At 38.0% G+C, this 57,671-nt stretch carries 44 protein-coding genes and 1 pseudogene (1 of these 45 running past the window's edge); 25 read left to right on the top strand and 20 right to left on the bottom strand.

Annotation, left to right across the window (positions count from 1 at the left end; genetic code table 11):
- The 5 genes from BUC22_RS04145 to BUC22_RS04120 form a co-directional block, all read left to right on the top strand.
- Positions 1–837, top strand: partial view of an O-antigen polymerase gene (locus BUC22_RS04145; protein WP_070081165.1) — the 3' portion only. The gene continues 474 nt to the left of window position 1, outside the view; the window shows 837 of its 1,311 coding nt (coding positions 475–1,311); the start codon falls outside the window, past its left edge; its stop codon occupies positions 835–837.
- Positions 838–841: 4 nt separating this feature from the next.
- Positions 842–1,798: a glycosyltransferase domain-containing protein gene (locus BUC22_RS04140; RefSeq protein WP_013380115.1), complete on the top strand. Its 957-nt coding sequence runs from the start codon at positions 842–844 to the stop codon at positions 1,796–1,798.
- Positions 1,799–1,894: 96 nt separating this feature from the next.
- Entirely contained in the window at positions 1,895–3,370 is a 1,476-nt protein-coding gene (locus tag BUC22_RS04135; RefSeq protein WP_013380116.1) for an oligosaccharide flippase family protein, read from the top strand.
- Positions 3,371–4,916: 1,546 nt separating this feature from the next.
- Positions 4,917–5,165 carry an AbrB/MazE/SpoVT family DNA-binding domain-containing protein gene (locus BUC22_RS04125; RefSeq protein ID WP_013380119.1) on the top strand — a complete coding sequence of 83 codons (249 nt, stop codon included), beginning with the start codon at positions 4,917–4,919 and terminating at the stop codon, positions 5,163–5,165.
- The gene (locus BUC22_RS04120; protein ID WP_013380120.1) at positions 5,159–5,491 is read left to right on the top strand and encodes a type II toxin-antitoxin system PemK/MazF family toxin; all 333 of its coding nucleotides are present in this window, start codon (positions 5,159–5,161) and stop codon (positions 5,489–5,491) included. Before BUC22_RS04125 ends, BUC22_RS04120 begins: the two co-directional genes overlap by 7 nt.
- 316 nt (positions 5,492–5,807) lie before the next feature.
- On the opposite strand, the gene BUC22_RS04115 is transcribed toward BUC22_RS04120, so the two are convergent.
- The 3 genes from BUC22_RS04115 to BUC22_RS22510 form a co-directional block, all read right to left on the bottom strand.
- Positions 5,808–7,391, bottom strand: coding sequence for an ABC transporter substrate-binding protein (locus tag BUC22_RS04115; protein WP_013380122.1), 1,584 nt, complete (start codon positions 7,389–7,391; stop codon positions 5,808–5,810).
- Positions 7,392–7,842: 451 nt separating this feature from the next.
- On the bottom strand, positions 7,843–8,037 hold the full coding sequence (locus tag BUC22_RS21415) for a type II toxin-antitoxin system HicB family antitoxin (RefSeq protein ID WP_013380124.1): 195 nt from the start codon (positions 8,035–8,037) through the stop codon (positions 7,843–7,845).
- Positions 8,038–8,302: 265 nt separating this feature from the next.
- Positions 8,303–8,410: a type II toxin-antitoxin system HicA family toxin gene (locus tag BUC22_RS22510; RefSeq protein WP_013380126.1), complete on the bottom strand. Its 108-nt coding sequence runs from the start codon at positions 8,408–8,410 to the stop codon at positions 8,303–8,305.
- Positions 8,411–8,473: 63 nt separating this feature from the next.
- On the opposite strand from BUC22_RS22510, the gene BUC22_RS04105 reads away from it, so the two are divergent.
- The 5 genes and pseudogenes from BUC22_RS04105 to BUC22_RS21235 all read left to right on the top strand — a co-directional run bounded on the left by BUC22_RS04105 (position 8,474) and on the right by BUC22_RS21235 (position 17,130).
- Entirely contained in the window at positions 8,474–8,722 is a 249-nt protein-coding gene (locus tag BUC22_RS04105; protein WP_227162787.1) for a type II toxin-antitoxin system PemK/MazF family toxin, read from the top strand.
- 661 nt (positions 8,723–9,383) lie between these two features.
- Positions 9,384–13,979, top strand: a complete 4,596-nt coding sequence (locus tag BUC22_RS04100) for a SpaA isopeptide-forming pilin-related protein (protein WP_013380129.1) — start codon at positions 9,384–9,386, stop codon at positions 13,977–13,979.
- Positions 13,980–15,617: an isopeptide-forming domain-containing fimbrial protein gene (locus tag BUC22_RS04095; RefSeq protein WP_013380130.1), complete on the top strand. Its 1,638-nt coding sequence runs from the start codon at positions 13,980–13,982 to the stop codon at positions 15,615–15,617.
- 28 nt (positions 15,618–15,645) lie between these two features.
- On the top strand, positions 15,646–16,494 hold the full coding sequence (locus BUC22_RS04090; RefSeq protein ID WP_013380131.1) for a class C sortase: 849 nt from the start codon (positions 15,646–15,648) through the stop codon (positions 16,492–16,494).
- 201 nt (positions 16,495–16,695) lie between these two features.
- Positions 16,696–17,130 (top strand): annotated as a pseudogene (locus BUC22_RS21235) (transposase).
- A 153-nt stretch (positions 17,131–17,283) separates the two neighbouring features.
- On the opposite strand, the gene BUC22_RS04080 reads toward BUC22_RS21235, so the two are convergent.
- From BUC22_RS04080 to BUC22_RS04070, 3 genes are all read right to left on the bottom strand, one after another.
- Complete coding sequence (locus tag BUC22_RS04080; RefSeq protein WP_013380134.1) at positions 17,284–19,056, bottom strand: ABC transporter ATP-binding protein; 1,773 nt, start codon at positions 19,054–19,056, stop codon at positions 17,284–17,286.
- A 323-nt stretch (positions 19,057–19,379) separates the two neighbouring features.
- Positions 19,380–20,039 carry a deoxyribose-phosphate aldolase gene (deoC, locus tag BUC22_RS04075; RefSeq protein ID WP_013380135.1) on the bottom strand — a complete coding sequence of 220 codons (660 nt, stop codon included), beginning with the start codon at positions 20,037–20,039 and terminating at the stop codon, positions 19,380–19,382.
- A 14-nt stretch (positions 20,040–20,053) separates the two neighbouring features.
- Positions 20,054–20,947, bottom strand: a complete 894-nt coding sequence (locus BUC22_RS04070) for a dihydrodipicolinate synthase family protein (RefSeq protein ID WP_013380136.1) — start codon at positions 20,945–20,947, stop codon at positions 20,054–20,056.
- A 320-nt stretch (positions 20,948–21,267) separates the two neighbouring features.
- On the opposite strand from BUC22_RS04070, the gene BUC22_RS04065 reads away from it, so the two are divergent.
- From BUC22_RS04065 to BUC22_RS04035, 7 genes are all read left to right on the top strand, one after another.
- The gene (locus BUC22_RS04065; protein ID WP_013380137.1) at positions 21,268–22,827 is read left to right on the top strand and encodes a xylulokinase; all 1,560 of its coding nucleotides are present in this window, start codon (positions 21,268–21,270) and stop codon (positions 22,825–22,827) included.
- Position 22,828: 1 nt separating this feature from the next.
- Complete coding sequence (locus BUC22_RS04060; RefSeq protein ID WP_013380138.1) at positions 22,829–23,623, top strand: SDR family NAD(P)-dependent oxidoreductase; 795 nt, start codon at positions 22,829–22,831, stop codon at positions 23,621–23,623.
- A gap of 436 nt (positions 23,624–24,059) precedes the next feature.
- Entirely contained in the window at positions 24,060–24,260 is a 201-nt protein-coding gene (locus BUC22_RS04055; RefSeq protein ID WP_013380140.1) for a cold-shock protein, read from the top strand.
- A 749-nt stretch (positions 24,261–25,009) separates the two neighbouring features.
- Positions 25,010–25,390, top strand: coding sequence for a TnpV protein (locus tag BUC22_RS04050; RefSeq protein WP_041690011.1), 381 nt, complete (start codon positions 25,010–25,012; stop codon positions 25,388–25,390).
- A gap of 281 nt (positions 25,391–25,671) precedes the next feature.
- A complete protein-coding gene (locus BUC22_RS04045) occupies positions 25,672–26,310 on the top strand; it encodes a TetR/AcrR family transcriptional regulator (RefSeq protein ID WP_013378846.1) in 639 nt (212 codons plus the stop codon).
- A gap of 90 nt (positions 26,311–26,400) precedes the next feature.
- Complete coding sequence (locus BUC22_RS04040; RefSeq protein WP_073382398.1) at positions 26,401–27,240, top strand: C39 family peptidase; 840 nt, start codon at positions 26,401–26,403, stop codon at positions 27,238–27,240.
- Positions 27,241–27,366: 126 nt separating this feature from the next.
- Positions 27,367–28,395, top strand: coding sequence for a linear amide C-N hydrolase (locus BUC22_RS04035; RefSeq protein WP_073382396.1), 1,029 nt, complete (start codon positions 27,367–27,369; stop codon positions 28,393–28,395).
- Positions 28,396–28,784: 389 nt separating this feature from the next.
- On the opposite strand, the gene BUC22_RS04030 is transcribed toward BUC22_RS04035, so the two are convergent.
- Together BUC22_RS04030 and BUC22_RS04025 are read right to left on the bottom strand one after the other, a co-directional pair.
- Positions 28,785–30,209: a MobA/MobL family protein gene (locus tag BUC22_RS04030; protein ID WP_013378850.1), complete on the bottom strand. Its 1,425-nt coding sequence runs from the start codon at positions 30,207–30,209 to the stop codon at positions 28,785–28,787.
- A gap of 251 nt (positions 30,210–30,460) precedes the next feature.
- The gene (locus BUC22_RS04025) at positions 30,461–30,676 is read right to left on the bottom strand and encodes a helix-turn-helix domain-containing protein (RefSeq protein WP_013378851.1); all 216 of its coding nucleotides are present in this window, start codon (positions 30,674–30,676) and stop codon (positions 30,461–30,463) included.
- A 197-nt stretch (positions 30,677–30,873) separates the two neighbouring features.
- Between BUC22_RS04025 and BUC22_RS04020 the strand changes: the two genes are divergently transcribed.
- From BUC22_RS04020 to BUC22_RS21695, 3 genes are all read left to right on the top strand, one after another.
- Positions 30,874–31,521 (top strand): helix-turn-helix domain-containing protein, encoded by a 648-nt coding sequence (locus BUC22_RS04020; RefSeq protein ID WP_227162841.1) that lies wholly within the window; start codon positions 30,874–30,876, stop codon positions 31,519–31,521.
- A 108-nt stretch (positions 31,522–31,629) separates the two neighbouring features.
- Complete coding sequence (locus tag BUC22_RS04015; protein WP_073382394.1) at positions 31,630–32,928, top strand: tyrosine-type recombinase/integrase; 1,299 nt, start codon at positions 31,630–31,632, stop codon at positions 32,926–32,928.
- 146 nt (positions 32,929–33,074) lie between these two features.
- Positions 33,075–33,251, top strand: coding sequence for a hypothetical protein (locus tag BUC22_RS21695; RefSeq protein WP_159435614.1), 177 nt, complete (start codon positions 33,075–33,077; stop codon positions 33,249–33,251).
- A gap of 102 nt (positions 33,252–33,353) precedes the next feature.
- On the opposite strand, the gene BUC22_RS04010 is transcribed toward BUC22_RS21695, so the two are convergent.
- From BUC22_RS04010 to BUC22_RS03995, 4 genes are all read right to left on the bottom strand, one after another.
- Complete coding sequence (locus BUC22_RS04010) at positions 33,354–34,877, bottom strand: xylulokinase (protein WP_013380142.1); 1,524 nt, start codon at positions 34,875–34,877, stop codon at positions 33,354–33,356.
- A 9-nt stretch (positions 34,878–34,886) separates the two neighbouring features.
- Complete coding sequence (locus BUC22_RS04005) at positions 34,887–35,909, bottom strand: DUF5050 domain-containing protein (RefSeq protein ID WP_013380143.1); 1,023 nt, start codon at positions 35,907–35,909, stop codon at positions 34,887–34,889.
- Positions 35,910–35,947: 38 nt separating this feature from the next.
- Positions 35,948–37,054 carry an ethanolamine utilization protein EutH gene (locus BUC22_RS04000; RefSeq protein ID WP_013380144.1) on the bottom strand — a complete coding sequence of 369 codons (1,107 nt, stop codon included), beginning with the start codon at positions 37,052–37,054 and terminating at the stop codon, positions 35,948–35,950.
- Positions 37,055–37,120: 66 nt separating this feature from the next.
- Positions 37,121–37,798, bottom strand: coding sequence for a hypothetical protein (locus BUC22_RS03995; RefSeq protein WP_041689851.1), 678 nt, complete (start codon positions 37,796–37,798; stop codon positions 37,121–37,123).
- Between the two features lie 515 nt (positions 37,799–38,313).
- Between BUC22_RS03995 and BUC22_RS03990 the strand changes: the two genes are divergently transcribed.
- From BUC22_RS03990 to BUC22_RS03975, 4 genes are read left to right on the top strand one after another with little or no spacing between them, the layout of a single operon-like run.
- On the top strand, positions 38,314–39,801 hold the full coding sequence (locus BUC22_RS03990; protein ID WP_013380147.1) for an NAD(P)/FAD-dependent oxidoreductase: 1,488 nt from the start codon (positions 38,314–38,316) through the stop codon (positions 39,799–39,801).
- Between the two features lie 2 nt (positions 39,802–39,803).
- Positions 39,804–41,048, top strand: a complete 1,245-nt coding sequence (locus BUC22_RS03985) for an NAD(P)/FAD-dependent oxidoreductase (RefSeq protein WP_013380148.1) — start codon at positions 39,804–39,806, stop codon at positions 41,046–41,048.
- 2 nt (positions 41,049–41,050) lie between these two features.
- The gene (locus tag BUC22_RS03980; protein WP_013380149.1) at positions 41,051–41,422 is read left to right on the top strand and encodes a DUF1667 domain-containing protein; all 372 of its coding nucleotides are present in this window, start codon (positions 41,051–41,053) and stop codon (positions 41,420–41,422) included.
- A 44-nt stretch (positions 41,423–41,466) separates the two neighbouring features.
- Positions 41,467–42,297, top strand: coding sequence for an HAD-IIB family hydrolase (locus BUC22_RS03975; RefSeq protein WP_041690178.1), 831 nt, complete (start codon positions 41,467–41,469; stop codon positions 42,295–42,297).
- A 92-nt stretch (positions 42,298–42,389) separates the two neighbouring features.
- Here BUC22_RS03975 and BUC22_RS03970 read toward each other — a convergent pair whose 3' ends face one another.
- From BUC22_RS03970 to bsh, 8 genes are all read right to left on the bottom strand, one after another.
- A complete protein-coding gene (locus tag BUC22_RS03970) occupies positions 42,390–43,832 on the bottom strand; it encodes an iron-containing alcohol dehydrogenase (RefSeq protein ID WP_013380151.1) in 1,443 nt (480 codons plus the stop codon).
- Between the two features lie 11 nt (positions 43,833–43,843).
- A complete protein-coding gene (locus BUC22_RS03965; RefSeq protein WP_013380152.1) occupies positions 43,844–45,334 on the bottom strand; it encodes a xylulokinase in 1,491 nt (496 codons plus the stop codon).
- Positions 45,335–45,365: 31 nt separating this feature from the next.
- Positions 45,366–46,133, bottom strand: coding sequence for an HAD-IIA family hydrolase (locus BUC22_RS03960; protein WP_338070036.1), 768 nt, complete (start codon positions 46,131–46,133; stop codon positions 45,366–45,368).
- A gap of 238 nt (positions 46,134–46,371) precedes the next feature.
- Positions 46,372–47,226: a DeoR/GlpR family DNA-binding transcription regulator gene (locus BUC22_RS03955; RefSeq protein WP_013380155.1), complete on the bottom strand. Its 855-nt coding sequence runs from the start codon at positions 47,224–47,226 to the stop codon at positions 46,372–46,374.
- A 1,462-nt stretch (positions 47,227–48,688) separates the two neighbouring features.
- The gene (locus BUC22_RS03950; RefSeq protein WP_013380156.1) at positions 48,689–49,225 is read right to left on the bottom strand and encodes an IbrB-like domain-containing protein; all 537 of its coding nucleotides are present in this window, start codon (positions 49,223–49,225) and stop codon (positions 48,689–48,691) included.
- Positions 49,218–50,552, bottom strand: a complete 1,335-nt coding sequence (locus BUC22_RS03945) for a phosphoadenosine phosphosulfate reductase (RefSeq protein ID WP_013380157.1) — start codon at positions 50,550–50,552, stop codon at positions 49,218–49,220. The genes BUC22_RS03950 and BUC22_RS03945 overlap by 8 nt, the downstream gene beginning before the upstream one ends.
- Before the next feature lie 401 nt (positions 50,553–50,953).
- Complete coding sequence (locus BUC22_RS03940; RefSeq protein WP_013380159.1) at positions 50,954–52,156, bottom strand: YSIRK-targeted surface antigen transcriptional regulator; 1,203 nt, start codon at positions 52,154–52,156, stop codon at positions 50,954–50,956.
- Positions 52,157–53,549: 1,393 nt separating this feature from the next.
- Positions 53,550–54,527 carry a choloylglycine hydrolase gene (gene bsh / locus BUC22_RS03935; RefSeq protein WP_013380161.1) on the bottom strand — a complete coding sequence of 326 codons (978 nt, stop codon included), beginning with the start codon at positions 54,525–54,527 and terminating at the stop codon, positions 53,550–53,552.
- Positions 54,528–55,204: 677 nt separating this feature from the next.
- Between bsh and BUC22_RS03930 the strand changes: the two genes are divergently transcribed.
- Positions 55,205–57,671, top strand: a 2,467-nt coding sequence (locus BUC22_RS03930) for a Rib/alpha-like domain-containing protein (RefSeq protein ID WP_159435612.1), incomplete at its 3' end; no start/stop codon positions are given.

Below are 57,671 nucleotides of genomic sequence, written 5' to 3'. Positions count from 1 at the left end.
ATTTTATACTTATTAGTACCAACATCTATACTTCAGTTTTTTAGGACATTCGAAAAAAAATACTTGTTGATTGCTACTTCGCTATGTATGATGAGAGTCCTATTAGATTCTAGGAGAACATATCTAATTTCTTTTTTTGTTTTTATTCTTGTAGCATTCATGCTTTATCAAGATAAAACGGGTTTTCTTAGTGAAAAGAATCGTAGACGATTAAAAAAGATAGCAAAGTGGATACCGTTTTTTTTGATTGCAATACTTCTAATGTTTATATTTGTATCCAATAGCCGATCAGGTACCATTGGTCAAGAAACATCTTTCCTTGGCACATTCTATAACTATTATGCGGGATGTGTTCAATATTTAGGAGCATGTATAGAGGAATACTCTTTTGGTTATACATATGGATTTACAACGTTCAGAGGTCTCTTTGTGCCGATTTTTGGTGTGCTAAAGCTTATTGGAATTACTCCGGTGGCTCCATACCAAGAAGCAACTGAGATTGTGAATGGAATGAAGTATGTAGTTTTAAATGTTGCACCTGGGACACGTTTTAACTCGTTTACAACATGTTTTTATCAGTTCTATTGTGATGGTGGATACATTGGTATTATTTTGCTGTCATTTATATTTGGAGCATTTTCACAATCATTATATAAAAAATTTAATAATGATAGCCAGCTAAGATTTGAAGTTCTCTATCTTTATTTTTATGGAACGATTCTAATGCTTTCATTCACAAATATGTTAACTATCTTGGCTTTTATTACTTGGCCTATGATTATTGAACGCTTCATATATAAAAAAGCAACGAAACCAGAAGTAATAAAAGGAGAGTAAAGGTATGTACAAGGAAAGTCAGGAAAGCATTCAGAAGATGATTGAGAATAAGAAAAGAATCGATTATGAATTTCAACATCCGGATGTTTATACAAAGGGGCAGATAGTCAGAAAAGCTGTCAAGGAAATAGTTACAACAATCAGAAAGACAGGGCTTAAAAGAGCTTTATTTAAGATTGACTGTAGACTTCATAAAGAAAAAATCTTCGACAAAAAGATTACATATGATACTAATGATTTATCAGAAATTAATTATTGCTGTAATTCAGATTGTGGAGACAAAAGAATAGCTGTGTATACCGCTATTTTTGGGGAGTATGATACACTAAAAGAGCCTGAATACATTGCGCCTAGTTGTGATTATTATATTTTTACGGATTGTAAAGTGCCTAGTGAGAGCGTTTGGAAAAAACTTGATTATGATCATATTGAAGAGATGAAAGGAATGGATTCGTATCATCTATCTAAATTTGTAAAAATCTTTCCAAACTTATTCTTCAAGGATTATGACTATTCTATTTGGGTTGACGGAGCAACAATAATTATAGCTGATTTATATCCATTTATTGATAGATTAAGGGAGAATCCAATCGGAATGTTCGATAATCCGGTTCATGATTGTATTTATACAGAGGCAAATTTTCTTGTATATTACAATAGAGTACAAAACGAGGTAATTAAATCACAAATTTCACATTACAGGAAAGAAGGCTACCCAAAACATAGAGGTATGTTTGAATGCACAATTATTGCCAGACAACATCATAATGATAAATGTGTACATATCATGAATGAATGGTGGAAGCAAATAGTTACTTTTTCTATGCGTGATCAGATTAGCTTTCCATATGTTCTATGGAAAGAAAACGCAGAGGATTTGGTTACTATTTTAGGAAAAAATCGCAATTTTAATCCAAGACTTCGATTTGATAAGCATACGAAAACACATACGTATAAATAAGAAATAAAATATTTAAAGTAAGTATAGTTCTTTACTTGCTAGTAAACACTTAAAGGATAAGCATGTAATATGGTAAAATTAAATAGGGGGTAAAAATTGAAATCAGATAGCATAAAGAAGAATATGACATTTCAATTTGCCTATCAAATTGTGATTCTAATAGTGCCATTGATAATGGCACCGTACTTGACACGAAGTTTAGGAGAGACATCAATTGGTGTTTATTCTTATACCTACTCGATAGCATACTATTACGTGTTGTTTTGTATGTTGGGCATTGCAAGGTATGGTCAACGTATAATAGCAGAACGAAAAGATGACACAATAGCTTTAAGAAAGACTTTTTGGTCTTTATATGTTTTGCACGCCATAGTTTCAGTTGTTGGTTTTCTATTTTATCTTCTGTTTTGTGAATTGTTTTGCAATGACAATATTATTATTTATTTGTCTCAGTCATTATATGTTTTATCGGCTTTATTTGATATAACCTGGCTATTTTATGGAATAGAAAAATTTAAAATAGTAGTAATTCGTAATGCGGTTGTAAAGGTACTGGAGTTGATTTTTGTTTTTGTATTTGTTAAGAATCCAAATGATTTGATTAAGTATACTTTTATCATGGCTATATCTGCATTAATTAGTCAAGCTTCACTATTTCCGACAGTAATTAATAAAATAAAACCAATTAAATTCGGAAAAAAAGACATCTTAGAGCATATTAAGCCGCTGTTTGTCTTATCAGTATCAGTATTAGCAATAAGTATGTTCACAGTGTTCGACAAGACATTACTGGGTATTATGACCACAAAGGACAATGTCGCATTTTATGAATATGCAAATAAAATCATTAATATTCCTAAAATGTTTATTGTTGTGATAGGGACCGTCCTTTTTCCAAGAGCATGTAGTTGTATTGCAAATAACGACATTGATGGTGTAAAAAAATACTACAAATATTCAATTTTAGTAGTTTACTTTATAGGATTTGCTTCTATGTTTGGATTGCTAGGAATTGCCGATTTATTTGCAACAGTCTATTTTGGAGAAAGTTTTGCAATTTGTGGAACTGTGATTAAATCGTTGACTCCGATTATTTTAATCATAGGGTTAGGAGATGTTTTTCGTACACAATTTCTGATACCGTTAAAAAAAGATTTTTCGTACACATTTTGCGTAATAATAAATGCGGTAATTAACATTGTATTATCACTTTTACTTATTCCGAAATTGGGAATTTATGGGGCAGTTATAGGTACACTTTCGGCTGAAATGTTTGGAGTTATATACCAAGGGTACCTAATTAGAAATTATATTAATATTAAGCAAACAATTATCGCAGCTATACCGTTTTTTGTTGCAGGTGCAGGAATGTTAATTTTGGTAAATAGCATAAAAACTATTTATAATTTAACGATTTTTGATTTATTAATACAAGTTATTTTTGGTGCTACAGTTTATATTGTCATACTATATATTTGGTTTCTAGTTTTGGATCATAACCGAATGGAATATAGAAAAATAGTTAAAAGTGTTCTTAAAAAGTCTGCAAATAAAACGTCAAGCAGAAAATGAAAAAGATAATGCTGAAAAAATCATGCTAAAAAGGCTGGTCTGAAAAAGAGATAAAAAACAAGGTGCTTATTCCAAGGGATCAACAAGGGTGACCAGGTACGCCCGAACTTTTCCGTAATAAATACGCAGAAACTTATTAGCACCAGCAGTCATGTAGACAGGGTACGGTTTGCTCTCAGCCCGTTTTTTATCTATGAACTGAAAAACTGAATCATCAAGAGTTGACTTTTTAATCAAGGTCTCCATCACTAAGAAAAGCGTTTTTCGAAGTTTCAGGCAACCACTCTTCATGGCCGCATTGCTTTTAATCTTGTGGGTTCCCGATTGATTGACCTTTGGATCATTACAGAAGACATTATGTTAGGGGAGATTCCGCCGAAATAAAGCATAACGATCTTTATGGGATACTTAAAAAGTAAATCCACCTTTTAATGATTTTTGAGTGACATGCGCATTTGAAATACAAATATGGGAACCGTAAATTTTAGACAAGAGAGTAAAATGCAAAAACCTCTTTAATAAAGCTTTTATGAGTTATTTAGAGTTCAATATAAATCAATGGAAAACCCCTTAAACAGCTGAATTAAGAGTATTTACATGAAGCTGGTTACTGGAAAATGAGAAGGTTTTTAAGAAATGTATAAGCGAAATTTTAGGCATGTTTGGCAGAAACTAGGACAGAAAATAAAGAAATAAAGGAAAAAGGATAAATGGATACAGTATAGGAAAGGGAGATGATGTGTAATTAAAATAAACCCAAATAATGTCACTACGGTAACAGTGGCAGATAATTAAATACTCATTTTACCTAGAAAAATAAATATGCTATAGATATTTATTTTATAACAGTATATGTAATGCTATATCAAGTGGTTAAAGCGTTTAAGCAATGTTTTAACCACTTGGCCGGGCATTCGCATGGGTAAACCCGGCTTCCAGAGCAATGCGGCACCGGGATACAAATAACCGCCATCGGGGTTTGGCAAGACCATGCAGAGAATTGCCCGTCTCTCAGTCCGCATCTTGGTTTTCTCTTTTTTATGATGCGTATCGCACGTCTGACATGAGTATTCTTTTTTGATCAAAAAGAAAGACGTAGGAGAATGCATCCATTGACCTGAAATGGTCCAAAAGCATGGGCGGGATCTCGAGTGGGAAGCTGATACAGAGGGTAGTTTAGAGATGCTATCCCGATGAAGCAAGGCGGGTGTGAAATTTAATACATCTTACCAGACAATAAGTAAAAAGTTATAAAAAGCAAGAAATTGCAATAAAATATAACTTTTTTTATTTTTACTTATGTCTGGGGGGTTCAAAAGAAAAACACTGTTGGGAATATCTAATCATAAAAAAATTGAGCATAGCGAAAATTTTATCCTATTTGTTTTTGTATATCTTTGTATATATATGCAAAGAAGTATAATGTATTATTTAAAGTAATACATTATAAAGCAATATATAAATAATAACTATATAAATTAAATAGAATATTGATTTTAATTGCTGGTTGGTATATATTATGTATATACGAAAGGGAGTGAAAATAATGATAACAAAATTACGGAGTTGGGGTAATAGTCAAGGAATATGTATTTCAAAGGATATGTTGAAATCCCTGGATTGGGTAAATGGGGAATCTGTTGAAGCAGTCGCAGATAAGGATCAAATCATCATTAAGAAATGGGCTCCTAAAAAATATCGCAAAAATATTAAGCAACTTTTTTACGGATACGAGGGAGAGTATCATGATGAAGAAATTGATTGGGGAAAGCCCGAAGGTAAGGAAGTATGGTAAAACAAGGCAGCATCATCAAAATTAATTTCAATCCACAGTCTGACCATGAGCAAGCTGGATATCGACCTGGGCTTGTTGTCAGCAATGATTTTTTTAATCAAAAAACGAATATGACAATTGTTTGTCCAATAACGAATACCAATAGTAAATTCCCTTTGCACATTCCGCTTGATCGTCGAACTCAGACGACTAGCGTTATCTTATGTGAACAGTTAAGATCGTTAGACATTGAAGCGTGTGGTTATCATTTTATTGAAATGGTACCCGGTGATATTCTTGAAAATGTGATTGATATTGTTTTTGCAGAAATTGAGATTTCGGTTTGACTGGAAAAGAAGGCGAGTAAGCCTTCTTTTTTACGGAAATAATGCTCTTTTTTAGCCAATAAAATGAGTTTGGTATATATATTTGGGCTTTAAACGATTTAAATAGGGAATATGGGCCTATTCTTGAGATGTGTATGTTTTTATACTGTGTTTGTTCAAATATCTAACTATACTTGAATGATTTAAATAATTTAAATTAATTTTTAAAATAAAATTAAATGTTTTACCATTCTCCGCCATTTAAAAAACACGGAAGAACAAAACCTTACAAGTTGTCCTACCGTGTTTTAAACTTATAAATAATCCTTTATATCCCTTAGGATAGTTCTGCTGTGTTGAAGTGGAAACGGAACATATCTGTTACTTCGAAATTCTTAATTGCAGGATTTTGTAAATAGTATTTGGTTTCGTTAAAAAGTGGAATTGCACCGTAATCCTGGCGAGTTAAGATATTGTCAGCTTTGCTGTATAATTCCTGGCGTTTTGCTTCATCCGTGATCTGTCTTGCTTCATCGATTAAAGCATTGAATTCAGGATTATTATAACGGCTACTGGAGTTGTTCATTGTTGTTGTGCTAGAGAATCTCTGATAAATCATTCCATCAGGATCAATATAATCAACATACCAGTTGCTCGTAGACAGTGGCACATTTGCGCTTTTAGCCATATCGGAATAAGCCGCACCATCCATCTGCTGTACATTAATTGTAAATCCGGCTTCTCTCGCTTGATCCTGTATGGCAGTTGCAACTTTTACCAAGAAGGAATACTTAGCGGATACTGGAAGATCCACCGTGTAGCCGTCAGGATATCCTGCTTCGGCTAATAACTGTTTTGCTTTTTGAGGATTATATTCATAAGCAGGAACAGAATCGTCATAACCAATTAAACCCTCAGGAATAAAAGTTTTAGCAGGTGTAGCCGTTCCATTCATCAAGTTATTGCAAATATCTTCTCGATTAATTGCATAACTTAAAGCTTCTCTTACCTTAGGTTCAGTAATCTTATCCATGTTTGGAGCCAGATAAACAAGGCCAACTGGATTGAAAGAGTGGATTGCATCTTTAATATCAGCGTTATCTTTATACTGTGGGTATAAAGTAGCATCTAACTGTAAAACGTCAACGTTACCCTTCTGGAATTCCATAACCTGTGTATTCATATCTTCGATAAATTTGAAAGAAACACCAGCATTTTTGGCTGCTTCACCATGATATTCATCAAATTTTGAAATTTCGATGCCCTGACCAGCTGTATAACTATCCAATTTGTATGGGCCTGTGCCATAAAGTACAGTTCTACCCCAGTCATCGCCCGCTTCTTCACAGGCCTTCTGTGGGAATACACATACATAAGGTGTTGCTAAAGCTGATGGGAATGGGCTATATGGCTGTTCCAGTACTAAATCAAACTTCTGATCATCAATGATTTTAAAACCTTCTAAAGAAGTAGCAGAGCCATCGATTAAATTTTGGGCGCCCTGTACCTGGTCAATCATAGCCCCCATAACACCTTTTGTCAGTAAACGTTCAAAAGAATACTTGACGTCTGATGATTTTACAGTATCTCCGTTATGGAATTTAATATCATCTTTTAACTCGAAAGAATAGGTTAAACCATCATCGGAAATCTTAGGCATCTCCTTGATCAATAATGGTGATAACTGACCATCGTTATCAAGGTTGATCAGAGGTTCTGTAATCTGATCAGCAACCATCATTAAATAGCTATTCGTCTGTTTCTGCATGTCAATCGGCACATTAGGATCCTGCATTGCTACACGGATCTTACCATCTGAAGATGTTCCCCCAGGAGAACTTCCTCCGGTTCCACAGCCTGCAATACCGATGGCAAGTACGGTTACAAGCAGCAGAGCAAAAAGTTTTTTTACACTCTTCATTTCTTTGTCCTTTCTCTTTTTTTATTTTGAGTATTGTGGATATGCAGCATCCTTAAAAATTGATTAAAAAATGCTATAAAGTACCCGATAACATAATAATACAAAAGAAAAGATATTTCAATTTTCTGGGCTAAAGCTGAGTATGAAAATTGTGTAAGGTTACAATACCAATTAACAGGAGGCAAAGAATCATGTCTGTTTTTTGAAATTGAATTTATAAATTTATTATACGCTTGTCGACGAATAAACTAGTATCAGATTGAAGGAATATAGATCACTTTTATCGCCTCTTTAGTATTGCTTTTGTGTTAACGCACAGGGGGATTTTTGGCGTAATTGTATTGTGCTTTTATTGTCTTAAAACTTCGCGTTTAACGTTGAGGTAATCTAACAACGACGCCTCAAGAAGTTTTGAATAATTGACATGATGAGATTCAGCCTCCTCTTTAAGCTAGGCCGGGATCGTTACGTTTGTTTTTATTTTTCGGTTATCCATCGCATTTTTCATCAAATCGGGTAAAATAGTAACCGCCGTGACGATACACTCTTCAATGTCGTCAGCTTCAAGTTTTTTCGAAGGTTTTGAGATCGGATCACCGTCTTTTTCCATTCCGTAGATATGTAACGCTAGCACTTCTTTTGCCATTTGGTGGGCTTTTTCAATATCTTTGCCAAAACTAATACAACTTTTGCCATTTGGTGGGCTTTTTCAATATCTTTGCCAAAACTAATACAACAGGAAGATCAGGGTAAAAAACGTCGTAACCATCGACAGATGGTTCTAATATAGGTAAATAGGTTAATTTGCGCATTGCTTTCACTCCTTTATATATGATTGTATTGGCAGGGCTATTTAGGCCCTGCTTGTTTGAGGATACTTTTTAACGCACCTTTTTATACCACCGCCATGTTTAGGAACGAGGCTTTATCGGGTGTTTATATTGAATATGAGAACCGTTAAAATCAATATCTTTCAAGCCATCCTGTTTAAGGATTTTAATAATTTCCCTTACTGTCATTTTCTATCCTTCTCACAATTATGTCGTACGCTTTTTTCATGCGTATATTAAGCGCGTGCGTAAATTTTATGCGTATATGTAGTTTTCAACAAGGAAACAAGTATGACGATTATTTGCCCAATTACAAACACTAATAACAAGTTTCATCTTCATGTTCTGCTTGACGGTCGTACAAAAACGTTTGGAGTAGCTTTATTTAAACAGTCAAAAGCATTGGATGTTGAGGTTTGTGATTATCGTTTTGTAGAAATGGTACCAGGTGATATTCTTGAAAATGTGATAGATATTGTTTTTACTGAATTGAAATTTTAGAATAAACGGAAAAGAAAGCCAAGTGAGTTTTCTTTTTTTGTGAAATAATGCCCTTTTTAGCTAATTAATTGATTTGACCTTGAAATATACTTTTATGTCTATAGGTATTCCTTGAAAATCTAGATACATTATATAAGGAAATATGGCCAGAACATAAATAAAAGCAAAGGAGAATCCAAAACTCTTAAAAAATCGGATATGAAGTAATGTGTGTTGAAAACCCATAAGGAAGCGGATGATGAAGTGTAATAATTTATTTCAAGAAACTGAAGGGAAAACCAAGAGACAAGCAAAAATAGTAGGACTGAACAAGTTTCTGTAGATTCATTACGAAAAGTGAAAAAATATCAATAGTAATAAAAGCTTGAACACTGTAGGTTGTCAGGAGTTAGTATATTTGTTGTGAAATAAAAACAGAAAAAGGTGAAAAGATTCGTAGACTTTTAATAGTCTGCGAGTATTTAGCCATTAGATGAGGATCTGATGGCTTATTTTTTTAATTTTAAATCACTTGGATTAAAAGAATAAAGGTAGAAAAGATACATGTTTTACCGATTTGTTTTTATTGCACAGAAAAAAACGATAACTTAAAAAATGCAGTGATTTAATCATCGGCCCGATGCGCAGAAAAATCGCAAATAAGAAAGGAGAATCGTTGACAATGAAAACCCAAAAATGGTGCTTTGCTTTTTTATTAGTAGGTGTGGTGCTGATATTTTTAACAGGGAGGATGGTTTTTGCAAGGGAAGCCATTTTTTCGTATCCTGGCGGTCAGACTGTAGAGAATCAACAAGAGAACACAGTCGAAGAAAAGGAACAAGGGACGTCCGCTGAGGAAGGAGAAAATGCGCATCCGCCAGAAGGGGGCCAAGAGAAAGCCAATGAAAAGACAGAGGTTACGGAAGAGCAGGTCCCTTTGGAGGTTTTATCATGGACATGGAGAGGGGATGCGCTGGAATGGTCTGAGGAAAATAAACGATGGGAAATGATCCTTCCCGGAGCCAGTAAAGAGCAGGTAGTCAGTAGGGATCTGCTTAAAACATATCTGCCGGGAACAATTAGGGCTGAAATGAATGCCGGGGAACAGGAAATTGCGCTCAACTGGGAGCTGGATGACTGGCCAGAAAATGCTTATGAGGGAGAATATTCGTTAAAAGCTTCTCTGCCGGAAGGATATGTTATGAGGGAAGAGGCTGGAGTTTTGGAAGTAACCGTGCGTCTTGGTGGCGCCGTGACAAAAGATAGCCAAGCGATTTATGATGATCTTTCCTTTGAAGGAGTCAGCCCAAAAGGCACGACAATCAACGTATTTGATTACTGGCAATGGGGAAGAGATGATTCGGATAATAAGGATCATAATCCGATCAGGGTTGGCATTAACGGCAGCAGAAGATCGGGAAATGAAGACCATTTATTGCTGTTTAGGCAGGCAAATAAAAACACCTATAATCCCGTAAATCAATGGACTAAAAGCGCCAAACCAAGACAAGGAATAGTTAAATCGGTATTGGAAAATGGTTTTCCTGAAACAACCCAAAATGAGGAATCCCTGGCGTATCTTTTTGATCGTAATGAGGATATTGGAAACACAAAAAACGAAGGTCAAGGTGGAAAGAAAGCCTTCATGAATGTTGGTGGTCTGCTCCAAGTAGATAATGAAGGCTATTATTATTATGATTGTCAAAAAAATTATGCTTATTTCAATGAAGAGACAGAGAGGTTCCAGCTTTATAATACACCAGGCATAAAAATGACTTCCGAAGGGAATCAGAACACATATGGACAGTTCTTTCCATTTACCAAGCCTGGAGTGGTTTTTAATCGAGACAATGACAACAAGCTTGTACCAAAAGAGATTGGCCCAAGAGATGCTCAATTAAACCATTACTTTGGCCTCTCCATGACTACCCGTTTTGTTCAGCAGGACGGAGGAGAAATAAACCAAAATGGTAGTAAAAAACCAGTTACCTATGAATTTAGCGGTGATGACGATGTGTGGATTTTTATTGATGATGTGCTGGTGGCAGACCTCGGAGGCATTCATGATGCTGCTGCTGTAGAGATTGACTTCTCAACAGGGGAGGTTGTGATTAATGAGGGGAAAAATCATGAAGGAAATAGTATTGAGCAGAGAAGTACTTTAAAAGAACAATTCGAGGACGCCGGGCGCGATAAGCGTGTGAAATGGTCAGGGAATACTTTTGCAGATGGTAGCTATCACACACTGAAATTCTTCTATCTGGAAAGAGGCAACAGTGAATCCAACATGTCTTTAAAATATAATCTGGTTACTGTTCCTGAAAGCGACATCATCAAGGTGGATCAATTAGGTGACCCTGTAGCTGGCGCAGCGTTTACCTTATATGCGGCTGATGAAAATTATGAAATTCAACAAGAAGGTGATGACCAGGTGATCGCAACGGGTACCACAGATGAAGATGGGACTTTTGTACTGGTTGATGAAGAAGGGTTCATTATTAGCTTAAAGGATTTAAAAGATCGAGACATCGACCATTTTATCCTTCGTGAAACCAAAGTACCGGAGGGCTACCGTTTTGCGGGCGATGTAAAATTATATCTGGAGACAGGTGGAAATGAGGATACCCTGTTGCTCTGTGCCAATCCTTGGGAATCTGGCAGCTATGCCAGTCCGAAGCTGACTGTTTCAACGGATTCGGCGGTGACAGATACAAATGGAAACCTGTATGATTTAAAAGGTGGAACCATGTTTGCCGTGGTGCTGAAGTATAAAGGCGACGGAAATGAAGGCATATCAGATTCTAAAAACTGGCAAGTGGTATCTGGGGATCCCATGACGGGATGGAAGACAGCCCCCGCTGATATGGCGAACGTGTTAACAGCAGCCAGAGAAAACCCCTATGTTTTTGAACTCGATAGCAGCGGCAGCTATAAAGCCGAACTGGAAAACATGCCAGGCGATATCATGACCTATTATTTTATGCTTCCAGAAAATGAAAGAAATGAGAAAGTAAAATATGTGGTGAATTATTATTATACTACGGCAGATAGCTTGGAGAGCGCGAATGACCAGAACACGGTTCGATTAAAAAATGATGAGGGGGATTATACAAGGGAGTTTTCCGCAAGGCTTTATGTACCCAATGTCCAAAACCGGTTGTTGGTGCAAAAATTTGCAGATGATGGCGTAACGCCTGTTACAGGAGCCACCTTTGCGCTTTATGAGGAAGAGAATATCAAGGTTGATTCCGATGGGAGTTATACGATTAATGAAGGAAGCACGCCTTACTGCGAAGTGACGACCGCTGACTTAAGTAAGGAGAACGGCGATGGTATCAACTTGGATGGCGGCGGGGTACTTCCGACAAAAGCACAGGTCGAACAGGGTAAAAGAGGTCTTATAACAGGAAAAACGTATTATCTGGTCGAGACAAATGCGCCTATGGGCTATAAAGTAAATCCCAAAGCCGTTCAGGTGACGGTAGATAATAGTGGAATTTACGCAGACGCGGGTGACATAATGGATGGAATCTCTGTAGCACGCGGGGTAGGCTCAGTTGTTAAGAGCATGATTCAGTTTGTTGCAGAGGATGAAATTGATACGACACTCCATGATATCAAAGTTAAACAACAGACCAGTGATACGTACCCGGTGGGGGAAAACGACTGGAATCTTCAGAGTGGGCCGGAACTACACCTTCAGTATGATGCGGAAGGGGCCGCTTTGGAATATAAGCCGACGGAATTTTCGGATGGAACAAAGACTTCGGATCGGCTGGTGGTAGATCAAGGATGGTCAAAGTTAAAGATTCAGCAATGCCTGGAACATTCAAATGAAAAATATAAGCAGGATTTGGGAGAGACGGATTTGACCAATCTTTTTTCCCGAACCGCCATTGTTCAGGTAACCAACCAGCGGGTGGGATCCCTTAAAATTGAGAAAAAAGTAACCGGAGATTTTCTGCCAACGGACAGTGCCTTTACATTTAACCTGACCTTGAAGGATAAAGCGGGTAATCTGTTAGACGTTGAAGGCGAAAAGCACTGTGGAGGTGGAGAGACAGAAAAAGTTCAAATAGAAAAGGGCAGCGGAACATTTACTTTAAAAGCAGGAGAATGGGTATCCTTCACAGAGCTTCCAGCAGACGCAAAATTTACAGTGAAAGAAGTGGAAGTTCCGGCAGCCTATACCCCATCCATAACAATGGATGGACAATCAGCTGATGTTCAAGAGAATGGCGTGACCGGGACAATTGAGCAGAGCACAGAGCCAAAACCGGAGACCACGGTTACCTTTACCAATGCTTATAACGGAGACGTTCAAACGGCTATTCAAGGGCAGAAAACCCTGTTGGGGAGAAACCTGGAAGAGCGTGACGTGTTCACCTTTGTTCTGGAGCCAGGAGATAAAGAGACAACCCAAGCGATTGAGCATAGCAAAGTCCTATTGGAAGATACCCGCAAGGAAGTAAAAGGAGCGGGCAATCATTCCACGCAATCATTCGAGTTCAGCCCAATTACTTTTAAAACAGAGGGACACTACACATTTAGCGTGAAAGAAGAACTTCCGGACAACCTGACCGGAAGCCGAGATGAACAGTATGTTTATGACTCACATATAGCAGTGGTTCAGGTAGATGTTAAAAGAAATCCAAAAACGCAAAAACTTCAGGCCACGCTGATTTACGATAACACGGCGGCATTGACTGAAGATGACAGGGAGAGCAGCAAAGCCGCTTTTACCAACACTATAATGGCAGATTTTCAGTTTACTAAAATCAATCGGGAAGGAATGCCGCTTTCCGGCGCAACTTTTGGTTTGTATCAATTAGAGTGTCAGAATGCAGAACACAACCATGACCAGGGGAAGATCGAAGTCAATGCAGATGGAGAACCAATAGGAAGCTCGGCAGAATGCTGGAAGCAGGTAGACAAAGTGTCTTCCGAGGTATCGGGCGTCGTTTCGTTTAGCAAATTACCAGTTGACGGAACCTATCGACTTGTGGAGTTGAAAGCACCAGATGGCTACGGCTTACCGAATGGACAGTGGAAAGTGGTTTATGAGCAGACAGGATTTACAATTCCTGAAGGCAGTGCTGTGGGAAATCCACCGGCAGTGTATGAAAAGAATGGAATATACAAGATTCTGAATGAACCGCCAGTTGAGCTTCCACTTTCCGGAAGCCAAGGGACGACCATGTTTCTTTCCGTGGGTGCAGTGTTGATGCTGGCTGGAATGACAGGAATACTTTTATTTAAAAATAGGAGGAAAAGTTAAATGAGAAAAAGTCGAAAAGTGCGGATGTGGGCACTGGCGCTTGTGTTGGCAATGGCCATTCAACTGCCAGTATTTGCGGAAGAAGTTAGGCATGATACGACCGGAGCGTTCACCGTCAGTGGACTGGAAGACAATGTGGAAGTGTCTGCTTATCAGATTATTACCGTCAACATCGATCCAGTATCCGATCAGCCCATGAATCCCATGTATGAATGGGATGCTTCTGTGGCAGATTGGCTGAGGGCACAGGAAAATTTTAAAGCTTATGTAGGAAAAGCAGGCGATGATTCTGTAACCGAGGCGTTTCGGGATGATCAGGGCCAATCCACTAAATACAAAGAATTTTTAGAGTGTTTAGCCGCAGCGATCAAAAAAGGAAGCAATGCGGGTGGTGTTGAATTAACGCCAAAAAAGCAGAATTCTATAAATGGGAAGGCTGAGTTTACAAAGATGGCAATGGGAGAATATCTCCTGACCGCCCAGGGGACAGACAGCGTGAAGGTTTATCAACCGACAACTGCGTTGCTTGTACCCAAATATGAAGATGGAAGTTGGGTGCTGAACACGCAGGTTGGAGTAGAAGGTTCGATGAAATCAGCAGAGCCATCTATTACTAAAGATGTAATGGGTAAAGCGGATGATCTGAGCGTAGGAATTGGGGATACGGTTGATTATAAACTGAATGTTCTTACGCCATCTTACCCGGCAGAGGCTACAGCGCTTCATTTTGAAGTTGGGGATAAAATGATGACCGGATTAGCGCTTCAGGAAGACTCGATTACTGTGTGGGATCGAAATGACCAAAAAATAGAAGCAGCGGAAAATTTTGAGATAAAAACAGAGGCGGGTTTAACCGTTGGAGAGGACACAAAAACCTTCCGCATTTTGTTTACGGAAAACTTTGTTAAAAAATATGGTGGTCAGAACATTAAGATCACTTATCGGGCGACCGTAACATCAAATGCCTTTGAAAAGAATACGCTGGAGAATACAGCCTATATCGTTTATAATAATGATCCCTATACTGAGGAAAGCTTAAAAGAGCTAACAGACATGAAAAATGTTTATACCTATGGGATTTGGCTTAAAAAAGTTGATGCGGAAGGAAATCCTTTAAGCGGGGCGATATTCACACTGGCGGAGGAAGGAGAAGATGAGACACCACTAAACTTTTCAGGTTCGGATGGAACGTATGTTTATAATCCGGAAAATGGATCGACAACATTAACCGCTAGTAATGATGGTAGCTTATTTCTCAAAGGGGTGGATGCAGGGACTTATATCCTAAAAGAAACAAGGGCTCCTGATGGATATGTCCTGCCCGAAGGTAAACTTACGATCACCATTGAGGATAAAAATGTTCCAAAAGACAAGGCGGATGGTACGATTGATGATGCTTCCCAAATTCAAGCAGAAGGTACCATCAAGTTAAAGCCAATAAAAGACAAAGCGTTTTCTATTGAAGGAAACATTATTTCATTCCAGGTGGAAAATACCCGTGCCGAGGACGCTGGCTTTACACTTCCTGCCACTGGTGGTACAGGAACAATGTTTTTTGCCATTACAGGCATTTTCCTGATGGGCTGTGCTGTGTTAATGATGGTATTGTTTATTAAAAGGAAAAAGTGCAGTCACTAAGCGATGGAGATAAGTGGGTACTGCTTGAATGAAACGGAACAAGACAAGCTCTTGGCTGTTTTTGACAGCGATGATTATTTTTGTAATAGGGGTTGGAATATTCCTTTATCCTGTGATCAGTCAGTATCTGGAAAAGCAAAAACAAAAAGAGGTTATCCGGACTTACCGGGCAACCGTGGAGAACCAGGGTAAAGCGGCCATAGTGCAAGCTTGGGAGGAAGCAGAAGTTTATAATGAAAATTTAACAGGAGATCCGGTAAGTGACCCGTTTATTGCAGGAAGTGGCTACGTGCTGCCAGATAATTATGGAAATGTACTGAATCCCAATGGAGATGGTGTCATGGGTTATGTGGAGATACCAAAGATTTCGGTTTATCTTCCCATTTACCATGGAACAGATGAAACCGTGCTTGAAAAAGGAGCAGGTCATTTAGAGATGACGGCGCTTCCCATTGGAGGAAAAAATCGCCATTCCGTCATCAGCGCCCATCGGGGACTGCCGGGGGCTGAGCTGTTTACCCGATTGGATGAAGTGGAGAAAGGTGATCAATTTTATATTCATGTGCTGGACAAGACTTTGGCCTATGAAGTAGACCAGATCGAAATCGTCTTGCCTGAAAAGCTAGCATTTTTGAGCCCAGAGGAAAATAAGGATCGCGTGACACTATTGACTTGTACACCTTATGCGGTAAATACTCACCGATTATTGGTGCGTGGAGAACGGGTTCCCTATGAAAAAAAAGACAACGGTGAGGAACAAAATAAATGGGCTTCAGAAAACGCACAAAGAAAACTTCTAGCTGGGATAGGACTGTTAGGAATGATGTCCTTTACCGTTTTAACTATCTGTAAGCATGTATTTAGAAAGAAAGATTAGAGCAATTCTTGGAAATGAAAGGGAATAAAATCACATATAAAAAGTTTAGTCAGTAAGACGCAGGGGATTTAAGGACCAGTGGATAAATGATTGATCGCTATTATCTTTAGGGAAATAGCGATCTTTTTTATAAAGAAAACTACTCGTTTTGCAAGTGGTAAGAAAAAGCTAAAGCGTAGGTTTAAAAAGTCTCCTGTCAATATGAAAGAAAAAAGTTTATCACATACAGTATATCCAATGCAAATATCACATATGATTTCGAAATATAGGCGAATGGTGACCTACAACAAGTTAAGAAAGGCTATTGGACAAATATTGAGAACATTGGTCGAAAGAAAGCCAGGGGTCGAAATCATCAAAGCAAAAGCCTGTTCGGACCATAGTCGTATGTTGATGGAGATTCCACTGGAACACAGAATATCGACTTTCTTAATGATTTTTGTCGACACGCGCATTTGAAATACGAATACGGAAACTGCCAATTTGAGGCGAGAAGATATTGTTTTGATAGGGCTGGAAAAAACGAAAAAAGAATTGAAGAGTATATACAATAAACAATTATCAGAAGATAAGTTGAGTGATCAAATAAGTATGAAAGAATATATTGACCCGTTCACAGTTAAAATGGTGAAATAGAGAAAAAGAAAAAAGCCCCTTTAAGGGCGCTGCCTGTAAAAGGGTTATGTCTGACAAATCTTCACAGCCCGAAAGGGCATCACCGCATAACGCCCTTTCAGAACCGGTCCATACCACTGGTTTTTCTGTTGGTAAATGATTTCGGAGACAGATTTATTTTAGAATACCAAGATACATATCGCTGAAAATGCCATCCCGGGAAGTCAACGTATCATAATCCCCTTCCTGAACAATCTGCCCTTTATCAAAGACGATAATGCGGTCACAGTTTTTAAGCGTCGATAATCGATGCGCAATGGAAATAATGGTAGTACCAGTTTCTGCTTTCAACTTTTCAATTTCCGTTTGTATATGTTTTTCTGAAGTGTTATCGAGAGCAGAAGTGGCTTCATCTAAGATTAAAAGCTGTGGTTTTCTCAGGAAAATGCGGGCTAAGGCAATGCGTTGACGCTGCCCGCCAGACAAATTGTTTCCGGATTCGGAAACCCAAAAATCATATCCACCTGGAAGCTTTTCGATCACGTTGTTTATGTATGCTTTGCGGGCAGCCTCTTTAACAAGTGCCAAATCCGGTTTGTCATCCAGGCCGTAGACGATATTATCATAAATTGTTCCTGCTACCAAAAAGGGATTTTGAGGAACCAGAGCAATAATTTTGCTTAATTCCTTACGGTTATACATAAGGAGATTTTTTCCATTTAAGAAAACACATCCCTCAGCTGCTTCTAATTTTGAAATGATTTTAATAAACGAAGATTTGCCGCAGCCGCTCGGTCCAGCAATCCCTAAAAATTCACCGTTTTCAATGGTAAGATTCAGCCCGTCAATAATCGGTTCATTGGGCGTTTCTTCATAGTGAAAATGCAGGTCATTTATGTTGATGATACAATTTGAATGATCCAATTCATCAGAAACGTTAGATGGAAGCGCGTAAGAAAAATCTTTTGGCATCGAAATGATTTTAAAGTATTCTTCGGCCAAGACAGTCGACTCAGAGAGTTCATCCAGAATCCGATGCAATTCTTGAAGTGGTCCTAAAAGTTGCGTAAAACATAAATAAGCGGTTAATACCGTTCCGATACTGATGATTCCTTTAGAGGCCATGAAAACAGATGCCCCGATAATAATCACAGAAAAGAGTGCTTCGTTAATAAACTTAAAACAATCGTATTTTGCCATCGCTTTATGATGTTTCATCTCTTTTTTTCTTAAGTACTCGGATTTATCCTCAAAGCGTCCACATTCAAAATCAACACTGTCTGAAATACGGATGACATCAACACCGCCAGTTAGTTCAACCATCGTTCCGTCCATTGCAGACTTTGTCTCTAAAAGATCGACCCGTATTCCCCGTTGTGTCGATATTTGTCTTAAGACAATGCCAATACCAATCGGGATGACAAGCATCATGATCAAAGCTAAAAGAAAGGGAAGCTTTATAAAGATTACAGTAATGGCAGCAATACTGGTAAAGATAGAAGGTGCAAAATCCATAAATATTAATTTTAACATATTGGTGGTTCCTTCAAGGCTGCGGTTCAGACGGCCGTGTATATTACCGCGCATATTGAGACGAAAGTACGATAATGGTGCCATGAGTAAAGAGCGGATAGCTTTAACCCGCGCCATTTTTTCCACACTGGTACTGGTATCTTCAACGATTAAGCGGCGAATCACCTTAATAGCTTCATTAAAAATGGTAACGGCTAAAATGAAAATGAGTATGGGTAGGGTCGATATAAAGTGGATGTTTGCAGTATTCAAAACATCATCTGTTAAATAGCCGATCGCCAGCGGTGTCATCTGACTAAGAATAGCAGAAATTATCATGATTAAAAGAATGAAGAAAAAGCTGATTTTTTGCTTTCGTTGAAGTAATTGATAAAGATTATGGACGGTTTGTTTAAAATGTGCTTTTTGATCCATGATTAACCTCGTTCTTTGTAATGTTTATACAATACTTTGCAAAACTTAGTATACACTTTACATGTATCGAGTGCAATAAAATTTGAAGTGGAACAGTGTTAAGTTTTCTAAATAATAGAATATAAATTTAGTTTTAAATAGATTTCTTGGGGTTTTTTTATTATTGATTTTTATAGAGTTTTAGGGATAAAAAATTAGCGCTTTAGAAATATTCCAAAAGCGCTAATAAAGAAATTCATTATGTTTAAAACTTTTATTTTCTAAGAAAATTTGTAATTATACTGTGAACTTCTGCGGTTTTCTGTAGTATTAACATATAAGAATTATTCGTTATAACTATCAAGAATTGCTAAGCTTGCAGAAACACCGAGTCTATCAGCCCCGGCTTCAATATTTGCTTTTGCATCATCCCATGAATGCATTCCACCGGATGCCTTCACAGACATGCTAGCCGGAATGCTTTTTTTCATCAGAGCAACATCATGTGGATTTGCTCCGCCTGTTCCAAATCCTGTGGACGTTTTAACAAAATCTGCACCAGCCTTTGCGGCCATTTTACAGGCTGTGACTTTTTCGTCATCTGTTAAATAGCAGGTCTCAATAATAACCTTCACCAATACACCGCAAGCCGCTTCGACAACAGCTCTAATATCCTTATAAACTTCTTCATTATTACCAGCTTTTAACGCCCCGATATTGATAACCATATCAACTTCTTGTGCTCCATTTTTGATGGCGTTTTCTGTTTCAAAAGCTTTTACAACAGAGGTGTTAGCGCCAAGAGGAAAACCAATAACCGTACAAACTTTTACATTACTATTTTTTAAGTATTCAGCTGCTTGTCTTACATTACAGGGATTTACACAAACAGATGCCGCGCCAATTTCGATTGCTTCTTTACAGATGCCCTCAATTTGATCGGGAGTTGCAACGGCTTTTAATAAAGTGTGGTCCATCATTCCTGCTAACTGTGTTTTATTCATCTTTATTTATCCTCCTAAATTAGATTTAAATTTTTTAAGTTTGTTTTTATTTTTTCTTTTTCTTGTTCATTTAATTCTGCTAAAGGTTTGCGCATATATCCTAAGGGTACATTGATTAATTCGGAAGCGTACTTGTATCCGGCTACAAAAGGACCTGTTTTCAATGCTTCGCGAATCATAAGGATTCTATCTTGAGCCTTACGGGCTTTTTCAAAATCACCATCTTCCATAGCGTCTGTTAACTGCTTGACTTCTTTTGGGAAAACAGCTGATATGAGGGATACAACGCCAATACCACCTAATTGCATGACTGAAAAAGTTGTAGCATCACTACCGTTTGTAAATTCCATTCGGTCTTTTTCGACTAATCGCATAGTGTTTTGGATATGAACAAAATCAATGGTACTTTCTTTGTAATACTTCACGTTTGGCGAATTGTTAAAAATTTGAGCGACTGAATCCGGCGTTAGTGTGTTGCTTGTTTGTGGCGCATTGTAAACACCAACGGGCAGTTTTGTTGCGTTTGCGAGCTCACAAAAATAGTCAATCAGAGCGCTTTGTGGAAAAGCATATACACATGGTTGTTCAATACAGATAGCATCAACACCTGCAGCTTCATAACCCTTTAAAACTTTCATTGCTTCCTGTAAAGTCTGACATGCGATATTTCCCATGGTCAATGCTCTGCCATTAGCTGTATTTACAACAACTTCTGTTGTCTTGATCAGTTCATCGGTTGTAAGTGACAAAGCCTCGCTTGCAAGGCCATTGGTAAAGAGAGCGACAATATCATTTTTAATTTGATATTCCACTTCACCTTTTAAAAGCTCATAATCAACAGAACCATCTTTTTTAAAAGGTGTAATTAATTCTGTCACAACACCACGAAAATTTTTGCTTTGTTCCATATTTATACCTCCTCAAAACAATATAACCCTTCGCGATGAACATATGATCAATATAATATATTTAAATCATATGTTCAAATAAATCATAACACCATTGTCAAATAAATGCAATATATTTTATCAAAAAAAGTATTTAACGTTTTCTTGCTTGATTTTTCAAAAATAATATGATAATATTTCAATTGAACATAATTTCATAAATATCATAAAATGAATTATGATCACCCTTCGCGTTGAAATTCACTATTAGAACTATGCTTTTTCGTTTTTTATGTATTCTGCAAATATAATGTTGCAGAGAAGGATAAGAGGAGAGAACAATGAAGAACAAAATCATGGCATTGGATTTAGGGTCAAGTGGAATCAAAGTGACGATATTTGATGATCAATCAAATATTTTGGGTTCCTGCTATAAAGAATACAATACTTGGTATCCTGGGCTAAATATGACCCTCCAGAGCCCTTCTGAATGGTGGGAATATTTTTGTACGGCATCAAAGGAATTGCTTGAAACTGCTCACATTGCGCCTGAAGAAATTGCTTGCGTTGCCCCGAGTGGCCAAATGTCTGCATTAATTCCAATAGACGCGTCTGGAAAATTGTTAATGGATCCATGTCTTATTTGGGCAGATATGCGAACAACTGAACAGGTTAAGCGTATTGCGGATGAAATGGGGGGACAAGACAAGGTCTATAATCTTACGGGTATTGGATTAACCGAAGAGACTTTTACTGGCTATAAGATAGCTTGGTATAAAGAAAATATGCCGGATGAGTTTTGTCAGACATCGATGTATTTACAGCCTAAAGAATTTATTGGATTTAAATTAACAGGTAACATTGCAACGGACTTCTCGGATGCTTCTGAGACAGCAATGATGGATATTGAAAATAGAACATGGTCAGAAAAAATGTTAGAACATATTGGCATTACAAAAGAGGTTCTTCCAGAAATAAAAAAAGCTACAGATCTTCTTGGACATGTTACCCAGGAAGCTGCTGCTGCCTCGGGGCTAAAAGAAGGTACGCCTGTTTGTGTCGGTGGAGGTGATGTAAGTATAGCCGCCGCCGGTGCTGGGATTGGAGCTCCGGGATCTGCATACTTGTATATTGGATCAGGTTCTTGGGTAGGTGTTTCTTCAAAAGAACCATTACTTGATTATCAAAATAAAATTGCATGTCTTTGCAGTCTTCCAGGGGATTCATACGTACCACATCTTGTCGGATTTTCCGGAGGCTTAAGTCACTTATGGATTCGGGACATCATTAACGGTCTTGATTGCTTTGAAGAAAAAATAAGTTATGATGAAATTGAAAGGCTTGTAGAAGAATCTGGCATTGGTGCACATGGTCTAGTATTTCTTCCTTATCTAAGAGGAGGCGGAGCACCAACACAAAATATTAATGCAAGAGGCAGCTTTATTGGTTTAGAAATAAGCCATAATTATGGCGATATGTGTCGTTCTATTATGGAAGGTGTTGCATTTATTTTAAGAGAAATGCTAGAAATTTTAGACAGGATTAACGCAGATAAAATTACCGATATAAAACTAATTGGCGGTGGTGCCAAGAGTAAAATTTGGCGTCAAATTATTTCAGATGTTATACAGAAGCCCGTTTATTGCACGAGCATGAAACAGGAAGCTAATACATGGGGTGCTGCTATGTGCGGTGGTATTTGTGTCGGCCTATGGAAAGATTTTGATGAAGCGCAAAATCTTGTAACGGTTGAGAGTGTAAATGAGCCAAATCCAGGTGCAAAGGAAGTATATGATCAACTTTATCAGACCTTCTTGAAATCATATGATGCTCTAACACCGATATTTGATGATTTGGCAAAAAGCCGAGTTTTAATCGATCAACAATCAAAGGAGGACTAAAATGAAAAAAACTGTAGTAATTACTGGAGGCGCTCAAGGGCAGGGATTGAGCCATGCTTTAACATTTGCAAAAAAAGGATTTAATATCGTTATTGGTGACCGTCTTGATACTTGTTCGGATATTGTGCAGGAAGCCGTAGCTAAAATTAAAGAAGAGGGTGGCGATGCTCTCGCAGTAAAATGCGATGTTACCAAAACAGATGAAGTTGAAAAAATGTTTAAAGAAGCTGATGAAAAGTATCATTCAATTGATATTGTCATCAGTAATGCCGGAATTATGACCTTTGGAGCGACTTGGGAATTAACAGATGAGGTTGTGCTTCAAACAATTGACATCAATTTACTTGGAACATGGCGGGTTAACAAGGAAGCGGTAAAATATATGATGAAACAAAATAGCGGACGTATCATTAATATTTCGTCAACCGCAGGTCTCAAAGGCACACCTAACCTTTGTCATTATACCATGTCAAAATTTGGTGTTTTAGGGTTAACCAAAACACTTGCAAAAGAAGTAGCTAAATATGGTATCACAGTGAATGCGCTTTGTCCTACAATGGTTAAAACGCCAATGACAGAACGCCCAGAATTTCTCAAATATATTAATAATATGAACGGAAAGAACTGGGAAAGTTTTGAAGAAGCTAATGAAGAACTCAGCCAAAAACGTGCGATGGGAGTAGCCTTTATCTCGCCAGAGGACGTTTCAAAAATGGTAGACTGGATTGCGACATCAGATGAAGCACGGCTTATCACAGGAGCCACATTACCTTTAGATGCCGGTTCAATGCTTTAATAAATCTTTGTCTTCTGAATCCTCTCCTGAATATTTCTTTTAATAATTCAGGGGGGATTCGAAACAAAATACATGTATACATATTTCGATATTAAGAACCACTGATTTTAAGTGGTTCTTTTTCGTTTTGTGATGAGTATGAATATCAGTTATTTGAAGAAAAACGTGAACGAAAAAGAGAAAAATCTAGAAAAGTTTGGGGCCCCTTTTACAGCATTGAAAGTAAAAAGTAAAACGATAAAAAAGAGTTGTTTTTTAAGAAAGTTGACGTTTTCTGTTTTTTAGTGTATACTAAACATATATTTAAGAGAGTTTCAAAAGATTTCACATATTTTTGCAAGTCATTTTGTTTTTACTTTTCGAGATGATTTACAAAAATATGTGTTTTTTTATTTGCAATCCTAAGTATAGCTTGATTTTTAGGAGGTACCAGAGAATGAGTAACGGTACAGTAAAGTGGTTTAACAGTAACAAAGGCTTTGGATTTATTGAAGGAGAAAATGGAGAAGACATCTTTGTGCTTTTTTCTTCGATTGTTGGAGGGAACTGTGAATCACTGAGAGATGGCGATAAAGTTATTTATGAAACGGAACAAGGCGATCGACAGCTTCGGGCAAAAAGTGTACAGCTTGTATGATTGTTATATGCCCGCTGTTTTACATATTGAAACAAAAAAGAGCAGTGCAATAACATGCACGACAGCGGATTCCAGATAGGTAGATCGATAGAAAAGCATGTTTCCCATCGATCATTCATCTCCAAACTTATTACTATTTTTGTAAGGGATTTTTGTCCTAACTTATTGACGAGATAGAGTAAAAGTTTTATAATATGCGTGTAACTTATCCTTAAAACCTAACAAAAAGTTACACACCAAAGCCGCCCAGAAGGGCGGTTGCTTTTTTATTTTTTGAAAAATAGATTAAGGTTGGTGAAAAATGAGATTCCAGTAAAAAATGGTCGCGTATTAGCTATAACGATTGAGCTTTGATCGTTTGGTAAATGCAATTGATGGCTTTTATGTGGATGTTTTAATATGTGCGAGAACAAGAGTAAATCTTTCAAAGTTCTTATTAAAAGGAATATGTGAAATACTAATCAATAATAGGAAGTATGATAAATCGAAATTTGAATTTCTACAAATTATGGCCTCTTAACAGAGGTTACAGGTTATCAATAAAATCCTCCAAAGGCCTAGAAAATAAAGGATTTTTCGCAGTGTGCTCACCTTATTCCTTTATACGATTTCACAACAATTTATTCTTCCCTCGCTATCTCATAAGGGAAAAATTGAGGGAAAGAAAATCTCATAACAAGATATAACAGGTTGTGGTAATCGGGAAACTGTGACATATGTGCGAATATATGATACTGGAGGATTTTAATATGGATAAGTACATTTACGACAACAGCAACGGCTTATGGTACGAATTGCAGGGCGATTATTACATTCCCTGCCTGGTATTACCTGACGAAAAAGAAGAAAGGCATATCGGTATATGGGGACATCGGCATTTGCGGTATATTCGGGAGCATAAAAAGGTATTTTACACCGATTTGCTGATAAGCGGCAAGCTGCAATCCTACCTTGCTGATGTTGAAGAACAGGCACAGGAACTGTTTGACCGCCTGATGAAGCAACGGGCAGAGCGTGAGGGCATTACCGAAACGCTGAAAGCTGAGAACCAAATGTTATGGGTCGGCAGAATGAACGCTCTGCGGTCAGCGGTTACGGAAACGGTAAATACGGAGGTAATCTTCGTATGAGAAAGCAGAAATATTACCTTTACCTCACAGTAGAGGAACGACGATATATTTTCAACGCTCTGCTTTCCTAACGTAACAAACTGATTGCACAGGGCAGATATACGGATGCGATAAATGAGGTTATGATAAAGTTACTAAAATAGGCTTCGGCGGCAGGGAGAAATCCCTGCCGTTTTCACACAGAATGATTCAGATTTTTGCTTTAGCCTCTTGAAAAATCAAAGCAAAAGTAGTATAATCTTAACGACCGTTCACCATTTTGCGGGGGAGGAGGTAAGGTATTGCGTACATATAATGAAGAAGCCCGCAAGGCGAAGAAAACAGATATAATGGAAAGGAGCTTCGCCTGCTATGCGGAGAACGGATTTTCCTCTGTCGGAATAAAAGCTATCGCAAAAGCCTGCGATTGCAGTGTTGCGACACTGTATCTGTATTTTGATAATCTCGATGACCTTATCGTTAAGTCCACCGAATACTGTATGGGCAAGGTGGAAGATGAGTTTATGGCGAAAGCTCCCACCGATGTGGAGGACTTATGGCGGTTTATTGACGAGATACCCTATTGGACGGCAAAAAACCACGGCAAGAAATACAGACTTATGTATCAGGTCTATACTCACCCGAAATACAGAGAATACGGTCAGAAATTCTTTGCGGGCGTAGATGAACGATATACGCAATACGCAAAAAGCTTCGAGAGCAAGCTGGGTATTCCCTACGAAAAGCTGACGCCGCTGATATTCATTCTAATCAGAGCCTGCGTTCATTACGCACTATTCGAGGATGCGTTCTATTTGAAAGCACAGATAGAAGCGCTGAAAGAAACCCTTGAACTCTTTATTATGAAATACAACCCGAAAGTAAGGTCGGGTGTTGTTACAGAAAAAGCGAAAATTTTTAAGGGGATATCCCCTCAGTAGTATGCTACACATACTACGAAACAACCTCATCAACAGAAAATTACCGTAAAATAACGGTACGAGATAATAATTTATCGGAGGCATTTCAAAGTGAAAACAATCAAGAAGCTTATCCCTGTGCTTTCAATTCTTTTATTTGTTGTATCTTTGTTTATGATAATTACAGCAAATAAAGAACCGAAATCTGAAGGTATTGCCAATCAGATGAAGGAATATTACTTGAACGATACTGGACCGGAAGGAAATACATTTTATGATTATAATGTTTCATCAACGTCGTTGCCTGAAACGGATGAAAAAGGAAAATGTAAACTTATAAAATTACCGTTATTTAGACAAAGCCATAATTTTACCTGTGGAGTGGCTTGCGTTGCATCTGTTTTACGCTATGCGGGGTACGATTTTGACACCAGAGAAGATCGATTACTTTGGGAGCTTGAAGCAACTCCGGAAAATGGGACTAACTATATGAATATAGCAGAATATTTAGAATCCGTTCGTACAGAAGGTTTTCCGAATACCCCAGTGATTGCAACAGAGGTTGTGTGTGTAGATTATGCTTCAAATGAATACGGTTTGAAGCTTATAGATAGCTTGCTATTGCAATTCAGGGCAGCTCTTGATGATGGTTCTCCTATTATTTGTGCGATTCAAGCATGGAAAGATGACGGTGATTATAATACTGAAACAGAAGACGATGGTCATTATGTTGTGTTAATCGGATATCAGAAGGATGCGAAAAAAGATACATATATCTATTATTTTATGGATCCATCGACTTCCGGTAGTTACACATATCTTACAGAAGAAGAATTTATCTTGCGTTGGCACGATAATTTAGAGGGAAAATCAAAGCGTATTGGAATTAAGGTTTCGTATTTAAATTCAACACAGGAAGTACCCATTAATATTGCATATCATATAGATTAACGAATAAAAGGATAGCACAAATAAAAACGCTCAAAGAAACCCTTGAACTCTTTATTACGAAATACAACCCGGAAGCAAGGTCGGGTTCTATTACAGAATAATATCGAACTGAAAAGGAGAAAAAACATGAATAACCAGACCATCGGCAGCATTGAGCAGCTTACGGATTACGCGGATGGATACAATCTCTACCGCATGGATGTCAAATACGATTACGATCTTGACGATATTATCGATTACGGCATTCAGGACGATCAGACGATGATCGATGCGATTCTGAAAGAGGCGCTTCCGCTGCTGCCTGTGACGATCAAAGCGCCCAATTTCGGCTGTACGGTGTTTAGTCTGACCGATACGGACGGCGACGTTCATATGGGACGGAATTACGATTTTAGCAAAGATACATCTGCTATGTTGGTTTACTGTGCGCCAAAGGACGGATATAAGTCGATTGCCTTTGCCGCGCTTGACAATGTTTCAGCAAATGTGCCTGATGAGAATATCAAAAAAGAGCTGGCGAGTCTGACCGCTCCGTTTATCTGTCTGGATGGTATGAATGAGAAGGGCGTGTCTATCGCTGTGTTGACACTGGATAGTGAGCCTGTGCGTCAAAACACAGGCAAACCTGTCATTGCAACTACTCTTGCAATACGCCTTGTTCTTGACAGGGCGGCGACCACAGAGGAAGCAGTGGAGCTTTTACGCAGCTATGATATGTTCGCATCATCCGGCAGAGATTACCATTTCTACATAAACGACGCATCCGGCGACGGCAGAGTAATCGAGTATGACATTGACGGCGAACCAAGAGAGCTGATCGATACTCCATCAGAGGCGGTTACGAATTTCTTCATTCGTTATAAGGATGAGGTGCTTCCGAATCAGAAAAACGGCATCTACGGTCACGGCAAGGAACGCTATGACGCCGTGATGGAGGTGCTGGAGGCGGAAAAAGGCAATTACACCAACGATACCGTGTGGAACGCAATGAAATCGGCGGCACAAGACCCCAACCCCGATGACATCACAAGTAACACACAATGGTCTATTTCCTATAACAATACTGACCTTACTGCTGATATTGCCATCCGCCGTCATTGGAGTGATGTAACACATTGCGAGCTGGAAACCAAGGTGACGACACCGTTAAAATGAGTGGTACAGGGCAGTAAAATGAAGGGAAACGCAAAAGCCCCTCGCTTCCAAGGTGCCGGTACATTAGTTGTTAATCCAACCAAGCTTGATGATGCGTATGATGCATTCGTTAAGCTTGGTTTGGATGTAATCTATTCCCAAGACTATGAAAAATGCAAAGATAATATGAAGTCGTGAAAACGATTGCAGGAAATCTCAACATTTAACACCAAAGAAGATAAAGCAAAAGGGGTATTTAGTTGTTCATAGCTGAGTGCCCTTTTGTTTTGCTCTAAAGAATTGCCTTCAGTCAATACAAGTGCAAAGAGAAAGACTCCGCTGCCCCTGATTTGGAGTAATGGAGTCTTGCCTTTGATACTGCTCTGCGGTATTGTTTTCGGTGTGAAAAGCTATCGTTCTCTGTCGTGGGTTCGATGCTTGGGTTTGATCTGTCTGCTCTCTGCCTGCAACCGTCTGAGCTGGTCACGAACGCTTTTTCTTTCAGGTGGTGCGTATCGTTCTTTTTCGTCGGGTTTGCTGTTTTCCTTGACCTTGCGTTCCCACTCGGCAAGCTCACGGTTGTACTGCTCCACTACGGCTTCTGCCTTGCGGTAGGTTGCCATAAAGACTTGCACATCGGGATAACCGTCTGCTTTCAGTGTGTCGGGAATTTTGTCCAGTTTATCAGCGATTTCCCTTTCGGTCTGCTGTATCTGCGCTTCCAACGCTTTACGCTCCTTACCCTTGAAGATGCCCTTTGTTTCGGCAAGCTGCTGCTTAAGCTCCGGCAGAACCTTATCCTGCAAGTGCTTGATTTCTTTTGCCTTATCCTGCAATTTTATCATCAGGTTACGCATATGACGGAACTCTGCCATATCGATATCCAGTGTAGGCTTGGGCGGCATACTCTGTTCACGGATAAGGTTTTGCAGAAAATCCTTTGCCCTGCTCACGATACTGCGGAACAGGTTGGGAAGCCAACCACTGTTACGGATAGACTGGCTGACTTTTTCGTGGATTTGCGTCTGCTTAATCTCCAATATCGTTTCTTCCGAAATGCCTGTGATCAGTGCCATATCCGCCGCTTGGTTCCACTCCTGCCTTGCGGCGTTGTCCGCTTTGATTTCTTCCTCTTTCGGATTATTCTTGCCGATTTTTTTGGTAGGCAGATACACACTGTTCTTATCAAACACTTTCAGTCGCTGCTCGGGATCTGAAATGTGGAAATTGATAAGCGCCGTGTATACTTCCTTTGCTTCTGCTATGAAGGCTTCGCTTTTGAAACGCTCGTCTTTGGTTGTGAATAAATGGCTTTCGTAAACTTCCCCCTTTTTGATGACTGTACAGCCTTTTCGCATCTGTCCGTCCTCGCCGGTAATCTCTTTCTTGGTGCGTACCCTTTGCCCTGTCTCGTCATAAAATACGCTTCTGGTGGCAATCTTTACATCGGGCTTGGGAAGCAGCTTCCTTTCACTGAAGATAAGGTGGATGTGGTAGTTGGTCTTTTTCTTGTTATGATGGAGAGCCGATACACATTCCACATCGTACCGTCTGTGAAATTCCTCTGTGAAATCTTCAAGCACCTGCTGCGGCTCATAGGTGGTGTAAACTTCGGGCAGGGCGATAATCAGCTCCCTTGCTTCAATGCACCTTCCCGGTGTACCGCTTCGTTTAAATTCCTGCTGACATTCCCTTGCGAGATTGCCCCAAAAGGTATTGTCTGCGGTACGGTAGGTGGCATAGAGGTTTTCCTGTCTTGCCTTGCTTGTGATATACGATATTCTTCCCTTGACATTTGACAGCTTTGACATCTGAATAAAGCTGTGTCTCGCCATAGTGTCCTTTCTCCCGTATTGGGGCGTTCTCATTTTGCAACCGACTTGTCGGTTGCGGCTGTTCCGATGGCTTTTGACAGCGGGACAGCCATTGAAAATTGCGGTGCAATTTTCTCTGTATCAGAGGACGGGATGGGATACCCGGACGATGATACAGGCTCCCCGCAGGGGCGAAATACCCAGAGTACAAATCGTAGATTTGTGCGAGGGGTGTATTTCGCTCTCAAACGCCGAGGGCTTTTAGAGAACGGTTATTCAACTTTTCGTACATCTTTTTCATTGAGCAGGTTTCTGCCCTGATTGACGGTCATAAAACGCTCTAAGGTATCCCTGCGGATAATGGTTTTACGCCCGACCTTCAGAACAGGCAGCTTGCCCCAGTCCACCAACTTGCGCATGGTATTCCTGCCGATGCCGCTGGTTTCTGCCGCTTCTTCGATTGTCATTCCCATTTTGATTGCGTTCATAATGCTGTTCTCCTCTCTTAAATGCTCAAAATGCAACTTTAGCATTATCATTATACTTATTTTGCTACCGTTTGTCAACCTGTTTTGCAACTATTTAAGGATTATTTTTAATATTTTTCAGAATAATGGTTGCAAATTGAGTTTGTTTGTGATATACTGTACTCAAACAGGAGGTGAATGCCTTGAAAGAAGAAACAATGTTTACCCCAAAACAAGTCGGGGAACGCATTAAAGAGCGTAGAATAGAACTCAAACTTTCTATGCCGGAACTTGGCAAGCGTATCAGCGTGAACAAGTCCACCATTCAAAGGTATGAAGCAGACGGCGTTGACCCGAAGCGAACCATGATTATCAACGGTCTTGCCGAGGCACTTCTGACCACTCCCGAATGGCTGACGGGGCTTTCCGAAGAAAAGGAATATGACGCTAAAACGCTCTGTCAGAGGGACATTGAAGCACATATCGCAAAATACCTTGACAGCGTGAGTGTTGTTCAGGGAGAGCCGCACCAGCAGCTCCTGACAACATTTCTTGGAAAGATGATAGACCTGTACTCGGTACTCTGTTACCACTTTGCCGATGCTATGGCAGAGGTTGACCGTGTAGCTGCGGACGAGGGGCTGAAAGAATCGCTGATGCGATATGCCATTGAGTCGGGCGCAATCACAGAAAAGGTCTATCGCAATGAAATGGAAGCACCGATCGAAGATATGAAACGATTTCTTGATGGGATTTTACATATCTACGATGAGGGTCGCACAAAGGTATCCATGGGCGAACTCTTCGGGATAGTGACGGCAGCCGAGGAAAGGCTGGCCGAAAAGAAAAATGCCGTGGCACCTTGACAAATGAAAATGCCGGTTGAAACAACAACCGGCAAGTGACGCTATTACTTTACGCACACCATATGTCACAGACCCGATTGCCACGGATAGAAAGGAGAAATTTTATCTATGGCAAAAGGTTCTGTAAGAAAGAAAGGCAAAAAGTGGTACTACCGCTTTTATATCGAAGATGAAAGCGGAAACCGTGTGCAGAAGGAGTTCCCCGGAACAGAAAGCAAGGCGGAAACAGAAGCACTGCTGCGAAAGGCAATGGAGGACTACGAGGAAAAGAAATTCGTTGCGAAAACGGAGAATGTTACGGTGGGAACACTGCTGGATATGTGGGTGGAAGAAGAACTGAAGCCCGGCAATCTGAGTAACGGTACGGTGATGGCATATCAGGGGACGGTAAACCGTATCAAGCAGCACCCTATCGGCAACCGAAAACTGAAAAGTGTAACGGCTGACCATTTACAGGCATATATCGACTTTCTCAGTTTCGGTGGCACAAATGCCGACAGCACACAGGCAAAGGCACTCAGCAAAGGGTATCTGCGATTGTTCTCAGCAGTCCTGCAAGGGGCGTTCCGTTTTGCGGTGTTCCCCAAAAGGCTGATTTCCTTTAACCCGATGCAGTATGTAGTGTGGAGGGGCAAAAAGGAAGAATACGAACTGTTCTCAGACGAGGACGGGGATGTGACTTCTGTACCTACGATCAGCCACGAACAGTATCTGAAGCTGGAGGACTTTCTGAAAAAGAAATACAATCCGGCTCTTCTGCCCATTCAGATTGCCTACTACACGGGGCTTCGCATTGGCGAGGTCTGCGGCTTGACCTGGCAGGATATTAATCTTGAAGGTCAATACCTAACAGTACGCCGCAGTATGCGCTACAACGGAGCAAGGCACAAGACAGAGATAGGAGCAACGAAGCGTAAGAAAGTCCGCACTGTGGACTTCTGCGACACGCTGGCGGCAATCCTTAAGACAGCCAAAGCCGAACAGCACAAAAACCGCTTCCGATACGGAGAGCTTTACAGCCTCAACTATTACAGTGAGGTCAAAGAAAAAGACCGTACTTATTACGAGGTTTACAGTCTGCCAAGAACGGAAGAAGTCCCGGAGGGGTACAAGGAAATATCCTTTGTCTGCCTCAGACCGGACGGGGCGTTTGAATCGCCGAGTACGGTAGGGATTATGTGCAGGGCGGCAAGGAAAAAAGTCGAGGGGTTGGAGGGCTTCCATTTCCACCAGCTTCGTCACACATTCACAAGCAATCTGCTCTCAAATGGGGCAGCACCAAAGGATGTGCAGGAGCTTCTTGGACACGCTGACGTTAGTACCACAATGAATATCTACGCTCACGCTACAAGGGAAGCGAAGCGTACTTCCGCAAGACTGCTGGATAAGGTAGTCGGCGGCGAATAACAAAAAGTTTCCCTTGTTTCGGCTCGTAAGGGAAAAAACAAGGGAAAATACATAAGGTTTGAGAATTACACAGGCGAAAAACCTTGAAAATACAGGATTTATTGGGGATTAAATAGATAAATTAAAATTTAGAGAGGAGATTAGCCATGAATTTAATTTTAAACGACGGTCCGCATCCTTTTCTTGTGGACGGTCATTTTGTGAAATTTATCGATTTATCAAGTCTAAAGATTTCAAATCTAAATATGGGGAGAATTGTGTGTATTGAAGGTAAAAACCCAAGAAATCTGCTTAAAACTAAATCTATATTCTATATATTATAATAAATAAAAAAATATAAGGACATTCTTTAAATTTTCAATATTTTAAAGAATGTCCTTGACCATAAAGCGGTCCATAGGGGATATAATTATATTTTTTAAATTTTATTCTTGTACAATCGCTTCAAAAAGATCTACGCAGTCACTTTGCATTTCTTTGTAAATGGCGTAACCTTTATCATAAATCGATTGATTATTTGGGTTTGGTTCATACCGTTCAACTACTTCTACCATATTATCAGCAGCTTCTTCTACGCTTTCAAATAATCCAATAGCTTTACCGGCTAAAATTGCAGCACCTAAACAAGCCGCTTCTTTGCTGTTCGTGATGCAAATAGGTTTCTGAAGAATATCAGCTTTAATTTGGTTCCATACAGAACTCTTGGATCCGCCGCCAAAGGCACGAATTTCTTCTACTTCGATTCCCATTGCAGAGAGCGCCTCGATATTTCTACGGACAAGATAACCCAAGGATTCCATAATCGCGCGGATAAAGTGTCCTTTTTTATGTATCATTGTAAGTCCAAGGAAAATTCCCGTTGCGTGGGGATTCACATCGGGCGCAAGAGAGCCACTTAAATGCGGCAGAAAGCTTAACCCTTCTGCTCCTGGGGGTGTTTGCGCCGCCTGTTTTGTCATCAGATCGTAACTGTCTTCTTTGAGCATTTTTGCACAGGCCATTTCAAGCTGACAAAAATTATCACGATACCAACGCAGGCATATTCCTCCTGAAGTAAAAGTATGCATCATATATGTATCTTTGACTGGATAATAATGGATTGGCATCTGGCGGTTATCGTCATAAATGATTTTATTGGTTGGCACACATACTGCCAGAGTAGATCCGATACTTTCCGAAAACATACCAGGACGAACTGCACCAACGCCTACAGCACCAATGGCGTTGTCCATAGCACCAGTACAAACTTTTACGTTGGAATTCAAACCTAGCCTTTCGGCCATTTCTGGTAAGATAGTACCTGCTACTTCACCTGGTTCTAAGATTTCAGGAAAGTTTTCTTCTGTCATGCCCAACTCATCCAACATTGGCTGCCAATATTTTTTTGTAGTGATGTCCCAGTATAATGTAGAGCTGAGCATTGAACAATCTGATACATAGCGGCCTGTTAGATGATGGATTATGAAATCCTCGATCAGAAGAATTTTCTTTGTTTTAGCAAAGACGTCCGGTTCATTTTCTTTTACCCACAGTGCTTTCGTGATTGGCCAATTTGCTCCCCAACTTACTTGCCCGGTATGTTTATAGCAAAGTTCATTACCATATTTTTGTGTTAAATATTCGGATTGTTTAACTGCACGGTTATCCATCCAACTAATAGAGTTGCGCAACGGATTACAGTTTCCATCTACAAAGAACATTGTTTCACTTTGTAAGGAAAAGCCAATTGCGGTCACTTCATTTAAATTCACTCCCTGTTCTTCAAGCTGTTTAAACCCTTTTTCAATGGCAGCCATATAGATGGTTGGGTCTGATTCTACGAAATAACTCTGTGGTGTATAAAGCTGGTACTCTATTGTTGCGTTACCTAGTATTTTACCTTTTGTATCAAAAATGGCAATTTTCATGGCAGTAGTGCCAAGGTCAATGCCTGCAATCAACGGATTCATATATACCTCCTAATTTGAATCTGCATCATCGAATAATTGATACCATTCTTCGTTATCTAACGATGTGGCCCAAGTTGCACCATTTTCTTCTGTTACAAAAAGATGATTTTCTGCTATATCTATAATGCTTTCCTGAGAAAAGAAGCGATCTTCAAAAATATGTGCACTTGAACCATCGCTTTGACACCAAGCGGCCTGTATACGCCTATCTGAATTCGATATAAGCAACCCAACTTTCCCATTGGCAGCGTTATAATTCGTAACAGACGAAAAGGGAAGAGCGGTATCTTCGGTTGAATTACAGAACCGTCGATATACAACACCATCTGCTTTTGATAAATAAAACATATAATCGCCATTCAGACTAATATTTTGTGCGGATTCTGGCAAGGTATGCTCTAAATTGTTTTGTGATATGAGATTATACCAGCGGTAGTGCCCGTTGGAAAGCTGCATGAGTAGATTGCCGTCACTGGCCCAAAAATTCTCTATTGTATCTTGGAAGAGCATTTCTTCGTAGGCTCCTGTGATACTGCAACGAAAGAGACGACGCTCTCCGTGATGTTCTTTTAGTGAATAAAGATAATTTCCCATTGGTTCAAACTTTATACAATTTTCTACCGTTGTTCTAAGTTGCTGTGGCGTGTTGACCACGGCACGATACACATTTTTTCCGTCAAACATATAAAAATATCCTGAGTATTCTGAAAAATAACAAATAGTTTCATTACTCTTTTCAGCAATACTGCATGCCTCCACACAGGTGCCCGTCGCCAGATCCTGTGCTTTCAGTTCGGAACCAAAATTTTTGATGACAATTTTATCCCTTTCAAGTATATGATTGGAGGATGGGTGGTATTTTTTTCCATAAGAAAGATTATCTTCCGTGTCGGTTGGACTTTTTACTGTTTTACCAAGCTCTGTCAGATCAATTGTTCCCTTAAGGAGAAAGAACAGGACAATGGCAGCAATAAAAACTCCCAATAAAAGCAGAATATATTTTTTATTCGATAATGTAGAATTCCTTTTCATTTAATATCGTTTACCTTTTATAATAATAAATTATTTTTTCAAATGGTTGCTTCGGGAATATCCTCCAACTGTTTTTTATCTAAATTCATAAAGAAAATCGCTGAAAGTACACAAAGAACACCACCAAAAAGTTTTGCGGCCACCATCGCTGCAATTAAATCGGGTTCTACACCTGCGCAAAAGCCTAGATGATCGCCGAGTGCAAAGGCTGCACAACAAGCAAAAGCAATATTAATGACCTTACCTTTATTATCCATATCTTTTAGCATACTATATGCAGGAATTGAGTTGGCACAGCAGGCAATCAGTCCTGCTACGGCAACATCGTTAATACCGATCATCGCACCGAGTTTACCGAGCGGTTTGCCTAAGACTTTTGTTAAGACTTTAACCAGTGGATAAGCACCGGCCAGCATCATGGCAATTGATCCGATAACGCCCCATACTTCAGATAATGGACGTAATTCAATCAGGTGAATTGGAGTCAGTTCTTGTACAATTGCTAAACCGAGGAAAAAGCTTAGGTATGCAATCATAAATTTTGCGAAAATATTAAAACCTTTGATCATGCCTGTCGGAATAAATTTTAGTCCTAACGCAATCAAAACTGCAAAGATCAGCACAGGTACCATGTTGATCAATACCATCCCTATATCAAAGCCAGCAACTAAGCCACCGACTATACATGCGAAAGGAATACAGACAATTCCAGACATAGTTCCAATAGCTAGAAAACGTTTATCACTTGGTTGCATAATTCCAAGACAAACGGGAATTCCAAAAGCGATCGTTGGTCCCATCATTGATGCCAAAATGATGGCTGAAAAGTTCGCAATGTCAGCGTTGTTTGGTTGAATGGCATGAGCTAATGCATATCCTCCGGTATCAATAGAGAGAATTAGTGATCCCGCCATGCTTGGGTCAGCTCCGATCGCTGAAAACAGAGCCCCAACAGTTGGTGTGAGCACAGCGCCAATTAAGTCTACTGTAACCATGATCCCAGCCATTCCAAGAGTCAGAGCACCCATGGCGTTGAAGCCTTCTTCGAATTCCTGGCCAAGACCGAGTCTGTTCCCAAACATCCGATCAATGGCAGCAACCGCCATGAAGATGACCATAATATAAACAATTATTTGACTAATCATATTACCCTCCTATTTTAAGGGCTGCCGCTTGATGGCTTTTGACAGCGCGGCAGCCTGTATCCTTATTTATTTTTTATCCATATAATTGGCAACTGCCTGTAAGTTTTCTTTAAAACTCCCATCTGGCACAAAGTTCTTTGTAAACAAAGCGCTACCCATTGTAAAGCCCCAAGGGCCAATATCAAACATGGTATCAATACGTTCGTAATCGGAAATACTTCCTGCAACAGCAACCTGTGCGTCAATCGCTGCACAGAAATCCCTGGCAAGTTTTTCGCCATCGATAACATGACGATAAGCTAAAATATCAAAAGCGGTGATACCTTTTGCTATCAAATCCTTGGCATTTTGGATGATTTCCTCGTTAGTTCCTTCTAGGATGCTAGGAGAACCAGAAACTTTTCCAACAAATGGACTATACGTCATATTATGTTCATTCAGGTATTTGTGCACGGACTCATAGTAAACAGTTCCCATTAGGGTATCAAATCCGCAGTCAATACAAGTTTTTGCAGCTTCCAGGCATGAAGCTTCGTCATAGGTAACAACTTCAAGATATGTTGTTTTTCCAGCTTTCTTCATTGCTTGTACGATTCGTTTCATTTCATCTTTAGGGAGTCCGACATTTTTAAAACCCCAGTGCTGTACGCTATCAATGTCCTTACATGATTCGAAGATATCGTAAGCGTCCTTTACGGTTACATCATTATGTGTCAACATTACAATTAAATTTGGTTTTGCCATTTTAGTATCTCTCTTTCTGCGGGCTAAGCCGCGGTGCATTTTTATTAAAATCTCAAAACCCAAACAGACATCAGCAGACGATTTCTTCTGAGCAAATAGGAAACTCGCCCGCTACAAAAAATATACATAAATTTTTCACACCCGTCAAACAGCCAAATTGTCCTGAATCGGTCGTGCTGGAAAAAAATTTGTATGAATCGCTCACACTAATAGGATAATTTCTCGTTTTGATTAAAAAATGAAAATATATCCGGTTGAAATTAAAAAAATCCTTTGGTTTTAACATCATGATTTTTTAAGATTTCTTCAATTTTCTTTTATGCAATAACGGTTGCCTAAAGTGATTTATATTTTTCCATTTTTACCAAAACGATAAGAATAAGCTCTTTATGAGCGTTTCCATCTGAATCGTGACGTATTTGGATGGGGATCTTCCTTGACGCTTTAAGGGGACTCCGATATGATGAAATCAACCAAACAGACAAATCTCAAGATTAAGAAGGAGACACATATTCATGTGGGATGCAGTTATAATCGGAGCGGGAATTAGTGGATGCTCTGTTGCAAGAGAACTTGCCAGATATGATCTGAAAGTTCTGGTTTTGGAGAAAGGGCATGATCTATGCGCTGGCACAACTCGTGGAAATTCTGCGACTGTTCATGCTGGATATGATCCTGATCCTGGATCCAATAAAGCGATTTATAATGTACAAGGCAGTCGTATGTATCAAAAACTTTGTGAAGAACTCGATGTTCCTTATGTTCAAAATGGTATGATCGTTTTTGCAACTAACGATGAGCAAATGGAGGAAGTAAGGCGGCTTTACAAAGTGGGATGCCAAAATGGCGTAAAAACAGAAATATGCGATAGAAAGCGCGTTTTGGAAATTGAACCGGATATGGGGGAAGGCGTTATTGGAGGTCTTTGGGTTCCAGAAAGTGCGATGGTTTGTCCCTACAATCTGGTATTCGCGATGGCTGAAAATGCCGCTAGAAATGGTGTGGTTTTTAAAACAGATTGTGCAGCTCTGAAAGTAAAAATGAGTGATGACGTCTGGGTTGTTACGACTTCTGAGGGTGAGGAACGAACTCGCTACATTTTTAATTGTGCAGGTACACATGCAGATAAATTTAATAATATGGTATCAAGAGATACGTTCAAAATTATTCCACGTGAGGGACAACATCTAATCTTAGATCGCGATCTTTCGCAATACACTAAAACAACCATTTGTCAGACTCCGGAAAAACTTCCAACTGGTGGGCATACCAAAGGCATGGGGTTGATGCCTTCCGTGGATGGCACAATTATCCTTGGCTGTAATGCTGATGATGTGGAGGATCCTGATTTTTCTGATAATACTAAAGAAGGGATGGACAAAATTCTCAATTATTTTGAAAAAAAATGGCAATATCTTCCAATTAGCAAGCATGTTTCAAAATTTCCTCGAGATGCTGTGATCACAGCTTACGGCGGGAGTCGTGCACACCCTGACCGTGATGACTTTATTTTGGGCGAACCGGAGGATGCGTTGAATTTTATCAATTTGGCTGGAATTGAATCGCCCGGTGTAACGGCGGCTCCTGCGATAGCGATTGATATGGTTAAAATACTGGTTGAACGTGAACAGCCTCCTGTAAATCCAAATTATAAAATCGGCCGTGAGGTCAAAAAAACTTTTCGTACCATGAACGCAGAAGAGCGGAAGAAAGCCATAGCTAAAGATCCTGATTACGCGCGTATCGTCTGTCGGTGTGAACAGATCACCGAAGCGGAAATTCGTGATGCAATCCGACGTCCGGTAGGGGCACGTAGTATTGGAGCTGTAAAAATGCGGGTACGCTCCGGAATGGGACGATGTCAAGGTGGATTTTGTAGCCCCCGGGTTATGGAGATCCTTTGTGAGGAATTGGGAAAAACACCCTTGGAAATCACCCAGTCAGGTGGCAATTCTCATATTTTAATAGAAAAAGCATGTATGAAAAACGGAGGAAATGTCTGATCATGAAAAAAGATCTAGTAATTATTGGTGGAGGTGCCGCAGGCCTTTCAGCAGCCGTGGAAGCTAAAAAGCAGGGGATTCGAGATATCCTTGTTCTTGAACGTAGTCCCTATCTCGGAGGGATTTTGAGACAGTGTATCCATAATGGATTTGGCGTTCATAAGTATAAAGAGGATTTGACGGGTGTTGAGTTTGCCTATAGAATTTCGTCGGAGGCACTTAATGCCGACATTGAGTGTCTTACAAACACTTTTGCTTTAAATATTTCTCCTCAAAAAGTTATCAGTGCCATTCATCCAGAAAAAGGACTTTTTGAGATTCAGGCCAAAGCGATTATTCTTGCCATGGGATGTAGGGAACGTTCCCGAGGCGCCCTAATGATCCCAGGAAAACGTATTGCCGGTATTATCACGGCGGGGACGGCCCAACATTATTTAAATATAGATGGTTATCTTCCAGGGAAAAATATTGTTATTCTAGGATCTGGTGATATTGGGCTTATCATGGCGAGACAGTTTGTTATGGAAGGAGCCCGTGTAGAACATGTTGTAGAAATTATGCCTTATTCTGGAGGTTTAGCAAGAAATATTTCCCAATGTCTGGAAGATTTTGACATTCCGATTAGTTATAATAGTACCATTGTTGATATTCAAGGAAAAGGGCGTGTGGAACAGGTGACTATCGCTAAAGTGGATGAAAATCGCTGTCCAATCCCAGGTACAGAGTTTGAACTCCCCTGTGATACACTTTTGATTTCAGCTGGCTTGATTCCAGAAAATGAGCTAACTAGAGCTGCCGGTATTGAATTATCCGAAACGACTAAAGGTGCAGTTGTTGATGATAATTTAATGAGCTCTCTTGAGGGAGTCTTTTCATGTGGAAATGTTCTCCATGTACATGATTTAGTAGATTTTGTGAGCATGGAAGGGACAAAAGCAGGCAGAAATGCTGCGCGTTATCTGAAAATGGGGGCGGTTGAAAACAAAGCTGTTTCTGTAAAGGATGGATTTGGTGTCAATGGCGTCGTTCCACAAAAGATTCTTTTTGATGGCGATGATGAGGTAGAGTTTATGTTTCGACCAAAGAATAAGTATAAAAACTGCAAAATATGTATTGATGTAGATGGGAACTGTATTAAGGAGATGAAAAAAATGGTGGTGACGCCTGGAGAAATGTGCTCATTTAGGGTTGAACGCACTTTGCTTAATCAGGCAGAACAAGATATTACGGTTCGGTTGGAGGTATGAAAATGGTGAAAACAAAGCAGTTAATTTGTATCAACTGTCCTATGGGATGTCGCTTAAATGTTGAGATAGATAAAAGCCGCGTTCTCTCTGTTAATGGTAATATCTGTAAGCGCGGTGAAAAGTTTGCGTTTCAGGAGGCGTTGGAACCGCTTAGAATTTTGACTTCTTTGATGCGAATTGAAGGGTATGAAAAGCCATTCAGTGTCAAAACATCTTCACCGATTCCTAAACGTATGCTTTTTGATTGCATTGAGCAAATTTTTTCAAATCCGGTTGAGCGTTCAAAACTTCCCATTCATGTGGGTGATGTAATTATTTCGGATGTCTGTGGCAGTGGAACAGATATTATTGCTACTCAAGAAGTTATTCTTTGATGCTTATTTTAGGAAATAAGCATTCAAAGAAAAAGGAGATATTTATGAACACACTTTATTTATCTGATTTGGATGGAACTCTGTTTACGACAAAAAAAAGTTTGTCCGAAAAAACAATCATGCTTTTGAACGATTGTTTGGCTAAGAATGTGAACTTTGCAGTTGCGACAGCACGTATGCCATATGGTTGTGATTATCGGTTGGAGCCTCTTAATTTAACTACGCCGTCCATTTTAACGAATGGTGTCTTTCTTTACGATTTTAGTACGCATTCTTATCTTGGAGCAAAAAAAATGTACCCTGAGGCAGTTTTTGATGTTTTGGAGGTATTTAATGAAATGGACACAGGCGTTTTTCTTTACAGCTTCTCACAGAACCAGATTCAGATTTATTATAATCGGAAGGCAATGATAAAGCAGAGGCAATATTACAGCGATAGAGCCTTGAAATGTTGTTCAAAAGTGGACTGTCAACCAGACCTTAAATCATTTGTTTCCGTGTCAGACATTGTGTATCTTGCATGCACTGATACTGAAGAAAAGCTCAAGCCAATTTATACAGCTATACAAAAAATAAAAGGCGTATCCTGTGCTTTTTATTTAAATATTTATAATGGGCTTTACTGTATTGAAATTTTTTCAGATCAGGCAACTAAAAAGAATGCACTACTCGAACTGAAAAGCATGTTACATTGTGATGAAGTCGTCGTTTTCGGAGATAATTTGAATGATCTATCAATGTTTGAAGTGGCTGATCGGAGATATGCTGTGAGCAACGCTCTGGACTCTGTGAAAGAACTAGCTGATGAAATCATTCCTAGCTGTGACGAAGATGGAGTAGCTGCTTTTATTCACAAAGAAATTTTTGGAGATTAAATATAATATATCAAAACACCCCTGTGGAATTTTTATTCCACAGGGGTGTTTTTTAAATAAAAGGGGGTCAATAAAAAGAATTTTCTCGCGCTTTACAAACCTGCATCTAGTTCCGATGCACGCTGAATCAAGCGTTCAATAAAATCATCGTTCCACCATCCTATATAGAAAAGCAAGTCGGACAGGGTAAAACGATTCCGGTATAAGTGGCAATTGCGAAGCGCCCAGCGAGCTGTTTTTTCATCAATAGACGGTGTCATTTGAGAATAATGGGTGGGGGCTCCGGCGGCACGCATCTGTTCACATAAATGTTGCGGTGACACGACAACATTTTGAATTTCAGTTTTAATAATATCCCAGTTGCGTAAAAATTTTTTGAAATTTTCTTTGTTTGATTTCCAGTTTTCCAGCTTTTTTTGATAGCCTTTCCAGCATTCGTCGGCAGTTTCTTTCTTAATCCATTCAAAGGACTCATAGACCATGGGTTTCATTTTTTTCTCTGTAGGAAAGCATTTTTCAAGATCTACGGATGTGGGATCAAATTCATTTAACAAAATATCCCAAGCGATTGCGGTAAAAATTGTGCCAATGGACACCTGGGCACCGTGGAATGCGACATCACGATGCTGCTTATCTGCGGCCATATCCAGTAAATGCGTGATGATATGCTCTGTTCCTGAGGAAGGGCTGGATTCCCCTGCAATTCCCATGGCCAAACCACTTAATGTAAGCACTTTGGCCAACAGTTCAAATGTTTCCTGGTCTTTTGCTGCCAACCGTGCAGATTGTTCTAACAACTCTGAATTTTGCGTGCGTAAAATGTCGCAAGATGGATCATTGTAGGTGTTGTTCATTCCTAATTTATAAGATAAATACCAATCCACCGGTGCAGTCCAAGTTGCCAGTACATCACCGTATCCTGCAAGGTTTCTTTCCATAGGTGCTTGTTCGATTACGTCTAAGTCAATCACCAGAACAGAAGGATAACGAGTTGGGAGTGAACATTTTACACCGTTTTTCAGCATAATTGAAATTCCGTCCGAAAAAGCATTTACGGATAATGCCGTTTGTACAATGATTAGCGGAATAGAATCGTCGACGGCGTGCGATGCATCTTTACAAAGATCTGTTATAGTGCCTCCACCAATTCCTAGTACACAGTCTGCTTGATGTGTGCGGATTACTTCCTGGATTCGAGTACTCTCTTCATCGACTGCGTGCAGTACATGGTCATGATTATCTAAAGTTAGCCAGAGTACATCGAAATTTTGACTTAACAGATAATAAATTTGCTCCTTTAAACTATCTTTTCCACGGAAGTAGGGTGTCATGTCGGATACCATGAGTATCTTTTTGCCACGTGTATGCTCTGAGATAATCTCAGGCAGTAATTCTATCGCTTTTTTTTGAATATAAATCTGATCCATTAAAATAGGGCAGAGTTTACCCTCAGGATCATTATCTTTTAATGCATTTCTGAGCGTATCTAAATCTCTAGGATCTGCATAAATCAGTCTTGGATCTGCTATGATCATTTTGTTCCTTTCTAGCTGTAACATTTATCAAAAAATAGTTCCATCGCAGCATAACACTCTTTGTAGCGGCCATAAGCTTCATCATAGGATGCCTTTTTTTGTACGTCTGGTTCATAGGTTGCGCCTAGTTCGACCATGGCTTCTGCTGCTTCGTCCAGATCTTTGAAATTACCTTCTGCTACGCTTGCTAACATTGCTGCACCAATCGCCGCACCTTCCGCGCTTTTAGTTGCCGTCATGGGTTTACCCAGTAAGTCTGCTTTCATCTGACACCATAAAGGTGATTTTGTACTACCACCGACGATACGTACATTTGAACAATCCATACCGATTTCTTCAAAGCGGTCCACATTGTCCCTGAGACCGAATGCAATGCCTTCAAATACAGCTCGTGCTAAATCATCAAAATTATTGTTCAATGTTAATCCGGTAAAGGTTCCTCTTGCGTTTCCATTCCAAGTCGGCGTCATTGCTCCTTGCATGCATGGGAGAAAAATAACGCCATTAGAACCTACTGGAGATGTCGCAGCCATAACATTCATTATGTCGTAATTGTCATATCGCATAATATTGTCGCGGAACCAACGTGTGGAGCCGCCAGATACGAAGCCAGGGTTTTCGATTAGCCACCATCTTGCATCCGCATGATGATGAGTTTCCACTAAATTTCCAATCTTATCAAATACTGGTTTGTCCGCCACAGCTGCCACAGGTTCTGCAGTTCCCGTGATATCACACACCATGCCTGGTTTCACGAGTCCAGATCCTACACAGGCAGAATGTTCGTCACCTGTACCGATGATCACTTTCGTCTTTGTGGTCAAACCTAGCTCTTTTGCGGCCTGCTCTGTTAAATGACCGCAAACTTCCTCCGGTTTTCCGATTCTGCCTAATAGCTGTGGATCAATATCAAAGACTTTTGCCATCTCAGCGTCCCAGCATTTATCTGTAACGTTGTATAACATTGATGCTGACGCTTGGGCATAATCCACCACACTTTCTCCGGTCATCCAATGTACCATAAAACTATCCACATTTAGGATGTTTTTGCATTTTTCATATATCTCTGGATGATGTTTTTTAACCCATAGCATCTTTGCAGCAGTATGAGATGAATCCAGGTTTAAACCTGTGATTTCAAATACGCGTTCTGAAGAAATTTTTTTTTCAATTGTTTTAATTTCTGTTTCAGCGCGACGATCTAGCCAGATAATTGAATTCATCATCGGATTTCCCTCGTGATCAATGACAACAATACTGTCATTAATCGCATCCATCCCGATTGTTCCAATTTCCTCTGGCGCGACTCCACTTTTTTGTATTAATTCATGTACCACTTTCTTAAAAGAATGGATCCAGTCTGCTACGACTTGTTCTGCCCATGCTGGGTATGGATATACCGGATCATGTGCGCAATTTGCCTCCATTATGATTTTTCCATTTATATCGACCAAAAGGCCTTTTAAACTTTGTGTTCCCAAATCGATTCCTATTACATACATTTTTTCCCTCCGATCTCGCCTGATGGCCACCTTACAATAATGGTGTGATATTTTTCACGGAATCGAAAACGAGATGTGGTTTTACATCCGATCCCGGAAGATCAGCCAATCGGGCCTCTCCACTAAGTACCAAAATACCAAAAAGGCCGTTGAAAACACCAGATTTTACATCAGTATACAGCCGGTCACCTACAACTGCTGTATTTTCAGGTTTAGCACTCAACACATTTAAGGTATAGTCGATTATTTCTTTGTTTGGCTTTCCGATGATCTTATCCGGCATTCGTCCTGTCGATGCGCTTACATAGGCATGAAAGGCTCCAATATCTGGGACAAATCCATTTTGGGTTGGACAGTTATAATCTGGATGTGTACCAATGTATGGAAGGCCTTCGCGTACTAAATCACAAAATTTACATAGTTTTGTATAGTTGAAAGAAGTATCAAATGCAGAAATCAATACATCAGGATGGTCTTCTTCCAGACAGATGCCATTTTTTTCAAATTCATCCATAAGTGCCTTATTTCCAAAAAGGTATACACTTTTCTCGGGAAAATTTCGTTTTAGGTAGTCAATGGTAGCATGCCCAGAAGTGATCAACTGTTTTTGTGGATCGATGTCGAGACCCATTTTATGTAATTTTTCCACATAAATTTCTGCATTTTTAGATGAGTTGTTTGTCATAAAACAATAATTCCGGCCCGTTTGCTCAATTCGTTCCAGAAAAACCTTGGCACCATCAATCCATGTTTCATCCAGATAAATGGTTCCATCCATGTCTAATGCAAAATTTTGTATTTGAGAAATCAGCGCATTTGCATCCTGATTTACTCGATATTTTTCATGTAAAATTTCGATAATATCACCTCTTTTGGATGTTTGAATTGTCCAAAATGTCTGTTTGGGGTTATCGATTACTTTTATTATGAATGGATTTTTTTAAAATGTCAAGAAAACCAAAAAGCCTGGAAACCCTTTAAAATAAAAGGTTTCCAGGCTTTTGATAATAACTCGTTCAAAAAGGTCATATTGAGATTTATTCCGTTTTTTTGAGCGTTTTGCTCTCTAAAGGGACATCTTTTCCCTTAATGTCCGTTTCTGGCTCTGACAAACGCGGAATTGTGGCAAGAATTACTTTAAGCCCAGCGTCTCTCATCCGTTTGATATATTCTGGGTTTGCGTCATCATCCGTAATCAGCGCTGTGATCTCTGAAATTTTGATAAAAGAACAAAGGGCATTTTGATTGAGTTTTGTGCTGTCACAGAGAATATAGCGCTCTCTTGCACATTTTAGCATCACCTTTTCTACTTTTCCCACAAGAATATTATCGCTTCCTGCACCGAATTCAATATCAAAAGCATCACAACCAATAAATGCTTTGTCTGCGCTATACGACTGAAAAAGAATATCCGATGTTGGACCAACGACACAACCGGTACGTCCTCGAACAATCCCACTGTTAATGTGTACCTCCAATTTTTGGTTGGGAATGGTAAGTGTCGACATAACGGTGGAATCTGTTAGAATCACAGCTTCTTTTAGCTTTAAAAGCCAGGGTGCCATCTCTGCTACTGTGGAGCCACCTCCAAGAGCCAAGACATCACCATCATTAATTAATCGACAAGCCTCTGCTGCGATGGCTTTTTTATTTAAAATATTGATTCTGGATTTTCGCTTCATGGTTTCATCGCGGTCGGCATCAATACTAGCAGCACCACCATGAGTTCTTATGAGGAGCCCCTTTTCCTCCATTTTAGCAAGCTTTTTACGAATGGTTGAAGTCGATAAATGTAATGCTTCACAAAGATCGCGATTAGATACACGTTTATGTACCTCCAAATAGTATAGAATATAACTTTCATCATCTCCATTAAACCGATCAATAACCATGCGTCTACCTCCTTTTTTTCAATTCTTTTCCTTGAAATATATTTAAAAACAAAATGCTCTGATTTTTGAAAATTTATTATGTTATGACTGAGTACTTAAAGCGGAAATACTTTTTGCTATTTACAAGATCATTATAAATATGGATAAATATCGAAAATCTTTTTTTGCATGGCTAGTATAACATAAGTTATAGGCTACTGTCTATCCCGTGAACCTAGCAGCTCGTAAAATTAAATTTCATATAAAAGATAAGATTATCGTAGATATCAAATGACTATTTATGAGAAATTATTTAAATAAATTATAAAATACTAAAAAATATTATCGTAAAATAAATAATTATTAATTTGAATTAATAAAATCACTGCAATTTAACTGTTTAAAAGTATGAATATTGTTATATTTTACTCGCCATACTTCTAGTTGTGTAGCTTTCTAAAAGTACACTATTGTAGAGTTATAGGTGAGTTTTAAATACTTGGTTTGGTAGTACTTGTCTTATAAATCATTAAAAAAGTTTTTTGTCATGTATTTGAATATTTTTTGTGTAAAAAATAATTATATTTACGTAATTTATTTAATATGTCCATGATATTTGTTGTTGGTGGAGGTACAAAAAAAAAACAACGTATTTGTTGAATATAGAGATAAAGGTATTTTTGTTACCACATTTCTTATTATTACAAAAGTTTAAGTAAATAAGGGGATGTTTGTGATATTTAATTTTTTAAAAAAGGATGTTAGGGGAAGTTTTGCAAAATAAAAAAGACATAATCCCATACTGTTTGTTAGAGATAGTATAGTATCTAGCCGAATTTTCTATTTACCGGATTGAAGATGTTTTCGAAGATCACTGAGATAGTATGGTATCCTAAAGGATCTGAAGAAAAAAGATTATAAACAAATTGTGACATAGTGGATTTAACCAACTCCCAAAACTTATCATTATGTCTATGTAGATGAAATTTGCTTAAAAAGCAATGGGATGCAAAATTTTGCAACGGCATGGTTTTAAAGGGCACTTATATTAATATTGAGGGATACAAGAAAAGTATCTAGATGGTAAAAGTTATAAGAGTGTGTGCTTTTTGTCTGGTTTAAAACATATTTTACTAAAAGGGCGTTTAATTGTCGGATAAAAAATTTAGTATGTTAAAACTCTTTAGAAAGCTTTTGCAAAAACAAAAGATCGATGATGTACGGTTTTTTAGCAAAATGTTTTTCGTTGTCCCCAGAATACAGTCCAAAGAAGTATATCATACTTGTTAAAAGTATCCAATAACACCTTGTAAGTGCTAGACTACGAGATACGTAGATAAAAGAAAGCCATTGAAGCATTATCAGATGAGGAGAAACGTTTTAATTTTTGGTTTATGTATGAGTGTATAGCTTATCGTATGAATTTAGCACAAAAAGCACACCGGCTTCAATATATTTATTTTTCTTATTCACCCTTTTGGGATTAACTATCCATTAACAGTTCTTCCTCTTCCATGGGTTCCCAAGCTTGTCCAAAGTCAACCTCTTTAAATAAGGCGGCAACGCCTGTGATCTGTTTCAGACGAAGAATCTCGTCTTTCTCCATTCCCAAATGTTTAGCGATCCATGTGTCTGAACGTCCGAATTCGTGGAGTTCTTTCACGATATTGCTCATTAAATCTACATCATGACTTCCTCTAGCGCGGTTATGTCGAATCGTACTTGCAATCCTCTGATCAAGAGGTTTATCAATGACAGAAACAGGCAGCAGCCCATTCTCTCGTTCATAGATATCTGTATATTCTTTCATAATTCTATACCGATGAAAGCCATCGACGATGATATAAGAATCTTTTAGCTTGTCATAATAACAAACAATAGGCATTGTGTAGCCATCCGATTTAATACTATCATACAATAATTTCATCTCAGGTGGTGCAACAGCATTTGGGTTATAATCATTTGGTACAATTTTTTCTACTGGAACCGCTTGAATATTATATACAGGACTTTTACTCATTACCTAGTTCCTCCAAACTATTATATTTTTCCTTAAGATAATTTAGTTGCCTCTGTTGTTCTCGAGTCAATCCAAATCCCATGAATCGACAAATATGATCGTTTTTCAAAATACAAAAACACATCCGTTTCCAACTAGGGATATCTTTGGTTGACTTGATGTCGTCTGTATTATCTGGAATCTTGTCTAAGAAAATAATTCTTGAATTCTTAAAAATTGTATGATTAGAAATCCCATTCCTTTTGATTCGATAGCCATGTTCTTCCAACTCTTGGATGGTCTCTTCTTCAAGACCACCACCAACGGTATGCCAAAACGTAATAGATTTATTAAATTTCTTTATGTAGTTCTGACGTAACCGTGTTGGAAGTGTAGCAAGCAAAAATTGTGTATAAGATTTCCATGTATGACCTTCAGGAAGAGTAACTTTACGATATCCCATTGCTTTAGTCTTACCATAAATCATAGTAAAATTTGCGCCTTGAACTCTTCCTAATAGTTTTACCCACATCTGAAAATCGATTATTCGATAAAGATTAAGGGAATCTTTTGCATAATCTTGGAAAGGGGAAGCGACACGCATCTGAGAAACCGTTAGACCGGCTTTATAGTATAGATCATATAGCTTATTATAAGGGAAGTCAAAAAGATAATACGCATGCCAAATATCTTCAACTGACCAGTCATATAATGGTGATGCTGTCCAAACTTCTTTAAAATGTTTCGTAATCCAACATTTTTCTTTATAAGCATATTTCTTATTAATAAAACCGCTATATCGTTGCAACGATTCATCCGCACGAATTCCTAACAAACAAATTGTTTTTTTATGTCCATGTGTTCGTCGATACCAACGGCCAAATTGCTTAGCTAAGTCTTCTTGGTGCATTTTATAACGGTAAGTTGTTATAGGATTATGATCTAAATTGATGACATAATCATGTTGTGGCATCGGGCGCACCCAGCAGTCTTTTTTTGTATCGTCCCAAGGATACCAGTACATTTCATAACTACTTAAAGCAGTTCGTGTTGCCATAGGTAAACAAAGCCAGTATAACTCTACATTTACGCGTTTTTCTAAAGTATAAAAAGTTTCTTCTACATATTCTGTTGTCATGCTATACTGTGCTTCAAAATCCTGATGGAATACACCAATTGTTCGTAAAGGATAGTAACGATCTCGAAATTCTAAAAGAATATTCAACAATAAACCGCTATCTTTCCCCCCTGAAAAAGATATATAAATAGTATCGAACTCCTTAAATATAAAATGGAGGCGAGTTTGTAAGGCCTGATACACATTTTGTTGAAGATATTTTTTTCTCATAGCATGATTTACTTTACATTGACAATCACAATTGCATACGATATTTTATACATGTATAATGAGCTCGCTGTCACAGTACATTTATACCATAATTATATAAAAAAATACTTATTAGATTAATAATTATATAATCACACAGCTGGATTATTAAATTAATTTCAGCTCTTTTTTAGAGATATATATTATCTTTTCTTCGGATTGTTAAGTAAAGGTCGCTAGCTCCTTTCATAAAAAATACACTCATAACTTTTTTAAGGACAGAATCTAGGAAAATAAAAACCTAAAAATTATATAGTTCTGTCTTACTTATATAAAATAAGTTGTTCTATAGTATATCATAAGTAGATATAGATGTATAGTTTTAATGATGGTGATTGAATTCTAAAATTTAAAACTTTTTGCTAAATGATCTTTTCTTTATCAAGTAGATTGGTAGAAAATTGATAATCTTTAGGAGATACTCCTGTAAACTTTTTGAAAGTTTTATAAAAATGAGAATAGTCATAATAATCAAGAGTACCAGAAACTTCAAGAGGGGAGAGGCCAGATCGTAGTAATAATTTTGCTTCATTGATTTTTCGTTTATTTATGTACTCTATGACACTAAGTCCAATTTCTTTTTTGAATTTAGAGCGGAGAGTTGATTCGGATACAAAAAACTTGTTTGCAATATCTGATATTTTAATCGAACTATATAAATTAAGGCCAATAAACTGAATAACAGATTTTACAAAAGATGAGCAACTTCCACTTAAAAAATCGTGCATTATTTTAGTGAAATGTATAATTGCAGTATCCCTAACGTAAAGAACATCCATCAATTCTGTTATATTTTCCAGTTGTTTAATATAAAAATCACGAAGTCGATAAATATTGGTAATATCATGACCCAATTGAATTGATTGGGAAGAGAGCTTTTCTAAAATGATAATTGTATAATTTTTTTCTGTACGGATAAAATCTCCGCTAACATTGGGTATTATACTGTTACTTGTTTTGGCTAAATTTTCTTTTAAGCTTTTCAGATCTCCTTTTCTAACAAGATCCAATAATTGTGCTTCATAATAATATAAATAATTTTCTGCATTAAAAATACGATTAGTATAGTTATTAATAGTATTATTTTTGATTTTAATTTCATTTAAAGAAACTTGTTGATGTAGTTCTTTAGAATATGGACATTCATCATCTCCATTAAATATAAAGTTTAATAAAATAAGAATATCACGAATATCTCCTAAAGGAAAAACAGGTAGGTGATGTAAGTAACGAGATAAATGGTTTTCATAATTTTCGTCTCGAGTGATTGTTCGAATTTTTTTTAGTATATTATTTTCATCGAGATGGTTGGTTATGAATGGACCAAGTATTAGAATGATATCTTTGAAACAAAACTGTAAGAAAACTTCGTCAAATATTCCAGAAAATAAGTAAGGAGATTTCTTGCTATTAGGTTGAGTAAGATGCTTTTTGAAGTCATATGGAAGTATGTATACTTGGTTTGAAACATATAGATTTTTTAATAAAAACTTTTTATCAAAAACATGTATTGGGAGTTTAGATATTACGTGAATCGATTTTATGATCTTATAAAAATTATTCATTGGTATTTTCCTTTCCTTGTCTTTTAAAAAAGAATTGATATAATATAGCGTATTATTAGTATAAAAAAATTAAAATACTTTTCCAATAGTCATACAAAAAAGAAATATTATTTACATATATTTGTTGAAAATTACAGCGTAAATATTTTATATTATGATTAAAGTTATTGGATATACTGAATAAAATTTTTGTTTTTTTAAAGCATCTGATTATTTTATAAATTTTCAATAAATATTTTTAATATTCAAAATTTGTATGTGTAAAAAGAGAACGAAAAGAATATTACAGAAAAAATAGAAAGTAGATTAAAACAAATTTGTTTATGGTTTGTATAATAGCGATATCTTTTTATAAATTATCTAGTAGAGTAAACAAAAATTTTTATAAACAGGTTGAATCTTGGCAAATAGGATCAGATGTAAAGTAGATTATTATATTTTAGATGGTATAATTTATCCCTGAAAATGAGCTTTTATAGTAGTAGGAGTATTTATTGTTATTGAAAATATTTTTATAATTTTGTTAGAAATAAATTAATGAAGTACTGACCGTTGTTTATAAAAATGTAAAATAGCCATTTATGGATAAAATGACGGATAATAGCATTAAAAATCAATCAATAATGGACTATAGTACTGAAAAAAGATACATACAACAGGGTTAATCTACAAAAAATGGAAAAGGATAAATTAGATAATTACATTAGCTTAAAAAAATATCGATATATTGAAATTTTACACAGAAAAAAATATTGTTTTTTACATTTTCACACCTAAAATTACTTGCTTTGATGTTTTAATTAATATATTATTATCTCAGTAACAATATGAATGGCTCCAAAGCATGTTGTTACTAACAATCGGAGTTCGAGGTGCCCTCCTAACCTAAATTAATTCAATGTCACTGATCGACCATTTATTTCATCTGAAGTTTAGGTAGTATAGATAATAATAACGTTTAAAATTTGCGCCTCATCCTCTCATAAAACCCTCTCAATTTTATATATTGAGAGGGTTTTACATTGTAAGGAAAACCACCTTTTATGTAAGTAATATGGAGTTAAAGTAAAGTTTAATATCTATACCAAAAACCCAAATAGAAAGATGAAAGAACATATTGACCTGTTTACGGTTGAACCATTGAAATAAGAAAATGGAAAAATCTATTTTATAAACGGTTCATGCTTTTGGATTTTTTGATGAAACTTATTAAATGTCGAAATATTCTAAAAGTTATAATAATGTTAAGCGTTAAAATAAAATTTGAAAACTCTAAACAAATATAAAAGTTTTTTTAAAATAGGTTCATACAATAGATGCTCAAATTGTTGATAGTTGATAAAAAACATAGAACTTCATTTTTTTAATATCGAATATAAAGGTAAAAATGTTATTATCTGTTTTGCATTTTTATATGCTGTCCACTAATTAACGGGTAAGAAATAAGAATTTGACTGTCAAGATTTTCATTATACAAATCAATCCCTGTTATTTGACTATTTTCATAAGTTTTATAGTAATAAATTCCCTTGTCTGTATTGCAACATGAACTGTAAATAGTGATTTCGTACGTATCTTTAGCCAGACGAACACATCCGCGTTCTTGATTGACTGAACCAAGTATGTGAAAAAACTGACTAATGCTTTCAGATTCAGAAGTTCCAGAAATTGAGTTTAGTTTAGTAAAGGCTGCTTTCACGAAACGAGATGATGAAGAAAGATCGCCTGGAAGGCCAATAGCACCCATACCACGACTATATATATCGAGGTCTAATTTACTTGAAAAACGATTTTCTGGAACTTCTTTGGTAATATTAATGTAATTATTAAGATTAAACATCTGAATATCAAAAGTAGGATTATTAGTCAAAATACCTATTGAATTATCATATATTTTTAAGCCTGCCTTTACTGATTCTACGGTTATAGATACTTCTTTGTCTGAAATAATCCAATGCAAAGGCGATAAAGGCAACTCTTTGCTAAAATCGATATTAATTAAATTAATTCGATCGAGCAAACTTTTTACCTCAGCAATAGTAGCGCATTGACCTAAAATCCATGGAATAAACTCAAAAGGTGCTATATTATCTATCCCTTCTACTTCTTGTTTATAATCTGCATTTCCAGGAAAATTTAGTCCAGCCATACTTAAGCCTTTTTCATTGGTGGCATCATAATACAATGGATAATTTTCAACAACAAAAGCCATACCAATCATAGCATAATGAGACTTCATGGGCTTCACTTTCCGAAAATTAAATTCATAATTTCGTGGCACAATCGTTACTTTTTGATTATAAGAAAATTCCAAATCAAGATTACGGCCAAAATAATGATCTTTTGTTACGTATGTTGCTGCAGTACACATTTTAACACCTCCACAGTTTTTTATTTGCTTTTTTTATTTATACCAAAAAAAATATTTTTAAAACAGAGCATTAATCGTTATATGAAGTTTTTTCAATAAGAAAATTTTTAAAAGAATATACATACTAAAATATTTTTTGTGTTTAAAAAAATCAAAATAACAACTTAAAATTCTTAATTACTTGAGAAAAATATAAAAGACATATGACGTTTAATTTAACGAAATCTATTATACATTAAAGCAGGAAAATGCAATTGGCAAAAAATATAGTTGTTAAAGTAGGCGTTCCTTTTTTGAAGATATATCTAAGAGACAGTAGATTTATTTTTAATTAGAAAAAGAATAAATATGTATAAAATATATAAAAATATGTAAAAAACAGCTATAACTTCTAAATAGTATAGACTTATTATGAATTATGAACTATTTTATTTATAGTTTAAAGATAAAAAATAATATGTATTTTTAATGCGAAAAAAATTTATTTTTAAAAGGGAAAGGCTAAGGTGACTATAGAAAATCCATTTTTGTAAGTTTTTATTATTATATAAATTAAATATATGAAAATCTAGAATTAAATTTTTTTATATGTATCTAACTTTTAAAAAAAATTTTTTGAGGATATAAAATGCACTATCTTTAAACGATATTTTACAGTTAAAAGGAAATTGATTTTTATGAAGAATAACTCAATTTATAGAAAAAGAAGTTTACAGATACTGACCAAAAGAAGACAAAGATACGGTATAAGAAAACTGAGTATTGGCGTGTGCTCTGTATTACTGGGCATCACGCTAATGGTGCCGTCTTTGGGTACCGTCTATGCACAGGAAATCAGAGGACTGGATACTACAACACATTATACGGCAACCGGAATTGATAACGGGACCAACCTACGTTATAGCTCTACTGTTTTCAATAAAGTTGAGGATGACGGAAGTTTATCTATGATATTTACATATTGGTTTAATGGAAGCACAGGATGGGGGACAGACCCTGCGAACGAATATGCTGGGAAATATCTTTTGAGTTTTACTAACGATACCTTTTATAAACAAATCGATAAAGTTATTTTAGATGATATTAGTCTGGAAAAGCATAACGATGGCGCGATGTGGTCTCTGCCAGTTACAGAACTGCCTAACTATGCTTTGATAGGTTTTTCACGTGAACAGTCTGTTAAAATCACGCTGAAAAATGGACAGACATTGGAAAGTCTTAATTTACAGGATACTCCAATTGGATTTAATTCTGTTTTGACGACCAATAAAGGAGCTATAGCTTCAAACAGTATTTCTAATGGTTATATCTTGCAAAGTAATAATAAGAATAAGAATGAAAAGGAAACAGATTTTACAAAAGGTAAAGTGAATCAAAAAATTAAATTTAATGCTGATGATATGACCATTCGTTCTATACACATCTTCAAACCTGCTGAGAATTTCCTACAGACAGATTATAGCTGGGTTGTGTATGTGAAAGAACAGATACCACCAGAGTTGCTTCCATATATTGATACAGATAATATTAAAATATATTGCTCTGATTTGGACGGCGTAAAGATTAATGAAAACCATGAAGAATTCACGGTACCAATTAACGACCAAGGCTTAGTGGATACAAGTCAGGTTCCAGAACTAAGCATCATCGGGAATGATACAAAGGCGCAGTTAGATGCAGCAAGAAAGAATTTGGACCGAATCTTTTTTGGAACGCTTGGTCAAAGCCGTAACTATACGATTTCCTATAAACTAAAAGATAGCGTAACTCTTTCTGATTTTGCACATGCAGCTAATGAATATATTGAGAAAAATCAGCAATCCTTCTTATTTGATAGCTGGATGGAAGCAGACTATCTGAACACTAAACAAGGTATATCAACAAATGATAATGGAGATGATCCAAAGCAGTTGAATGATTCGTATGCAAATGCTTATCTGGATGCGAATGATACGGACAAAGATGGTCTATTTGATTTTGTTGAATGGAAGATTGGTACCGATACTACTAAGGTAGATACAGATGGTGATGGAGTACCTGATGGACAGGAATTTATGACAGATCAGACAGAACCAAACAACGCTGCCGATTATCTAGTATCAAAACCAACTACTACAACGACAACATTTGATTCCACTAAAAAGACAACGATTGAAGGAACTGTTCCAAAGCCATTGATTGCTGATCCAGCAGACCCGGCAAGACTGATCCAAATCACAAATGAAGATGCTGGAAATGTGATCGTCAAGCTTCAAGGCTATGATAAAGATACGAAAACATACACAACTGATGAATACGGTACAGTCAAGATTCCATATAAGGATCTGGTAGCCGGAAATTTCTTTTTGGATGTTAACGCAAACCTAGTGCCAGATGGTACAGAGGTTGTTCTGGTTGCATATAGTCCAAATGCAGACAATCCCGTTATGGGAGACCCATTTACATTCACTACACCAGATAAGGACAAATACGATGCTAAAGGTGGTACACTGAATCAGGACTACGGAAAGAAAGCGGAAGAGGCTGCAATTCTGGACAAAGTCACAGTAACAGAAACCAAGGATGGCCAAGAGGCTCCGGCACCAGCAGAGAAAGTGAAATCCAAAGCGATCAAAGGTGAGATTCCTACTCCTACTGCAGATGGTGCAGACCAGACCGTGACCGTGGAAGTAACCTACGCAGACGGAACCAAGGAAGATGCTACCGTAACGGTCAACTATGGCTTGGCAGCAGATGCATATAACCCATCAGGGCAAGCAATCACAGTCGACAAAGGAAGTCAGCCAAATGCAGAAGACGGAATCAGGAACAAAGACGATCTTCCAGAGGGAACAAGGTATGAGTGGAAGACCCCAGTGGATACGGATACAGCGGGAGAAACCACAGGAACGATCGTAGTGACATATCCAGATGGAAGCAAGGAAGAAGTGGATGTTACAGTCAATGTTGTTGACACAACACCACAGGCTACTGATACAGAACTGTATACGGCGCAAGGGGGAGTTGTAAATAAACCATATGGACAGACAGCTACGAATGATGAAGTCATCGCAGAGGTAACAACAGATGCACCGGCTGATAAAGTAAAATCGAAAGAGGTAGTAGATGCTATTCCAACGACAGGGCAGAACCAGCCAGTGAATG

Source organism: Eubacterium callanderi (assembly GCF_900142645.1).
In the GTDB taxonomy this organism is placed as follows: Bacteria; Bacillota; Clostridia; order Eubacteriales; family Eubacteriaceae; genus Eubacterium; species Eubacterium callanderi.
Note: the sequence above shows the minus strand (reverse complement) of the source record. Positions and strands in the feature narration are given on the sequence as shown.

Coding starts and splice junctions, on each gene's coding strand:
- BUC22_RS04140 (WP_013380115.1), top strand. CDS start 842: ATGTACAAGGAAAGTCAGGAAAGCATTCAGAAGATGATTGAGAATAAG.
- BUC22_RS04125 (WP_013380119.1), top strand. CDS start 4,917: ATGATAACAAAATTACGGAGTTGGGGTAATAGTCAAGGAATATGTATT.
- BUC22_RS04120 (WP_013380120.1), top strand. CDS start 5,159: ATGGTAAAACAAGGCAGCATCATCAAAATTAATTTCAATCCACAGTCT.
- BUC22_RS04115 (WP_013380122.1), bottom strand. CDS start 7,391: ATGAAGAGTGTAAAAAAACTTTTTGCTCTGCTGCTTGTAACCGTACTT.
- BUC22_RS21415 (WP_013380124.1), bottom strand. CDS start 8,037: ATGGCAAAAGAAGTGCTAGCGTTACATATCTACGGAATGGAAAAAGAC.
- BUC22_RS22510 (WP_013380126.1), bottom strand. CDS start 8,410: ATGACAGTAAGGGAAATTATTAAAATCCTTAAACAGGATGGCTTGAAA.
- BUC22_RS04100 (WP_013380129.1), top strand. CDS start 9,384: ATGAAAACCCAAAAATGGTGCTTTGCTTTTTTATTAGTAGGTGTGGTG.
- BUC22_RS04095 (WP_013380130.1), top strand. CDS start 13,980: ATGAGAAAAAGTCGAAAAGTGCGGATGTGGGCACTGGCGCTTGTGTTG.
- BUC22_RS04090 (WP_013380131.1), top strand. CDS start 15,646: ATGAAACGGAACAAGACAAGCTCTTGGCTGTTTTTGACAGCGATGATT.
- BUC22_RS04080 (WP_013380134.1), bottom strand. CDS start 19,056: ATGGATCAAAAAGCACATTTTAAACAAACCGTCCATAATCTTTATCAA.
- deoC (WP_013380135.1), bottom strand. CDS start 20,039: ATGAATAAAACACAGTTAGCAGGAATGATGGACCACACTTTATTAAAA.
- BUC22_RS04070 (WP_013380136.1), bottom strand. CDS start 20,947: ATGGAACAAAGCAAAAATTTTCGTGGTGTTGTGACAGAATTAATTACA.
- BUC22_RS04065 (WP_013380137.1), top strand. CDS start 21,268: ATGAAGAACAAAATCATGGCATTGGATTTAGGGTCAAGTGGAATCAAA.
- BUC22_RS04060 (WP_013380138.1), top strand. CDS start 22,829: ATGAAAAAAACTGTAGTAATTACTGGAGGCGCTCAAGGGCAGGGATTG.
- BUC22_RS04055 (WP_013380140.1), top strand. CDS start 24,060: ATGAGTAACGGTACAGTAAAGTGGTTTAACAGTAACAAAGGCTTTGGA.
- BUC22_RS04050 (WP_041690011.1), top strand. CDS start 25,010: ATGGATAAGTACATTTACGACAACAGCAACGGCTTATGGTACGAATTG.
- BUC22_RS04035 (WP_073382396.1), top strand. CDS start 27,367: ATGAATAACCAGACCATCGGCAGCATTGAGCAGCTTACGGATTACGCG.
- BUC22_RS04030 (WP_013378850.1), bottom strand. CDS start 30,209: ATGGCGAGACACAGCTTTATTCAGATGTCAAAGCTGTCAAATGTCAAG.
- BUC22_RS04025 (WP_013378851.1), bottom strand. CDS start 30,676: ATGAACGCAATCAAAATGGGAATGACAATCGAAGAAGCGGCAGAAACC.
- BUC22_RS04020 (WP_227162841.1), top strand. CDS start 30,874: ATGTTTACCCCAAAACAAGTCGGGGAACGCATTAAAGAGCGTAGAATA.
- BUC22_RS04015 (WP_073382394.1), top strand. CDS start 31,630: ATGGCAAAAGGTTCTGTAAGAAAGAAAGGCAAAAAGTGGTACTACCGC.
- BUC22_RS21695 (WP_159435614.1), top strand. CDS start 33,075: ATGAATTTAATTTTAAACGACGGTCCGCATCCTTTTCTTGTGGACGGT.
- BUC22_RS04010 (WP_013380142.1), bottom strand. CDS start 34,877: ATGAATCCGTTGATTGCAGGCATTGACCTTGGCACTACTGCCATGAAA.
- BUC22_RS04005 (WP_013380143.1), bottom strand. CDS start 35,909: ATGAAAAGGAATTCTACATTATCGAATAAAAAATATATTCTGCTTTTA.
- BUC22_RS04000 (WP_013380144.1), bottom strand. CDS start 37,054: ATGATTAGTCAAATAATTGTTTATATTATGGTCATCTTCATGGCGGTT.
- BUC22_RS03995 (WP_041689851.1), bottom strand. CDS start 37,798: ATGGCAAAACCAAATTTAATTGTAATGTTGACACATAATGATGTAACC.
- BUC22_RS03990 (WP_013380147.1), top strand. CDS start 38,314: ATGTGGGATGCAGTTATAATCGGAGCGGGAATTAGTGGATGCTCTGTT.
- BUC22_RS03985 (WP_013380148.1), top strand. CDS start 39,804: ATGAAAAAAGATCTAGTAATTATTGGTGGAGGTGCCGCAGGCCTTTCA.
- BUC22_RS03980 (WP_013380149.1), top strand. CDS start 41,051: ATGGTGAAAACAAAGCAGTTAATTTGTATCAACTGTCCTATGGGATGT.
- BUC22_RS03975 (WP_041690178.1), top strand. CDS start 41,467: ATGAACACACTTTATTTATCTGATTTGGATGGAACTCTGTTTACGACA.
- BUC22_RS03970 (WP_013380151.1), bottom strand. CDS start 43,832: ATGATCATAGCAGATCCAAGACTGATTTATGCAGATCCTAGAGATTTA.
- BUC22_RS03965 (WP_013380152.1), bottom strand. CDS start 45,334: ATGTATGTAATAGGAATCGATTTGGGAACACAAAGTTTAAAAGGCCTT.
- BUC22_RS03955 (WP_013380155.1), bottom strand. CDS start 47,226: ATGGTTATTGATCGGTTTAATGGAGATGATGAAAGTTATATTCTATAC.
- BUC22_RS03950 (WP_013380156.1), bottom strand. CDS start 49,225: ATGAGTAAAAGTCCTGTATATAATATTCAAGCGGTTCCAGTAGAAAAA.
- BUC22_RS03945 (WP_013380157.1), bottom strand. CDS start 50,552: ATGAGAAAAAAATATCTTCAACAAAATGTGTATCAGGCCTTACAAACT.
- BUC22_RS03940 (WP_013380159.1), bottom strand. CDS start 52,156: ATGAATAATTTTTATAAGATCATAAAATCGATTCACGTAATATCTAAA.
- bsh (WP_013380161.1), bottom strand. CDS start 54,527: ATGTGTACTGCAGCAACATACGTAACAAAAGATCATTATTTTGGCCGT.